Annotated in this window: 41 protein-coding genes and 1 tRNA gene; 19 read left to right on the top strand and 23 right to left on the bottom strand. The window is 27.5% G+C overall.

Features of this window, described 5'->3' with window-relative positions:
• Positions 1–193: 193 nt before the first annotated feature.
• Positions 194–796: an imidazoleglycerol-phosphate dehydratase HisB gene (gene hisB, locus Q1J76_RS02820; RefSeq protein WP_300366475.1), complete on the top strand. Its 603-nt coding sequence runs from the start codon at positions 194–196 to the stop codon at positions 794–796.
• A 107-nt stretch (positions 797–903) separates the two neighbouring features.
• On the top strand, positions 904–1,527 hold the full coding sequence (gene hisH / locus Q1J76_RS02815) for an imidazole glycerol phosphate synthase subunit HisH (protein WP_300366472.1): 624 nt from the start codon (positions 904–906) through the stop codon (positions 1,525–1,527).
• Here hisH and Q1J76_RS02810 read toward each other — a convergent pair.
• The 5 genes from Q1J76_RS02810 to Q1J76_RS02790 form a co-directional block, all read right to left on the bottom strand.
• Positions 1,519–3,069: an FAD-dependent oxidoreductase gene (locus tag Q1J76_RS02810; protein WP_300366469.1), complete on the bottom strand. Its 1,551-nt coding sequence runs from the start codon at positions 3,067–3,069 to the stop codon at positions 1,519–1,521. The genes hisH and Q1J76_RS02810 overlap by 9 nt on opposite strands.
• Positions 3,070–3,149: 80 nt before the next feature.
• On the bottom strand, positions 3,150–4,532 hold the full coding sequence (locus tag Q1J76_RS02805) for a 2Fe-2S iron-sulfur cluster-binding protein (protein ID WP_300366466.1): 1,383 nt from the start codon (positions 4,530–4,532) through the stop codon (positions 3,150–3,152).
• Positions 4,533–4,554: 22 nt separating this feature from the next.
• Complete coding sequence (locus tag Q1J76_RS02800; protein WP_300366463.1) at positions 4,555–5,718, bottom strand: NADH-ubiquinone oxidoreductase-F iron-sulfur binding region domain-containing protein; 1,164 nt, start codon at positions 5,716–5,718, stop codon at positions 4,555–4,557.
• Positions 5,715–5,984, bottom strand: a complete 270-nt coding sequence (locus Q1J76_RS02795; RefSeq protein ID WP_300366460.1) for an NAD(P)H-dependent oxidoreductase subunit E — start codon at positions 5,982–5,984, stop codon at positions 5,715–5,717. The genes Q1J76_RS02800 and Q1J76_RS02795 overlap by 4 nt, the downstream gene beginning before the upstream one ends.
• A 310-nt stretch (positions 5,985–6,294) precedes the next feature.
• Positions 6,295–7,770 carry a leucyl aminopeptidase family protein gene (locus Q1J76_RS02790; RefSeq protein WP_300366457.1) on the bottom strand — a complete coding sequence of 492 codons (1,476 nt, stop codon included), beginning with the start codon at positions 7,768–7,770 and terminating at the stop codon, positions 6,295–6,297.
• A 163-nt stretch (positions 7,771–7,933) separates the two neighbouring features.
• On the opposite strand from Q1J76_RS02790, the gene Q1J76_RS02785 reads away from it, so the two are divergent.
• The 10 genes from Q1J76_RS02785 (at position 7,934) to Q1J76_RS02740 (ending at position 19,192) form a co-directional block, all read left to right on the top strand.
• Positions 7,934–8,431 carry a hypothetical protein gene (locus Q1J76_RS02785; RefSeq protein ID WP_300366454.1) on the top strand — a complete coding sequence of 166 codons (498 nt, stop codon included), beginning with the start codon at positions 7,934–7,936 and terminating at the stop codon, positions 8,429–8,431.
• A gap of 195 nt (positions 8,432–8,626) precedes the next feature.
• Complete coding sequence (locus Q1J76_RS02780; RefSeq protein ID WP_300366450.1) at positions 8,627–9,127, top strand: hypothetical protein; 501 nt, start codon at positions 8,627–8,629, stop codon at positions 9,125–9,127.
• A 32-nt stretch (positions 9,128–9,159) separates the two neighbouring features.
• A complete protein-coding gene (locus Q1J76_RS02775; protein ID WP_300366447.1) occupies positions 9,160–9,933 on the top strand; it encodes an SDR family NAD(P)-dependent oxidoreductase in 774 nt (257 codons plus the stop codon).
• A 21-nt stretch (positions 9,934–9,954) separates the two neighbouring features.
• The gene (locus Q1J76_RS02770; RefSeq protein ID WP_300366444.1) at positions 9,955–11,922 is read left to right on the top strand and encodes a hypothetical protein; all 1,968 of its coding nucleotides are present in this window, start codon (positions 9,955–9,957) and stop codon (positions 11,920–11,922) included.
• Between the two features lie 18 nt (positions 11,923–11,940).
• Positions 11,941–12,873 carry a lysophospholipid acyltransferase family protein gene (locus Q1J76_RS02765; protein WP_300366442.1) on the top strand — a complete coding sequence of 311 codons (933 nt, stop codon included), beginning with the start codon at positions 11,941–11,943 and terminating at the stop codon, positions 12,871–12,873.
• 234 nt (positions 12,874–13,107) lie between these two features.
• Positions 13,108–14,619, top strand: a complete 1,512-nt coding sequence (locus Q1J76_RS02760; protein WP_300366439.1) for a DegQ family serine endoprotease — start codon at positions 13,108–13,110, stop codon at positions 14,617–14,619.
• A 213-nt stretch (positions 14,620–14,832) separates the two neighbouring features.
• Positions 14,833–17,436 (top strand): alanine--tRNA ligase, encoded by a 2,604-nt coding sequence (gene alaS, locus Q1J76_RS02755; protein WP_300366436.1) that lies wholly within the window; start codon positions 14,833–14,835, stop codon positions 17,434–17,436.
• A 7-nt stretch (positions 17,437–17,443) separates the two neighbouring features.
• Entirely contained in the window at positions 17,444–18,100 is a 657-nt protein-coding gene (locus tag Q1J76_RS02750) for a HEAT repeat domain-containing protein (RefSeq protein WP_300366433.1), read from the top strand.
• Positions 18,101–18,119: 19 nt separating this feature from the next.
• A complete protein-coding gene (locus Q1J76_RS02745) occupies positions 18,120–18,902 on the top strand; it encodes a hypothetical protein (RefSeq protein ID WP_300366430.1) in 783 nt (260 codons plus the stop codon).
• The gene (locus Q1J76_RS02740) at positions 18,902–19,192 is read left to right on the top strand and encodes a hypothetical protein (protein ID WP_300366427.1); all 291 of its coding nucleotides are present in this window, start codon (positions 18,902–18,904) and stop codon (positions 19,190–19,192) included. Before Q1J76_RS02745 ends, Q1J76_RS02740 begins: the two co-directional genes overlap by 1 nt.
• A 45-nt stretch (positions 19,193–19,237) precedes the next feature.
• Here the strand turns inward: Q1J76_RS02740 and Q1J76_RS02735 are convergent, their stop codons facing one another.
• From Q1J76_RS02735 to Q1J76_RS02725, 3 genes are all read right to left on the bottom strand, one after another.
• Positions 19,238–19,657: a C-GCAxxG-C-C family (seleno)protein gene (locus tag Q1J76_RS02735; protein WP_300366423.1), complete on the bottom strand. Its 420-nt coding sequence runs from the start codon at positions 19,655–19,657 to the stop codon at positions 19,238–19,240.
• Positions 19,658–19,682: 25 nt separating this feature from the next.
• Positions 19,683–20,660, bottom strand: a complete 978-nt coding sequence (locus Q1J76_RS02730) for a beta-ketoacyl-ACP synthase III (protein ID WP_300366420.1) — start codon at positions 20,658–20,660, stop codon at positions 19,683–19,685.
• A gap of 67 nt (positions 20,661–20,727) precedes the next feature.
• The gene (locus Q1J76_RS02725; protein WP_300366417.1) at positions 20,728–21,366 is read right to left on the bottom strand and encodes a queuosine precursor transporter; all 639 of its coding nucleotides are present in this window, start codon (positions 21,364–21,366) and stop codon (positions 20,728–20,730) included.
• Positions 21,367–21,524: 158 nt separating this feature from the next.
• Between Q1J76_RS02725 and Q1J76_RS02720 the strand changes: the two genes are divergently transcribed.
• Positions 21,525–23,165, top strand: a complete 1,641-nt coding sequence (locus Q1J76_RS02720; protein ID WP_300366414.1) for a tetratricopeptide repeat protein — start codon at positions 21,525–21,527, stop codon at positions 23,163–23,165.
• A gap of 149 nt (positions 23,166–23,314) precedes the next feature.
• Here Q1J76_RS02720 and Q1J76_RS02715 read toward each other — a convergent pair whose 3' ends face one another.
• The 5 genes from Q1J76_RS02715 to Q1J76_RS02695 all read right to left on the bottom strand — a co-directional run bounded on the left by Q1J76_RS02715 (position 23,315) and on the right by Q1J76_RS02695 (position 27,838).
• The gene (locus Q1J76_RS02715; protein WP_300366411.1) at positions 23,315–24,262 is read right to left on the bottom strand and encodes a tetratricopeptide repeat protein; all 948 of its coding nucleotides are present in this window, start codon (positions 24,260–24,262) and stop codon (positions 23,315–23,317) included.
• A 74-nt stretch (positions 24,263–24,336) separates the two neighbouring features.
• On the bottom strand, positions 24,337–25,290 hold the full coding sequence (locus Q1J76_RS02710) for an EFR1 family ferrodoxin (RefSeq protein ID WP_300366408.1): 954 nt from the start codon (positions 25,288–25,290) through the stop codon (positions 24,337–24,339).
• Between the two features lie 243 nt (positions 25,291–25,533).
• The gene (locus tag Q1J76_RS02705; RefSeq protein WP_300366406.1) at positions 25,534–25,695 is read right to left on the bottom strand and encodes an agmatine deiminase family protein; all 162 of its coding nucleotides are present in this window, start codon (positions 25,693–25,695) and stop codon (positions 25,534–25,536) included.
• A gap of 114 nt (positions 25,696–25,809) precedes the next feature.
• Complete coding sequence (locus Q1J76_RS02700; protein ID WP_300366404.1) at positions 25,810–26,274, bottom strand: DNA methyltransferase; 465 nt, start codon at positions 26,272–26,274, stop codon at positions 25,810–25,812.
• Positions 26,275–26,278: 4 nt separating this feature from the next.
• On the bottom strand, positions 26,279–27,838 hold the full coding sequence (locus Q1J76_RS02695) for an NAD-dependent epimerase/dehydratase family protein (protein ID WP_300366402.1): 1,560 nt from the start codon (positions 27,836–27,838) through the stop codon (positions 26,279–26,281).
• Between the two features lie 828 nt (positions 27,839–28,666).
• Here Q1J76_RS02695 and Q1J76_RS02690 point away from each other — a divergent pair.
• Positions 28,667–29,491 carry a CAP domain-containing protein gene (locus tag Q1J76_RS02690; protein WP_300366399.1) on the top strand — a complete coding sequence of 275 codons (825 nt, stop codon included), beginning with the start codon at positions 28,667–28,669 and terminating at the stop codon, positions 29,489–29,491.
• A gap of 563 nt (positions 29,492–30,054) precedes the next feature.
• Here Q1J76_RS02690 and argH read toward each other — a convergent pair.
• From argH to Q1J76_RS02665, 5 genes are all read right to left on the bottom strand, one after another.
• Positions 30,055–31,443, bottom strand: coding sequence for an argininosuccinate lyase (gene argH / locus Q1J76_RS02685; RefSeq protein ID WP_300366397.1), 1,389 nt, complete (start codon positions 31,441–31,443; stop codon positions 30,055–30,057).
• A 7-nt stretch (positions 31,444–31,450) separates the two neighbouring features.
• On the bottom strand, positions 31,451–32,671 hold the full coding sequence (locus tag Q1J76_RS02680) for an argininosuccinate synthase (RefSeq protein WP_300366395.1): 1,221 nt from the start codon (positions 32,669–32,671) through the stop codon (positions 31,451–31,453).
• A gap of 383 nt (positions 32,672–33,054) precedes the next feature.
• Positions 33,055–33,996 carry an ornithine carbamoyltransferase gene (argF, locus tag Q1J76_RS02675; RefSeq protein WP_300366392.1) on the bottom strand — a complete coding sequence of 314 codons (942 nt, stop codon included), beginning with the start codon at positions 33,994–33,996 and terminating at the stop codon, positions 33,055–33,057.
• Positions 33,997–34,169: 173 nt separating this feature from the next.
• Positions 34,170–34,679, bottom strand: a complete 510-nt coding sequence (gene flgN, locus Q1J76_RS02670) for a flagellar export chaperone FlgN (RefSeq protein WP_300366389.1) — start codon at positions 34,677–34,679, stop codon at positions 34,170–34,172.
• A gap of 223 nt (positions 34,680–34,902) precedes the next feature.
• Positions 34,903–36,195 (bottom strand): hypothetical protein, encoded by a 1,293-nt coding sequence (locus Q1J76_RS02665; protein ID WP_300366386.1) that lies wholly within the window; start codon positions 36,193–36,195, stop codon positions 34,903–34,905.
• Positions 36,196–36,363: 168 nt separating this feature from the next.
• Here Q1J76_RS02665 and Q1J76_RS02660 point away from each other — a divergent pair.
• The 4 genes from Q1J76_RS02660 to Q1J76_RS02645 all read left to right on the top strand — a co-directional run bounded on the left by Q1J76_RS02660 (position 36,364) and on the right by Q1J76_RS02645 (position 40,002).
• Positions 36,364–36,436: transfer RNA gene (locus Q1J76_RS02660), tRNA-Val, on the top strand.
• Between the two features lie 152 nt (positions 36,437–36,588).
• The gene (locus Q1J76_RS02655) at positions 36,589–37,677 is read left to right on the top strand and encodes a M15 family metallopeptidase (RefSeq protein WP_300366383.1); all 1,089 of its coding nucleotides are present in this window, start codon (positions 36,589–36,591) and stop codon (positions 37,675–37,677) included.
• Between the two features lie 8 nt (positions 37,678–37,685).
• Positions 37,686–39,368 carry a motility associated factor glycosyltransferase family protein gene (locus Q1J76_RS02650; RefSeq protein ID WP_300366380.1) on the top strand — a complete coding sequence of 561 codons (1,683 nt, stop codon included), beginning with the start codon at positions 37,686–37,688 and terminating at the stop codon, positions 39,366–39,368.
• 97 nt (positions 39,369–39,465) lie between these two features.
• On the top strand, positions 39,466–40,002 hold the full coding sequence (locus Q1J76_RS02645) for a hypothetical protein (RefSeq protein WP_300366377.1): 537 nt from the start codon (positions 39,466–39,468) through the stop codon (positions 40,000–40,002).
• A gap of 38 nt (positions 40,003–40,040) precedes the next feature.
• On the opposite strand, the gene Q1J76_RS02640 is transcribed toward Q1J76_RS02645, so the two are convergent.
• From Q1J76_RS02640 to Q1J76_RS02625, 5 genes are all read right to left on the bottom strand, one after another.
• Complete coding sequence (locus Q1J76_RS02640; protein ID WP_300366375.1) at positions 40,041–40,673, bottom strand: lactate utilization protein; 633 nt, start codon at positions 40,671–40,673, stop codon at positions 40,041–40,043.
• Positions 40,674–40,779: 106 nt separating this feature from the next.
• Complete coding sequence (locus tag Q1J76_RS12480; RefSeq protein WP_367182067.1) at positions 40,780–40,851, bottom strand: hypothetical protein; 72 nt, start codon at positions 40,849–40,851, stop codon at positions 40,780–40,782.
• Positions 40,848–41,156, bottom strand: a complete 309-nt coding sequence (locus tag Q1J76_RS02635; RefSeq protein WP_300366372.1) for an HAD family hydrolase — start codon at positions 41,154–41,156, stop codon at positions 40,848–40,850. The genes Q1J76_RS12480 and Q1J76_RS02635 overlap by 4 nt, the downstream gene beginning before the upstream one ends.
• 420 nt (positions 41,157–41,576) lie before the next feature.
• Positions 41,577–43,841 carry a thiamine pyrophosphate-dependent enzyme gene (locus Q1J76_RS02630; RefSeq protein ID WP_300366368.1) on the bottom strand — a complete coding sequence of 755 codons (2,265 nt, stop codon included), beginning with the start codon at positions 43,839–43,841 and terminating at the stop codon, positions 41,577–41,579.
• Positions 43,842–43,854: 13 nt separating this feature from the next.
• Positions 43,855–44,892: a 2-oxoacid:ferredoxin oxidoreductase subunit gamma family protein gene (locus Q1J76_RS02625; RefSeq protein WP_300366365.1), complete on the bottom strand. Its 1,038-nt coding sequence runs from the start codon at positions 44,890–44,892 to the stop codon at positions 43,855–43,857.
• Between the two features lie 325 nt (positions 44,893–45,217).
• Between Q1J76_RS02625 and Q1J76_RS02620 the strand changes: the two genes are divergently transcribed.
• A complete protein-coding gene (locus Q1J76_RS02620) occupies positions 45,218–47,062 on the top strand; it encodes a methyl-accepting chemotaxis protein (protein WP_300366362.1) in 1,845 nt (614 codons plus the stop codon).
• Positions 47,063–47,142 lie beyond the last annotated feature (80 nt).

Below are 47,142 nucleotides of genomic sequence, written 5' to 3'. Positions count from 1 at the left end.
TTTTCTGTTGTGTATTATACTGTTTCATAGATATTCCTTTTTGTTTTTTTTAGCAATTTAAATTATAAGGAATATCTCATTTTTTTTAAACTAAAAGTGTGCAATATCTATGGAACTTAAACAATATAAAAAATTATATAAATATTGCAAAAAATGAAAGTATAATTATAATTTATTTTTAGGAGATTTAATCATGAGAACTTCCGAGATAGAAAGAAATACTGCTGAAACTAAAATAAAAATTAAATTAAATATAGATGGTAGCGGAAAATATAGTAATAACACTAAAATAGGTTTCTTTAATCATATGCTTGATTTATTTGCAAGACATGGAAGATTCGATTTAGAAACTATATGCGACGGCGATATCGATGTTGATTATCATCATTCTGTTGAAGATACTGCTATAGTTTTAGGAAAATGTTTTTCTGAAGCTTTAGGAGATATGAAAGGTATAAAAAGATATGGGAATTTCTGCATGCCTATGTGTGAAGCTTTAACATTAGTAGCAGTTGATATATGCGGAAGAAGTCATTTAGTTTTTGAAAGCGATTTAAAACATGAAAAAGTAGGAGAATTCGATACAGAACTTGTTAAAGAGTTTTTTACAGCTCTAACAAATACTATGAATATAACCTTGCATATAAAAACTTTTTATGGAGAAAATACTCATCATATAATAGAATCAATATTTAAAGGTGTAGCTAGGTCTTTGGCACAGGCTTGTGAAATAGATGAAAAATATAAAAATGAAGTTCTATCTACGAAGGGTATGCTTGAAAATAATAAAAATTAAATCATTATAAAATTTATTATTTTAGCTAAAATTAAATTAAATATTTATATTTTGACTTTTATAATTTATTTTAGTATAATTATCTATCGAAAGAAATAGGATTAAAAATGACTGTTATAATAGATTATGGTGTTGGAAATTTATTTTCTCTTATATCATCATTAAAATATATAGGTATAGATGCTGTACTTACAGATGATGACAAAGTTATCAAAAATTCTGATTTTATTATACTTCCTGGTGTTGGAGCTTTTAGAGATGCTATAGAAAAACTTGAGAAAAAAAATGATGGGATATTAAAAAATACTATTATAGATGAAGCAAAAAAAGGCAAGTTAATTTTGGGAATATGTTTAGGTATGCAGATGCTTTTTGATAAAAGTTATGAATATGGAGAATATAATGGACTTAGTCTTATAAGCGGAAATATATGCCCTATAGAAAAAGATTTAAATAATAAAGAATTGAAAGTTCCTCATATGGGCTGGAATAATCTCAATATAAAAAAAGAAGATAAAATATTTAAATATATTAAAAATATGGAATATGTTTATTTTGTGCATTCATATTATGGAAAAAATTGTGATAATAGTATAATAGCCGATAGTGAATATGATATAAGAATACCAGCTATTGTAAAAAATGATAATATATACGCAATACAATTTCATCCTGAAAAAAGCGGAAATACAGGACTTAATATATTACGAGGATTCAAAGATTTAATATAAAGCAACCCTAGATCTTTTTATTTCTGTTCTGTATCTTTTTATTTCCCATTCGGTTCTCTGTTTATCCCATTTAAGAATATTAGCCATTTCCTCTGCTATATGTTCAGATATTAAAGTACCGCAGTCATTTTCGGTAAGTATAAATCTAAGTCTTCGCATCATAATATCATCTAAATGTATAGCATGCTCAACTTCAATAAAATATTTGATAAGACCTCTGTTAATTCTATAATCTAAACCTACCTCTACAAGTAAGGAAGAATCATTCTTACAAAGTTCATTCAATTTTAAAATTAAATTCACAGATCCAAAATAATCTATAAGGAATTTAAGCATTTTTTCATTCAAAACTAATTCTGTATTTTTATCAAATTTACCGTTTATTACTTTTTGATTGCTGAACCATTTATAAGGTTTTCCATACATCCTTATTAAAGTTTTTATAGAAATATGAGAAGAAGTAGTAAAGTTTCCTCCTTCCACTAAAAATAATCTATATTGAGGATGTGAATGTATTTTAAATTGTGAAGGATTAAGAGGCATCATACCAGACTGAGTTGTAATTATATGATTTTTATTAACTATAGAACTGAAATAGGTATTATATATATCAAGTAAATACTCAGCCTCATCGCTTGTAGTATATACACAGTCAAAATTATTAATATTTTTTTTAACAGTAGGACCTATAATAGTATTATTTTTCCAACGCATTAAAAATACATTTGCTCTTGATTTTATTTTTGGTAAAACCACAGATTTATTTATATGTATTAAATCATTATCTATAACTAAATGACTTCCTTTAACATAAGTAACACCATCTTCAAAATTTCCATTAGGAAGCAATGAACTTATACTATGTCCCCAAGCTCCTGCCGCTATAAGTATCGTTTTGGCACTTGCTGTATAAACTTTTCCTGTGATTTTATCGGTAAATACTACATTTTCTATTTCTTTTTGATTATATTCAAAAGCCTTCACTTCAGCATAATTCAATAAATCAGTGCCGTAGCTTTCAGCTTTCAATAATAATTCTATAACATATCTTGAATCATCCAATAATCCCTCATAATATTCTATAGAACCTATAACATCATTACTTATTAAATCAGGCAAATCATCTAATGTTTCATTTCTGCTATGAGATATATGCTTTTTTGTTTTTCCAAATAGAGAAAATATATCGTATAGTATAGCCTTAAGCTCTTCTCTAAAAAGACCCGAACCATTATATTCATATATGGGACTGACAACACCGAAATAAGGCGAAGAACTTTTATACATTAGATTATTTCTTTCTTTTACTCTATGGGCTATATTTATTAGATTTTTGCTATTCATATCATTAAAGCCACCCGAAAGCATCTTTGAAGTTCTTGATGAAGAACCATAAGAAAAATCATGCTTATCAAGCAAAAGTGTGGAAAGACCTACTCTCGAAGTTTTTAATGCTATTGTAGCCCCCATAACTCCACCTCCTATAATAATAATATCATATTTTTCATTATTATGGAGTATCTCAGCTCTCGTTTTTGCCATAAATACCTCTCCTATATTTTGATAAGAAAATAATAATTAGTATATATGCAAGCCTATATATATAGTATATAACAAAATTATTACAAATACAAATATTTTAATAAATCTCTTAAATTTAATCTATTTTTATTTTTATCCAAAAAAGCTACTATCTCTTTAACCTTTCCATGTCTGTCTATATAATGTCCATCAAACTCTCCTATATATGAGATAGGAAAACTTAAATAAGCATTATAAGCCAAAACAGAAAAATTCGGACTGAATACTATGTAATTCCCTTTATTCCTTTTAGAAAAATTTATTATATCATCATTATCATCTAAAGCATCTCCCAATATAATAAATTTTTTGAATTTTTCATCATTTATATTATCGTAAAATATAGAATACTTTAAATCCTTAATAGAATAATCATTAATATTAGTATAATTATTTCTTATAACTCCTGAATTTGTAGCCATTCTATTTTTTTTTACTGCCAAATTCGATAACCCTATACAATTAACAAAATCATCAAAAGCCTTAATATCTTCTATAGGATACATACTTGAACCTATAGCCAAAGTGCAATCCAAATCAATATTATTTATAAATTCATGATAAAGCCCTTTAGCCCTATCAAATTCGCATTGCATTCCATTAAAAAAAGGCGTCTCTAATACATTATTAGAGTAATAATCCATCTTCCTTCCATAATCGCATAAACCATACTTCTTGCCATTAGGTGATGATATATCCTTTATACTATGACTTATATAACTATAATCAACTTCGCATAAATGATTGCATCCTATACAAAAACTGCTTATAGTTTTTACAGTGCTTATATCATCTCTATTTTTATTATCTATACTTCTTTCAACATCAAAAACATGAGTAGGACATAAATCTGTTATCATAGAGTTATATCCATCAACAACTTTATAATCAATACATATACCGCAATTAATACATCTTTCAAAATTAAGCTTTATATAATTAGGCAGATTCATTTTTGATACATAATCTTTTATTTCTTTTATATTAAAATCATATTCATTAAATGCATTCTCTGAAGCCTCTATAGAAATATGATAAATATCCAAATACTTTTTCAATTTGCAAATATAATCAGCACCGCAGCTTTCACATATAGGTTTATGCATATAAAGTATAGCTTTAAGAAGAGAAGTTCTATACTTTATAATATCTTCATCTTTATCATTCAAAACACTCATTCCATTTTCAACTATTTCATTACAAGCATATCTATAAGAATATGAATTTTCATTTTTTTTCTTTACCTTAACCAAACATAATTTGCATCTTAAAATACTATTTTTTTTTTCAAATGTATTAGTATTATTTTTATTGTATGAACATAAATGAGGTATATCTATATTAATGTAAGATAAAGCCTGAAGTATAGTATATCCCTTCTGAGCCGATACCGTATTTCCATCAACATTAAATTTTACTATCATTTATAAAGCCTCTTAAGATTTTTTAATCTTTTATAAAACTATATAATGTTACCCTATTTTCTATCAAATACAAAAATTCATCACTAAACATCTCTATAGATGATGATATGCATTTAGCCAAACTTTTTATATATAAACATGAAGCACCAATATCTACCATTTCAACAGCTTCTTTTAAATTAGCATAATCATTAAAATCAGAATTCCCCAAAAGCATTCTATTTATATAATATTCACATAAATCAAATCCATAACTGCAAGGCATACATTTCTTACATGATATAGTTTTTGCAAATTGAATTATCTTTAATACCACCCTTATCATACATCTATTTTCCTGTATAAAGCATAATCCACCGTTTCCAAATTTCATATTAAAACTATCAAAGCATTCATAATCCAAAGTCATTTTTTGAAAAGTATTAAAATCTACAGGAGGATTTAAAAAACCATTTGTAAATACACATTTTATAGTATAATTCTTATCAGTACCGCCTATAGATTTTACCACATTTCTTAAAGGAGTATACATTTCAAATTCATATAAATTAGGCTTTAGAATATCCCCAGAAACAGAAAGTATATTAGTACCTTTATATTCTCCAGAGCCATAATTTTTAAATGAAAATCCTCCAATATGTGCTAAATATGTAATTTGAGAAATAGTTTCTAAATCGAATATGTATTTTTTATTTTCAAAAAATGAAGGTATTATTCTAATATTAAATTCATTATAGTATGAATCTTCATCATATATATTTATTTTTGTATCATTTGTGAAATTGGAATCTTCTGCCTCTACAATAGCTTTTATTATTATATCTTTTTCTTCTAAATAATAATTTTTTAATACTATATCTATTTTTTTTATATTAAGAATTTTGGCTATAAATAGAACTCCGTCTAATATTAAATGTGGATTATTTTTTATAATAAATTTATCTTTAAAAACTAAATAATCTAAAGAAGCAACATTTATCAGTATAAAATCTTCTTTAATATTAGCATCTGTTAATATTTTATAAATAGAATCTTGAGTTATATCCCTTTTAAATATAGGATAATTCTTCAAATCTTCAAAAAAAGATTCATTAATTTTCTGAACGGCTAAATAATCACCGAAATGATCAATATATGACTTAATACTTTCTATAACATTTTCATTATGCAGTACAAACTTTTTCATCTTTTTCTTACATGTATAGCTTCTATATACTTAATAATACTTTTAAAAGACGATTTTGTACACTCCATACCATTGATAAGGACAGGTACAGCATTATGGCAATTATGCATACACTCCATCTCTTTAAGGAGCATACCATCAGAAGACAGTATGCCTATTTGTAAGTCATAATGCGAACGAATGGTTTCTAAAAGTGCATAGGATTCATTCATAGAGCAATGAAGTCCTACACATACTTCTATGACAGTTTTAGCATTGCTTGTCATATTATTTTCCCATTAAAAACTATAATACTTCAAGAGACGAAAACATTAAAATGTATAATGTTAGTTTATATTATTTTTTCTTATGCCTATTTTTGCGTAAACGTTTTTTACGTTTATGCGTAGCCATCTTTTGACGAAGTCTTTTTCTTCCTGAAGGCATATACACTCCCATTTTATCTAATTTGAAAATTTATTATAACATTTTACACAAATAATTTCAAGTTTAAAAATTAATTATAATACTTTTTTATTCATAAAAAAAGGAAGCACATCAATTAATACACTTCCCTATTTTTATCTATAATAAATATTAAAACTTATCTATATCAACTAATTTTTCTACTGTTTTAGCAAGTAAATAAACTCCCACTCCTGTAGCACCTTTAGATATATATTTATTATTAACATCGCTTATAGAAGTGCAAGCTATATCCAAATGAGCCCATTTAGCTCCTTCGGTAAAATATGATAAGAATTGAGCAGCTGTTATAGTACCTGCATATCTTCCGCCTGTATTCTTAATATCAGCTATATCAGATTTTATCTGCTCTTTATACTCTTCAAACATAGGAAGTTCCCATACTCTTTCATAAGTATCATCACCTGCATCCTTCAAAGCTGAAGCCAATGCTTTATCATTAGACATTAATCCTGTAGCATTTTTACCCAAAGCTATAGAACATGCCCCTGTAAGTGTTGCAATATCTATTACAAAATCAGGATTATATTTCTTTATTCCATAAGAAAGTGCATCGGCAAGTATAAGCCTTCCCTCAGCATCTGTATTAACAACCTCAACTGTAACACCATTATGCATTTTTAATACATCTCCTGGATTAATAGCACCGCTTCCTGTTTTATTATCAGTTAAAGGACATACCACAATAACATTAGCATCTAAATTCATATCGGATATTAAGAATAAAGCACCGCAAACAGCAGCAGCTCCAGCCATATCATCTTTCATACCCAACATGCTATCAGCAGGTTTTAATGACATGCCACCTGTATCGAATGTTACACCCTTTCCAACTAATAAAATATTCTTTTTAGCTTTAGCTTTCTTGTATTGAGCTATAAACACTCTAGGAGGATTTTTACTTCCAGCATTAACACCTAATATTCCATTCATACCATAAGTTTTTAATTCTTTTTCAGTAAGAATTGTAACTGGTATCTTTCTGCTTTCAGCCTGTTTTTTTGCTCTATCTACAAATGTTAATGAATTTATAACATTACTAGGTTCATTAACCATATCTCTAGCCCAAAATATATTATCTGCTATTTGACTTGCCTTTAATATAGCATTTTCTGTATCTTTTTTATGTTCTGAAACTAAAAGTATATTTTTAATATTTGACTTTTCTTTTAATCTCTTATCTCCTAAATAATTATCAAAACTATAATAAGAAAGTATTATACCTAAACAAAATTGAATATATGATTCTTCAGAAGCTATTTCAGAAAATAATTCAGCCATATCCACTTCTATATCATCAATATGTAAATCTTTCATTATTTTTATTAATGAAGCACCCGCATTTTTCCAAGTTTCATACATATAATTTTTTACTTCTTTATAAGTTATAAAAATTACCCTTGTATTACTTGCAAATGCAAAAGCAAAAGGAGTTGATATTGTATAATATTTATCTTTTACCAAGCTGTTAAATAATTTTATATATTCTTCATTAAATGTACAAACTTTAGGCTCTTCTTTTTCTACTTTTACAAATACAGCCACAGTATGTTTTTTAATAAAATTAATTGTATGTTTAAGTTTCATTTTTGAATTCCTTTATATTTTAGAAATAACTTTCAATTAACAATTATATATAATGTTAGTTTTATGTCAATTAGAATAAAAAAAAATTATATAGTGTATGTTGCAATATAGTACTGAATATATATAATATTTACATAATCCAAAATGGAGGTTAAGTGAAATTATGAGAAAAAAAATATTTAATGCTATTATAATTACAATATCATTATTATTTATTGTTTCATGCGGAAGTGGAGTAAGCAAAAACAGACCTGAAGGCTGGATTAATAATGATACTTTTAGAGTTATGGGAATGGGTTCTCCTTCAAATGATGTAAATGACAAATTCAGAAGAGAAGTAATATCAAGACAGGCTGCTGAATTAGATGCTAAAAATAAAATAGCAGCTAAAATCGTAGGTTCATATATAGAATCCTTGAGTTCTACTGAAAAAGGTATGATAGATGAATATATTATACAGGAAAGAGTTGCTGGAAGAATAAGAGGAACTTCTATTATAGAAACTAAATGGGATTCCAAACAAAATTGTACCATTGTTATGGAGCTTTACTCAAAAAATCTCAAAAAACAGATGGATAGTTTGGTAAGTAAGTATCTTAATGAGGTAGGTATGCAGTATACGGCTCAAGATATTGCGGGAATGGTTAAAACTTATGAATAATATTTAAAATATATCATAAAAAAAGAGGCTTTTAAAGTCTCTTTTTTATTTTAAAGTAAAAAAATACAATAATCGATAATAAAATAAAGTAATAAATTTTGCATTTTGATTATTGCATAAAATTATTTTTTTTATATTATTATAGTATAAAACTAAAAAATAATGAAATGCATCTATAAAGAAAGGAGATGTAAAATGAAATTTGTAAAATTATTTATATTGACAATAACATTATCTTTATTGTTTATTTCATGTGGAAATGGTGTAAACAAGAGCAAACCTGAAGGCTGGATTAATAATGATACTTTTAGAGTTATGGGACTAGGTTCTCCTGCTAAAGATATAGATACTACAGATAAATTTAGAAGAGAACTTACTTCTAAACAAGCTGCAGAATTAGATGCCAAAAATAAAATAGTTGCTAAGATCGTAGGTTCATATATAGAATCTTTAAGTTCTACTGAAAAAGGTATGATAGATGAATATGTTATACAAGAAAGAGTTGCTGGAAGAATAAGAGGAGCTTCTGTTGTTGATACTAAATGGGATTCTCAGCAAAATTGTACTGTTGTTATGGAACTATATTCAAAAGGTTTAAAAAATCAAATGGATAGCTTGGTAAGTAAATATCTTAATGAGGTTGGTATGCAATATACAGCTCAAGATGTTGCTGGAAAAGTAAGAACTTATGAGTGATATAATAAAATATAGTTTTAGGAATCAATATTATGTATGCAGAAAATATTAAAGGGAGAACAGCTTTTGTATCTGGGGCTAGTGCTGGTATTGGAGAGGCAGTTGCTAAAATGCTGGCATCTAATGGCGTTAATCTTATACTTGCTGCTAGAAGAATAGAAAAATTAGATAAGTTAAAATCTGGATTGGAAGAGAAATATAGTGTAAAAGTAAAAACTATAAAATTAGACTTTTCAAAATCAGAAGATATTAAAAAAGCTATAGAAAATCTTGAAGATAAAAAAATAGATATACTTATAAATAATGCAGGTTTAGCTTTGGAAAAGGATTTGTATTATAAAAATAGTATAGAAGATTCAATACAAATGCTTAGAGTTAATTGCGAAGGATTAATAGTATTAACTAGAATTCTTCTTCCTTATATATTAGAAAGCAAACATGGACATATAGTAAATCTTTCCTCTACTGCGGCAGATGAAGTTTATAGCGGAGGAGCTGTATATTGTGCTACTAAATCCTTTGTAGAAATATTTGGAAACAGTCTTAGAGTAGAATTGATAGATAAGCCTATAAAAATAACAAATATAAAACCAGGTGCGGTAAATACTGAATTTTCAACCGTAAGATTTAAAGGAGATAAAGAGAAGGCTGATAATGTTTATAAAGGATTTAGCCCTTTATATGCTGAAGATATAGCCGATAATATAGAATATGCCTTGACTAGAAAAAGCCATGTACAAATATCAAGTATGACTATTATGGCAGAAAATCAAGGAAGTGCTACTATAATATATAAAAAACAGTAAAATAATGGGGAGTTATTATTTATGGGAGATATAGATAACACTAGAGATAGATTAAAATTAGATGAACTTAATAAAGATGCAAGAAAAGATTTATTTAATAAATTTGTAGATGCAGGCGGAGAAGTTGCAGCTGATAAGAAAAAAGTTAATACAGGTGTAATAGGCGGATCATCTAGAAGATCTTCAAATACATTGGTAGGTGGAAATGAAAACAAAAATTCTTCAAAAGGCTCAAATACAAAAAGTAATACTAAAGAAAATGTTAGTAAATCTTCTTCTGTAAGTACTCAAAACAAAAAGAATAACGGATTATTATTTAATATAAAATTATGGTTTAATGCCTTTAGTGCAGGCGTTATAACTTTTATTGGAGGAAATGTTAATCCTAAATTCTTAAACTTTATAGATAAAAATGTTATAGCAGCACTTTTAGAAATGGATACTCTCATCTTTAATGCTTTAAACCCAAGTGAAGGTTCAAATATAGATGCCAAAGCAAAACATCAAAAAATAATATCGCAATTTTCTAAAGAGTTAGATGATTTGGAACTTTTAGAGAGAATAAAAGATCAATATAATGAAAAAACATATAAAGATTTCTTAAGACCATATAAGAGATTAAACAGCAATGTTATGGCTGATAGTTATGTAAAAGAAATAAAAGCTATGTTCAGACCGCTTTATGTTTTGCATGCTTATTCTTCAAGAATGAAATTGGCAGGAGAAAAAGCTATGCTTGCATATGCTATGGTTGATAATATAAGTAAAGGTATAGCAAATTCAAGAATATCCGCTTTTAAAAGAGCTGTAGATTTAATATATTCAAAATATTATCCTAAATTATTCATACTATTACAATATGCATCAAAAGAGAAATTAGAAACTATTAGTGATTTTAACCGTTATTTAAATATTACTGATGAGGATATATTAGGATACTACACTAAATTAAGAAAAGATAAAGAAAAACTTCAGGAAACTAAAATAGAAGAAGCTAAAGAAAATATAGGAAAACAAAAAGACAATGAAGAAGAAAAATTAAGTAAAGTTGAATCTATAGGTGTAAAACTTATTAATAAATGTGTATCATTTAGCAAAGATGATAATGGTATAGAATATGAAGCAGATCCATTCTTCATTGTACCTGTTAAAGATAAAATTTACAGAATAAAAGTTTTAATAGATTTCTTAGATAGAGAATATTCTGCCGTGTTTGTTTCCAATAAAGTAAGATATAATTTGGTTTATGATAATCAAATAAGAACAGATTATAAAAATGATTTTAATAATATATTCTTATCATTATCAGATACCAATTCAAGATTAAATGAATACAGTGAGCTTTGCAAAACAATCACTAAAATAGAAGAAGATAAGACTATGCGTTTTGAACAGAGAGTTTCTATGCTTTCTGACAAAAATGGTCAACGTTCTTATTTAGCTAAAAATTTAAGAAATACTTTTATATCTATAATATCTCCTTTTAAGAAAAAACTTGATAAATTATTGTTAGATAAAGAAGAGAGAGAGAGAATAATAGAAAATCCTAATGATATACTAAGCTTTTCAGCAGAAATAGGAAAGGGCAAAAAGAGAATACAAGGATATAATGTAATGAAAGCTTTAACTGAAGCTTATTATTTCATTTCTGGATTTAATTATTTGATTACACAAGGAGAATTATCAGGTGCTGGAATATTAATAGAAACAGCAGACATTGAAGATGAAGTTATAGAAGATAAAGAAAAAACTACTACTGAAAATAAAAATGATAATTTAGAAAATAAAGATGTTAATGAAAATAATGTAAATGATATGAATGATGATTCTGCTGAAAATAAAAATGATGCGGAATTGTCAAATAGTGAATTTGATGAAGAGAAAGATGAAAAATTATCTGATGAAGATGAGAGTAAAGAAGAAAAAATAGAATCTCAAGAAGAAAAAAATGAAGTTGAAGAAGAATCTGATAAGGAAAATACAAAGTAGTAAAAGAGAGAGGGGCATTTGGCTTATAAATCACCGAAGGTTGTGATGCTTGAATATATTCCACTTCGTATATTGATGGAAATAATAGCATTTACTCCTTATATTATTGTAATATTGTTTGCTAAACTTATAGGTGCATTGATGTATTATCTTGTACCAAGTGTTAGGAAAGTAGCTTTAATTAATTTGAAACAGGCATTTCCAGAAAAAAGTTTTCATGAAAGAAAGAGAATAGCAAAGAGATCTATAAAATCTATGATTATGACATTTGCTGAATTTATTAAATCATCAAAAATGTCAGATGAGCAAATATTAAAAAGAATAAAAATAGAAGGTCTAGATAAGTTTGATGAGGCTATGAATAAAAATAAAAGAGGAATTATAGCTATTACTGGACATATAGGAAATTGGGAATATATAGCTTTTTATTTTGCTATAAAAGGATATAATCCTGGTGTCATATTCAGACCTCTTGACAATCCAAAATTAGATACCTATATGCGTTCTTGGCGTGAAAAAAGGGGAATGAGAAGCATATCCAGATGGGGAGATTTAAGAGAAATATTTTATGTTTTAAATGATAATTCTCCTGTAGCATTTTTATGCGATCAGAATTATTTAGATGGTGTTTTTGTTGATTTTTTTGGCTATTCATGTGCAACTGCAGTAGGTCCTGTTGCTATAGCCATGAAAACAGGTTCACCAATGGCAATAATTTATAGTTTACCAGATAGATACGGACATCATAAAGTTATAGTTCATGATATAATGTATATAGAAGAAAAAGAAACTAAAGAAGAAACCATAAAACATAATGTTCAAAGATATACAAAAAAATTAGAGGAAATAATAGCAAAACATCCTGAAAATTGGCTTTGGATTCATCCTAGATGGAATACCAGACCTAAAGGCGAACCCGAAATATTTTATAAGCATAATAATTATAAATAGTTTTTTACTTTGTATTTTTTTTCTAGGTTTATATATTATATAAAATCTACTAAAATTAATAATTGTATATATGTTTTATTTTAAAAACTATAGGACAGAATTTTCATATAATAGCATTTTCATTATAATTTTTATAAAAAAATATTATATTTGTTGTTACTTTAATATAATTAAGGCAATTATTAAATTTTAGTTTTGAAAATACATCTTAATAAATTAGGAGGTTATGAGTATATGGAGCAAAAAAAACGTTCATTTATGTTCTTTTTTAACCTTGGGCTTACATTTACTTTGGTTGGTATAATTATTTCTTTCTTAATATTTTCGTATGAAAAAAATTATAAAAAAGATAACTTTTTAGTTCATGCTCAAGCGGCACCTGAAAAAACTTCTTTCTCTGGATCTTTAGACGGAGCTTTAGCTGTTGAAGGTGCTATAAGAGAAGTAGTTGATAAAAATATGCCTGCTGTTGTTAATATATCTACAGAAATAGATGCAGGTCAGACAGAAGAAGACAGATATGCTGATGAGTTTTTCAGATTTTTCTTCGGAGATCAAATGCCTAGACAAAAAAGAAGTCAGAAATCTTTAGGAAGCGGTTTTATTATTAATGAAGAAGGTTATGTACTTTCTAATTATCATGTTGTAAAAGGTGCTACTAAAATAATGATTACTTTATATGGTGAAGATGTGGAACTTCCTGCTAAATTAATAGGATATGATGAGGCTTATGATTTGGCATTATTAAAAATAGAGGCTAATAACAGAACTTTCCCTTATGTTTCTTTGGGAGATAGTGATGCTATAGAACCAGGAGAATTTGCTATTGCAATAGGAAATCCATACGGACTTAATAATACTGTTACATTCGGTATTGTAAGTGCCAAAGGTAGAAGCGATGTTGGAGCAAATAAATATCAGAGATATATACAAACTGATGTTGCTATAAACCCTGGTAATTCTGGAGGTCCTTTATTCAATATTCATGGTCAGGTAATAGGAATTAATACTTTAATATACTCTACTTCAGGTGGAAGTATAGGAATAGGTTTTGCTACTCCTATCAATCTTGCTACTTCTGTTATGAATGATTTAAAAGAAAATGGAAAGGTTACAAGAGGATATTTAGGAATATACTTACAGGATATAGATGAAAATTTATCAAGAGGTCTTAATGTAAGACAAAACAGCGGTGTATATGTAAGTGAGGTTATACCTGATTCTCCAGCTCATAAAGGTGGTTTACAGGACGGAGATATCATAATAGAATATGATCATGAGAAAATGACAAAATCAAGAGATTTATTTAATAAAGTAGCAACTACAAAAGTAGGAAAAGAAGTTACCGTTAAATATTTGAGAAATGGAAGAGAAAGAACTACAAAAATCACTATAGAAGCTAGAGTTGAAGATGAAAATGTTGTACCTACTAGACAGTCGCAGAATAATTCACAAAGTGGTACTCGTTCTTGGATGGGTTTAGATGTTTCTAATATTACTCCTGAAATATCTCAAAGACTTCAGATAAGAAGCAATGAGAGAGGAGTTGTAGTTCTTAATATGACTCAAAACTCAAAGGCGTATCAATACGGACTTAGACCTGGAGATGTTATTAAAGCTATTAATGGAATCACTATTTCAAATATAGATGATTATAATAACTTTGTTAAATCTTATGGAAATGATAAGTCCTTTACCATAACAATAAAACGTGCAAGAATGACTTATGTTATAATTATAGAATAGTGCTTTAACTTTTATAAGTTTAATAGAAGAGAGGAGGAAAAAATAATCACTCCTCTTTTTTATTCACAATATGATTCTTTGTGTTATGTTACTATTTTTTAATTTTAACTTGCATTCATAATTAATTTAATATATTATTAGTAAGATATGATTTTTTTTATTAAGAAGTATTAATTTTTATGTATATAAATGTTCTTAAAAACAGGAGTGATTATGACACATTTAGAATTGAGAGAAAAATTTAAAGAATTTTTTAAAAGCAAACAGCATGCAATAGAGAAATCATCATCTCTTATACCTATAGATGACCCTAGTCTATTATTTACTACAGCGGGAATGCTTCAATTCAAACCATATTATGCGGGTATAAAAAAAGCTCCTTATTCAAGAGTTGCAACTATACAGAAATGTTTCAGACTTTCTGATTTAGAAAATATAGGAAAAACAGCAAGACATCATACTTTTTTTGAAATGTTTGGTAATTTCTGTTTTATGGGAGATTATTTCAAGAAAGAGGCTATAGAATTTGCTTGGGAATTTTCTACTCAAGTAATTAAACTTCCTATTGAAAAAATATATGTTTCCATTTATGAAAAAGATGATGATGCTTTTAAAATTTGGAATGAACATATAGGAATACCTAAAGAAAAGATAGTAAGACTTGGAAAGAAGGATAATTTCTGGGGACCTGCTGGAGATTCTGGAGCTTGCGGACCTTGTAGTGAGCTTTATATTGATATGGGAGAAGAGAAAGGATGTGATAATCCTAATTGTTTCGTTGGATGCGATTGTGAGAGATATTTAGAGTTTTGGAATTTGGTATTCAATGAATTCTTTCAGGATACTGATGGTAATTTATCTCCTTTACCTAATGTTGGTATAGATACAGGAATGGGACTTGAAAGATTATGCTATATTACACAAGGTGTTGAAAGCAATTATCAAACTGATGTGATGAAGCCTATAGTTGATGCTATAGCTAAAAAACTTAATGTAAAATATGAAGATAAAAATAAAACTAAAATAAATTTAATAGCCGACCATTTAAGGGCATTAGTATTTGTAATATCAGAAGGCTGTACTCCTTCAAATGATGGACGCGGTTATGTACTTAGAAGGCTTTTAAGAAGAGCTTTAAAAACTGCAAGCGATTTAGGACATAAGGTTGCTTTCTTAAATGAAATTACTTCTTCTGTAGTTAATGTTTATAAAGAGGTATATGATTATCTTCCTAAAGAAGAAGAGAATGTTAAAAAAATATTAAAAGAAGAAGAAAATAAATTTATAAATACAATATCTGCTGGTATGAATAAACTTTACAGTGTATTTGAAGAAAGCAAAGAGAGTAAAGTAATATCAGGAAAAGATGCATTTATGCTTTTTGATACTTACGGACTTCCTATAGATATAACAGAAGAAGAAGCTGCTGATCATGGATTGACAGTTGATAAGGCTGGATTTGAAGAGGCTATGGAAGAGCAGAAAAAAAGAAGCAGAGGAACTGGCGAATATAAAAAATCAAAATTTGGTTATGTTGAAAATTATGAAACTAAATATGTAGGCGAAGATACTGATAGTTTAATTAATGGAGTAAATGCAAAAATTGTAGCTATATATGAAGATAATAATCAAAAAGAAAAAACTTCATCTTCAAAGGCTGTAATAATAACTGATGTATCTCCTTTCTATGGTGAGATGGGTGGACAAATCGGAGATAATGGATATATAGAAAACTCAAAAAAAGAAATGATAAAAATAATAGATACTCAAAAGAAAGAAAACACTATTATACATATAGCAGACTGCAGTGAGCATTCTTTAAATGTAGGAGAAGAAGTTAAACTGCTTGTTAATTTTAATAGAAGAAGTGCTATAAGAAAAAATCATACAGCTACACATATACTTCAAAGAGTATTAGAGCTTACACTTGGAAATCATATTAATCAGGCTGGAAGTTTTGTATCAGATGAATATTTAAGATTTGACTTTACTCATCCTGATTCAATATCTGAAGAAACTTTAATGAATATAGAAAATCAAGTTAATGAAGCTGTATTCAAATCAATGCCTGCTGTAATAAAATATATGCCTAAAGAAGAGGCTATTTCCTGCGGTGCTAAGGCTTTATTTGGTGAAAAATATCCTGATACTGTAAGAATACTTGATATAGGAAACGGCTTCTCTGTGGAACTATGCGGAGGAAGTCATTTGACAAATACATCTGAAGTTGGTTATTTTCATATAGTAAGCGAAGGTTCTGTGGCAAGTGGTGTGAGAAGAATAGAGGCTATTACTGGATTAAAGGCTGCTAATGAGGCTAGTAAATTATTCAATAAAGTGAAAAATTTAGCACATATACTTAATGCTTCAAAAACTGATGAACTTACAGTTAGAGCTGAGAGTTTGCAAAATGAAGTAAAAAAGCTTCAAAAAGAGATTAAGCAGTTAAAAACTTCAGGTGCTGCTACTGTTTCTTTTATGGATAGCTATGAAGAGTTAAAAGGAATTAGATTCTATAATTTAGAGTTTTATGAAGATATTAAAGAAGTTAGGCTTTATGCTGACACTATAAAAGAGAGAGTAAAAGACAGTATTGCTGTGATGATAAGTAAAACTGATTCTTCAAATTCTATACTTGTTCAGATAACAGGAAATGCTTTGAAAGAAAAGAAATTATCCGCTAATAATATTATAAAAGATATTATAGCTGTAAGCGGAGGTAGAGGCGGTGGAAAAGATACTTTTGCTCAAGGCTCTATAGAAAATGTAGAAAAGGCTAAAGAAGAAATTAATAAATTAAAGAGTAAATGGTTATAAAAATAATATGAAAAAAATTATAATGGCTTTTGTAATATCTCTATTGTTTTTATCTTGCTCTGAAAAAGATGTTACATTAAGAAGATTAGATGATGTTAATAAAGCAGAAAAGAAACTTGCTAAAAATCCAGACAATGAGGAAGTTATATTAAGGGTTCTTAATGCAGCTCAAAATGGAGGAAGAGAGGTGCGTGCTGAGGCAATATGGGTTTTAGGTAAGATAGAGGCAGATATTGCATACAGCGATTTTCTTAGGGCAAGTGTTGAAGATCCTGATTTCAATGTAAGATGCTTAGCTATTTTAGGGCTTGGAAGATTGGATGCCAATAATCCTGAAGCTATTGATAGGGTAAAAAGATCTATATCTGATACAGATTTACAAGTTCAAATAGAAGGGCTTAAAGTAGCTGGAAAAATGAATGCAAAGGCACTTTTAAACTCTATACTTGATAGTTTATCAAGCAAAAACAAATGGGTTAGAATGGCCGCAGTTGAAGCATTGAAAGATTATGATGATATAAGAGTTGATAGATCTTTAAATTTACTTGCTTCTACAGATAAAGATTATGCTGTAAAATCTATTATTAATCAGGTAATAGAGTACAGAAAAAATGAAGTTAATAATGAAGTTAATGAAGAAGAAACTGTAAAAACAATAGAATAGTTTAAGGAAAATATATTAGATGAATAGGAAAATTAATTTTTTTATATTTATAATATTATCTTTATTTATTACTATATCATGTGCTTCTAAATATTCTTATGTGAAAGTAGATGATATTATAGGAAAAAATAGAACTATAGCTGTTGCTTCTTTTACATTTACTAAAAGTATGACTAATCATTATTTAGATAGATTAAAATATTTAAATACTGAAATATATACTGATTTTGTATTGAACAGTTTTATTAGTAATTTTAATTCCCAAAATGAAATGGTTAGGCTCATAACTTTAGAAGAAGCTATGGGAAATAAAGATTTTGCTGAATTGCCTAATCACTCCATATTGGGTGCTAATTATGTAGCTGCTACTGGTACTTTGGCAACGAATAGATTGAGTGAGAAAACTTTATCTGCTCTTGCCGATAAGGTAGACGGTATAATGTATGCTAATTCCACTATGTCTTTTTGGTCTCAAAAGGTTACTATAAATTTTGAGATATATGATTTAGAGGAAAATTATTTATGGATAGATACCTTAAATGGCGATTCTTATCATATAATAGGAGATACTGGTGCTCCTACCAGACAAACTGCCTATGAGATAGTTATTGCCGATGTTATGAAGTATCAAAAAAGACATGCTGAAGAATTATATATAGTTATAGATCAGGCTATATCAAATGCAGTAAGCAGATTAAAAGGAAAAGTTCCTTATGCCTTCAATACTAATAATATTATATTTACACAGAAAACTTTTAGTTTAACAAATGAAGATTATGCAAAAAAGGCGGGTATATATTAATGGCACAAAAACAAAAAATAGAATTAAATTTTAATGATGTAGATGATTTTCATTTTAAAAAACCATTAAAAGGTTATATGATGAAAATAGCCGATGATCATTATGTAATAGGCAATGAAGATTTAGCTATAAAATCTACAGGAAAAACACCTAAAGAAGCGGCTGAGATGCTTAAAGAACAATTTATAGTACTCGCTAATGATATAATATACAAATCTAAATATGCACCTTTAAGTGAAAGAGAAAGAAAAAAACTAAATATTATTAATTCTATATGCGATATTATTTAGGGTTTTAAAAATAAGTATTTCTGCTGTATTTTTAAAACTTGAAAATTAATTTTTTCTATAATCTTTATATTTTTCCATTAATTCATCAAATATTTTAGCAGCTTCAAATATTAAATAGCTGCATCCTTCTTCTGGATGTCTGTATTTTTCTACTAATGTATCGCAATTGATACTTTCCATTTTATCATTAAATTTATTTATATATTCAACTTCTATTTCTTTTAAAAGAGTACCTTCATGTCCCCTATCCTCTATAAAAGCTTTAGCAAGTGCCATTATTCCGCCTGTTAATATTCCGCATGTAATTCCAACACCCATACCACCACCAAAACCAGCAGCCAATTTTAAATCATTTTTATTTATACCAAGTTCATAAACTTTATTAGCTCCATAAAGAATCTTTTCAGCACAATTTAAATCCTCTTTCTTACCAAAACCAGAATATAAATATTCATACAATGTCATAATAAAAAACCTCTATATTATATTATTAGAATTTTATTAAAGTTGAACCCCAAGTAAGTCCTGCCCCAAAAGCGGTTAATAATACATAATCGCCCTCTTTTATAGAACCTGATTCAAAAGCCTCAGTAAAAGCTATTCCTACACTTGCGGCAGATGTATTACCGTATTTTTGTATATTAACATAGAATTTATCATCTTTTAAACCTAAATTCTTAGCAACAACATTCATTATTCTAGTATTAGCCTGATGTGTTATTATAAGAGATAAATTATTCAAATCCAAATTAACATTTTGTACAGTTTTATTTATAGTTTCATCGAAAGTCTTAACCGCCTTCTTAAAAACTTCAGTACCAGCCATTGATATAGTATTAGTATTATCCTCAACATTCTCTTTCGTAATAGGATAAACACTTCCTCCACCCTTTACTATAAGTATTTCATCATTAGGCTCAGAACCTATATCGGTGGATATAATACCCTTACTATCATCATCAGAAGCCTCTAATAAAGCACTACTTACACCATCTCCAAATAATATAGCAGTTGTTCTGTCTTCCCAATTAAGTATATCAGAACATTTTTCAGTGGCAATTATCAAAACCTTTTTACACTCTTTACTCTCTATAAGAGAAGCAGCCGTATTTAAAGCATATATATATCCAGAACATGCTGCTGATATATCAAAAGCAAGGCAGGAATTTTTTATATTGAATGCCTTTTGTATAAGTCCTGCAGTAGAAGGAAAAGTATATGATTTTGTAGAAGTAGCAACTATTATAGCATCAGCATCTTCTACTACAGCACCTTTTACTTTTAAATTTTCTACAGCTTTTATTGCCATATCTCCAGAACTTTCCTTTTTATCTGCTATTCTTCTCTCTTCTATTCCAGTTCTTGAAACTATCCAATCATTATCAGTATCCAACTTTTTTTCTAAATCATAATTAGTTATTATGTTTTCAGGTAAATATGATGATAAATATTTTATAATAGCTCTCATAAAATCAACTCTCTATTTTTGTATTCAAAATATAACAATTATATTATTTTATGTAAATAACTTTTAATTAATTATGATAATTTTTATCTTTTACTAAATATATCATAGGAACACTTATAATAGTAACAGCATATTTTACTATAAAATTAAATATAAATATACCAACTAAAGCATCAAAAGGCAATGCCCCCCAAAATGCTATAACTACAAAAATCAAATTATCAACAGGTATACTGAATGCATTACTAATAAGCACTCTAAACCATTGATATTTTTTTGTAATTTTAGTAACAAATAAATGATATATCTCAGTATCTACAAGCTCAGATAATGAAGAAGCTACTATAGAAGCTATTGCTATTCTAAGTACAGGGCTTAATGTTAATTTAAAAGCCTCATTAAATTCCCAAGTTGAATCTGCAGGTATTTGAGATATCATATAAAAGTATATAGGAGAAAATATATTTATAATGGCAGAAACCAATATAAGCTTTTGAGTATTTTTCTTACCTATAGTTTTATGTGCCATATCCCTAATTGTAAAAGCCAAAGGATATAAAAATGTTCCACCGTCTACTGCCAAATTTAAAACATTCGCTATTTTTACACTTGCTATATTCGATATCATTTGGCAGGCTATATAAGAACAAATAAGCAATATACTAATAAATGAAATACTGAATTCTTTCTCTTTGATATTTTCCATTTTCCAAAATCCATTAATTTAATATATAAATATAATATAATATATTAAATTAATGATTTAGTCTATAATTTTTTTTAGAATAAAGAAGTAATAAAGATTGAAAAATATAGAAAATGATATATTATTTATGTAGTTATCATAGGAAAAGGTTATCTAAAATGCTTTATATTATATCAGCATCCGCAGTATTAATAATTTTAATTATTCTCATTATAAGGAAAATTTTATGTAGAGACAAAAAAGGTATTTCAAACAAACATATCAGAAAACAAATAGAAGAATTGACAAATAAAATCAATGAAGATGAAAAAGATTATGTATCTATTTACCAATTGGCTAAAATCAAAGAACAAATAGGAGAAACTGAAATTGCTTTTGAAATGTATGAAAAATTACTTCCGCTTTCTTTTTATCAAGAAAAAGAGGAATTAGAAGTATGCTTAAAACTCGAAAAATATTATGAGAGTATAGAAAAAAAAGAAGAGGCTTTCAAATATACTCTAAAAATTGCTAAACTAAATTCTGGAAGCATGCTTCATAATATAAAAGCTGGTACTGTTCTTTGCAATGAAGGATATTATATAGTTGCATGCGATCATTTTAATAAAGCTATACTCAATAAAAATGAATTTGATATAGATTCTATTAAAGCGGCGGCATTCAGTTTTTTCAAATCAAAAGATTATAAAAAATGTATTGTATTTTTGGAAGAACTTCAAAAAAGAATTGTAAAAGAAAAAAATATAAATGATATTGATTCTGTAAATCGTACTTTGATATCAATGTATATGATTTCAGATGAATTAAATATTGCAAGAAGCTTTATAGAGAAAATCATTGTTGATAAAAATGTTAAAGATAAATTCTTCCTTGACAGAATATATCTTCACATACTATATAAAATTCTTGATAATGAAAAGTTTAAAGAACTATATGATGATTTATATAAAAAATATAATATAGCTAGTCCTGATAAAAAAATATCTGATTTGATTATGGATTATTCTTTCTATTCATATTTTTTGAGAGATTTATCATTATCAATAAAATTATTTCAAAATATAAAGAATCTCAATTTACCTGAATTCGCTTCATATAATATTGGAAATATAATTAAATATTTATCAGATATAAATAATGCTACAGAGCAGCTTAATAAGTTAAGAAATTTCATAAAATTAGATAATTCTAAAAATGATAATTATGAAAAGTATGTTGATAAAGAATATATAGAAAATTGGGAAAAAGCTGTAGATTTATGGGAAGGATCATTTATTGATATAAATTACTTAACTTCTTTAATAAAAATACAAAATAATATAAATATTAAAAAAGTATTAGATGAATTGAAAATATCAGAAAATACTAATTCAAATGAAATGAATCTTAAAATAGTTCAAAAAGTTGATAAGATTTATAATATGAATATAATAGATTTTAAAAAGCTATGTCAAAATCTAATACGCACAAAATTATCACATTCTATCATACAGGAATATACAGATGCTGCTTCTACAAGCGATTATGGTGATGAAGTTAACTATCTCACATATAATACTAAAGGAAATAAAAAAGATACTACTCTAATATCTTTTAAAAGATGGAAAAAAATAGAAATAGGAGAATTAATCATCAGAGATTTCTTAATGATGGTTAATGAATCAGGAGCTAAAAACGGTATTTTAATAGTGCCTGTAAAATTGAGCAGTAGTGCTAAAAGTTATGTTTCATATAATGATAAAGTAACTGTATACTCAAGAAATCAATTCAATAATCTCCTTAAAGAAGAAAAATTATAATACTTATAAAAATAAAAAAGCGGCAGCCTATAAAAAATAAGTTGTCGCTTTTTAAATAAAAAAACATTTAATCATTAAAGTCTAATTTAAATTATAAAACCATAATATAATAAAAAAGCAGCTACTAATTAAATAAAAATAAGTAAAAATTATTTAACCATTTCTTTATCTACTAAATCATTAGCAGGTACATAGTCATTTATAACTTGAGAGAATACCAAAGTATCAACAAAACCGCCTCTTTTTATAGATAGGAAAAGATCATTATATTCATTTTCAGGCATACCTAATTTTTTAATAGTTACAGCCTTATAGAATACAGCATCATTAGCAAATCTAGTTCTAGGATACTCTGTAATAACTCTGTCAAGTAAAGTAATAGCCTCTTTAAGCTTATTTTCATCTGTAGAATAAGTTTGATATAACATACCATTCCATAATAATGAAAGAGGCTTGAATTTTTCTATTTTAGTTAAGCCTTCAACTTTTTTAAAGCATTCATCTGCTAAAGCTATATTTGATTTATCATTTTTGGAAAGGAAATAATGAACTATACCTTTGAATTGATATAAATGTCCTATATCAACATCAGCTGGCAAATTATTGAAGTCTAATTTATTTATATAGTTTAAAGCCTGAGTATATTCTTTATTGGCTATCATAACTCTTATCTCTCTAATCATTAGCGGATCATTTTTAGAAGTCCAAGGACTGTAAAAAGTATCTATAGTAGCTTTTAAAGGTCTTTTTTTAGCAGGTTCTGCAGTATATACAGGTATATTATTTTCTTGAGAAACATTTTGATTAAATTGATTATCATTATTTACTTGAGTATTATTATTTTCTGTTTCTATATAAATATCATTAGTATTATCAATACCTGATGATAAGCTATTATTAGTGCCATTAGTATTATCAATGCCTGATGATAAGCCATTATTAGTTTCTACTACAACATCATTACTAGATGAATTTTGATATTCTTTCCCTATTTCATTAATATAATCATCTTCTATATTACCTTCTGAAGGTTTTCGACATGATATTGTAAAAGTTAATAATATAACTATTAATATTGCTAAAGACTTCTTTATCATTTTCCGCTCCAAACTATTTTTTATATTGTTTTTTTTCATTTTCGGAAATTTCAAAAAAAGCGTTAGAATAATATTTACTTATTAAGTAAGTAATTTTCTATATTTTTATAATATAGTTTTTGTTTATATTCCTCTTTAGCATTATCAGAATAATAATGTATTTTTTTATCAGCTTCAGAAAAATATCTCTCATAAGCCTTTTTACAGTAATTATCATACTTACTTTTCTCGGCTTTAGGAGGATTTTCAAATTTATAAATACCATTAACTCTCCAGCCGTTTAATATTCCTATAGTGATGGCATCAACAGGACATCTGAATGCACAACTCGTACACATAACACATTTATTTTTGAATTTAATATCGCCTTTTTCATCATTATAAATATTATTAACAGGACATTTTTTAACGCATAAATTACAATGAGTGCAAATCTTTTTTACTTTAAATAAATTACCATTAATCTTCATAGCAGGATGCTCTATTCTAAACAAAAACGCTATAAATCTTCCAAATGGAAATTTCTTCAAAAAACTTTCTCTGCCTTGTAAAACCTCATTTGCCTCTATAACACATAATGCTTTTGCAGTTTTCCACATATTAGCAGCAAACTCATCAGTATGCCTGAACATTATATTATAAGGCATTATATAATGATATTCATTAGTAAGAACATAACCTTTAGGCTTAAGTCTAGCCATTATTGGCTCGGAAGATATATTATTAATAGTAAGAGGCTCCCCAGAACTTTTTATGATAAAAATTTTCTTATTATCAAGTTTAGGAAATAATTTTACCAAATCAAAAATAGGATAAGGAGCATTAAATCCATGTATAGGATAAGCAAGACCTACATAATCATAATCTTCAGGATTAGGCATATTATCAAAATAATCGCCTACATTATATAATAAAGTTTCAACATTGTTTTCTTCAAATATTCTTTTATATTCTCTTGCTACCTTCTCAGTGTTTCCTGTACCTGAGAAAGAGTATATTACAGCTTTTTTATTTTTATATTCATTCATTTTTCATTAACCCAATTTAATTATAAATAAAATATATTTGCTAATTTGCTATTTTTGTAAAGTATACAATATCACTAATGAAAATAATATTGTATAAATAGTTTGTACATTATACTAAAGTGATAGTATTTTGTCAAAATTTTATTTCGAATTTATATTTGTTTTATTTAATTAATTTAGGCTAACACAATGGAGCATACCTATATACTTATATAAAGCTATTACATCAATTCCCACTATTTTTCATTTACCTATTATATACATAGCTATCTTATCATTAATATCATTATATATAGAAACAAGTACAGCATCATTACCAACATAGTAATTGATATAATTTTCTTTATAATCTAATCCTTTAATATTTTTAGAAGTTAATAAAGAAAGTTCAATAATCTTATACATTAAGAGCTTTATGCAAAGTATTATAATCTGACTCTTATATTTTTTCATAAAGCTCAAAAAATCATCTTTAGATACGGTTAATAATATATCTTCATTAAAAATCTGGCAATACCGTCAATCTATTCTATCATTATTAGGTACAATATTTTTTGCTTTTATTAAAGTATCTTTATCTACCATAATACTATAGTTTGTCAATTTTTCTTCTAGTATTAAATATTCCTTTTTTAATAATTCAATATTAAGCGGAGTACTTTTCACTTTAGATATTAGATATGCTATTTCATTTATATCAACCCCGTATGCATATCTTTTATTTACAAGACTCTCAACAATAGAAGTACCGCTTCCCATAAAAGGATCAACAATAATTTCTCTCTCATTAGTATATGTATTAATTAATCTTGAAACTAATTGAGGTATAAATTTGGCAGGATATGTATAATAGTTATGAGTAATGTATGCTGTATCTTTTATAGTTTTATCAGAAAAAGACCAAGAATAATCTAAAGGAATGGAACTAAAATTATTCATATTAAAAGATTTGATAACATCAGATAAAATAACATCATTATACATAAAATTAATCTACCTTTTTATAATGGGCTTTGAAATCCTCATCAAAATAATAAATTATATTCTCATCTTTTTCATGCGAATCATACCAAACCTGAGCAAAGAAAGGATTTTTCTTAGCAAGCATATCGAAATTCCAGGTATAATCAGGTATACATTCCTCGCACCAATGACCAGCTTTTATTATAGTAAATGGAGAAGCCTCAAATTCATGACCTTCAGCACAAGACCATTTTAATTTTGTATGCAAATCTCCTTTGGTCATGCTAGTGCTTAAAAGTTTTCCACCTCTGAACTCTGCAGCCTTTTTCAAATCTTCCAAATCTATTTCACTGTCTTTTTTATTTTCATCATAGCCATGATCAAGAAGTTTAGCATTTTTTATATCAAGTAAAGCCTTATAATCTATATAATTACCCTGAGAATCTTTATTTTCAAAAAGCAAATTAAAATTCTCCCATTTTTTAGGAAGATTATCAAAAGCCTCCTCACTTCCGAATGTAGCTATAATCTTTCCTTTCTCTCCGTTTTTTCTCCAATATGCAGGCGAATTAGGATGAGGTAAAAGTCTTTGTATAGCGAAGAATGATATTAAAGAAGGAGGTACTATTTTGCCGAATGTATAATACCAATGGGTTTTGCCTATTTCATTCCAATAATCAGTAACAGATTCTTTTTGATAGGAAAATAATTCTTCAAGTTTATATCCGTCATAATACCAAAGTCCATGGAAATTTCTTGTAGCATTCCAATGAGGCTTCATATATTTTTTTGTAGAACCGCCTATAAGTTTGAATCCATCATTAAAAGTATCATAACCTATAAGTCTATTTTCTGCCTTACTTCCCAAATTAAAACAGCCCTTCCAAAAATAATCGTCCAATTTTCCTTTTATATCTTCTTCAATAATCCTTTTCATTAAAAGTCCGCTATCTCTAGCAGTAGCCCATTCAAGAGGTGCATTATAACAAGTATGAAACATAAGCCCATCGCTCATATTATCAGTAAGCATTCGGCCATGAAGCATTGCTGTTTGTCTTATTATAGCCCTATTTTCTAATGATGAATCAAGAACATATCTCTCACCTTTCAATTTTGAATATGAATAAACATCATAAGAACTTATCAATAACGGATCCCCTACTCTACCCCAAGGATGTTTTTCATTACGATTGCCATAAAGTGCTACTGTTGATATATGAACAAGTTTCGGACGCTTATCTTTTTCCATTCCTTCCAATATATCTACTATATGCTTAACACCTACAAAATTTGTAAGATGTGTAAGTTTAGGATATTTATCAGAATTAGGAGGTATTACTGCTGCAAGATTAAGTACATAATGACAGTCTTTTATCAATTTTTCGCAGTCATCTCTCTCATACAAATAACCTATAACAACTTTTAACCTATTACCATACTTCTTTTTTAATTTTTCTGATGCCTTTATACTTTCTTTTCTAACCAATATTTTTACTGTTTCTATATCTTCTATTTCCATTAATTGTCTTAATGTTTCAAGCCCCATATTTCCTGTGGCACCTGTTAAACTTACTATATATTTCATATTCCTTCCTTTATTATTATGTTCGCCTACGCCTATAATAAGCAAATAAATAAATTTATTTGCTGCTTCGGCTCACTAAATTTTATTATTATGTTCGCCTACGCCTATAATAAGCAAATAAATAAATTTATTTGCTGCTTCGGATCACTAAATTTTATTATTATGTTCCATACGCCTATAATTAATCAATAATTAAAATTATTGACTGCTCGGCTTGCTAAATTTTATTATTATGTTCGCATACGCCTATAATTAATCAATAATTAAAATTATCAACTGCTCGGATCACTAAATTTTATTATTATGTTCGTATACGCCTATAATTAATCAATAATTAAAATTATCAACTGCTCGGATCACTAAATTTTATTATTATGTTCGCATACGCCTATAATTAATCAATAATTAAAATTATCAACTGCTCGGCTTGCTAAATTTTATTATTATGTTCGCATACGCATATAATTAATCAATAATTAAAATTATCAACTGCTCGGATCACTAAATTTTATTATTATGTTCGCATACGCATATAATTAATCAATAATTAAAATTAACGAATGCTCCACTAACTTAATTATTTTGTTATGTTCTCAATGCTCATAATAATCAAATAAATTCATTTTAATATATTACTAATATAAACTAGCTTTAAAAACTTTAACAACTTAATCACATCAACTATAAATAATTGTTTATCAATTAATTATAAAATATATATAATTTAAATTTTACTTACTTTATAATTAAACAGTTTTTATGTTTTGTAGTATTATAATTATATAAGAGAATATTATTTTTGTAAATAATACATTCAAGGAATTCAAAATGAAATTTTTTCAAATTATATTTTTAACATTATTTACTTTAGTACTTTTCAATCAAATATCATACACTCAAAACAATGAAGCCAATCAAATATTCAATTTAATAAATAATGAAAGAAAAAAATCAGGATTAAACGAGTATAAAACAGAAACTCAATTACAAAATGCCGCAGATCAAAGAGCTAAAGAAATAGCAAACAGAATAAAAAAATCCACTGCATTACAAGATAATAATATACAGTTTTCATCATATTCCGAAGGTTCTATCATTGCAAATATGAATGCTAAAGATATATTCAAACAAATATTAGAAAGTAAGAAAAATTTGGTATTAAATAAAAATTTTACTCATGCCGCTGTTTCTGTATATGAAAATAACGGTCAAAAATATTGGGTTATGATTTATATTGCATCAAGAAATAATAATATAGTAAAACAAGAATTGAATATACAAAAAGAAAGAGAAAGAGTTGTTCAGTTATGCAATGAAGCTAGAAAACAAAATAACATATCATCTTCTTTAATTATTGATAAAAAATTAACTGAAGCTGCACAAAAAAGAGCAGAGGAACTAATAAAACTATTCTCGCATACAAGACCAAACCGTACAGACTTCTCAACAGTTCTAAAAGAGTACAGCATATCATATAAAACTGCAGGAGAAAACATAGCTAACGGACAATTTGATGCCGATGATGTTATGAAATCTTGGCTTAACTCTACTGGACATAGAGCCAATATACTTCAAAAGAAATTTGGAAAAATAGGCATTGGTGTCTTTGAGTATAATGGCAGAATATATTGGGTACAGGTATTCACTGACTAAACATTACGCACGGTAAATAAAACCATATATTTAATTTAAATTATATTATCATCAAATTAATATTTCTAACTTTACTCTGCGTGCGGTGAATATGTATAAAATTGAAATAAAGCTAGGGGGGTGTTATTATTTCTATTAAAGCAAAAAATATAACTAAAATGAAACTTTTAAAATAAGTAAAAGAGAATGAGAGGGGGGAATGAGAATAAATTTTATAATATGGAATAAACATAGGAATTTTTATAACTACTTCAGATTATACTCCGCATGCTAAAAGAGTTGTTGATGAATCAAAAGATATAAAATATTTTAATAAACGGATACAGACTTACAAAATATATGCGTGAATATGAAGTAGGAGTTAAAGTACTTGAAACAAGAAATATTTATGATGTGATAATACAATTATAATAATTTGTCTTTTTGCAACTTTTTGGCAAAAAAAGTTGATATAATTTTTTCATTAGTTTTTAATATATGGTTTTTGTAATATTAATAATGCAATAAAAAACAAGAACACTATTTTTTAGCATCCTTGTTTTTTATATTTTATTAATGATATATTATTTTTTATTTGATTTTAGCCATTCTTCATTTATCTTTATCACTTCCAAAACAGCATTCTCGCTAGGACTTCCAATCATAGTCTTGTTAGAAACCTGAGCCTCTGGAGTAATGCATGAATAAATATCATCTTCAAAAAGGTTAGACTCTTTTTTATATTCTTCTATTGAGAGAGTAGAAAGATTCTTGTTATTATTAATTGAGTATACAACAAGACGCCCAGAAACACCATGAGCATCTCTAAAAGCCATGCCCTTCCTTACAAGATAATCAGCAACCTCAGTAGCATTCAAAAAACCTTCATTAACAGAATTAAGCATATTATCTTTATTAACTTTCATTGTTTTTAATACATTAGGAAGTATTGATAAACAATTTTTAACATTTTCCAAAGAATCAAATATACCTTCTTTGTCCTCTTGCATATCCTTATTGTACGCTAAAGGCAAAGATTTCATTACAGTAAGTATTGAAAATAAATTACCGTAAACTCTGCCAGTCTTTCCTCGAATAAGCTCAAGTATGTCTGGATTTTTCTTCTGAGGCATTAAACTAGAACCTGTAGTAAACTCATCATCAAATTCCAAAAACTTAAACTCGGAAGTAGAATACAAAATAAACTCTTCAGAAAAACGGCTTAAATGCATCATTATTATAGCTAATGCAGATTCAGTTTCAATAACAAAATCTCTGTCAGATACAGCATCTAATGAGTTTAGCATAACATTCTTGAAGTTTAGAGTTTCAGCAGTTTTCTTATTGTCAATGCTATAAGTAGAACAAGCCAAAGCACCAGCACCGAGAGGCATAACATCTATTCTCTTATAGGCATCATTAAGCCTGTCAAAATCCCTTTTAAACATCTCAACATAAGCACCTAAATAATGTGCAAATGTAATAACCTGTGCCCTTTGAAGATGAGTATAACCGCTCATATAAGTTTTTGTATGCTCTTTTTGAATGCTTATTAATATAGAAATTAAATCCAGTATTAAAGATTTTATATTTTCAATTTTGTTTTTTAAATGCATTCTCAGATCAAGAGCAACCTGATCATTACGGCTTCTTCCAGTATGTACTTTCTTACCGATTTCACCTATTCTGTCAATAAGCCATCTTTCAACCTGAGTATGAATATCCTCCAATTCAAAATCAAATTGAAGTTTATTATTTTCTATATCATCTAAAATCTGTTTTAAAGCATTTATTATAGTTACGCTTTCATCAAGAGCAATAATGGAACATTCCCCAAGCATTTTAGCATGTGCTATGCTACCTAAAATATCCTCTCTGTACATCTTACAATCAAAAGATAATGAGGAATTAAAATCATTAGCTTCTTTGTTAAGCTCTTTAGAAAAGCGTCCCCCCCATAATTTTTCTTTCATAAATTAATTATTTAACTCCGTTATTTTTAACACGTTCCTTCATTAAAGCATTCACTTTCAAAGGCAAACCGAATAATGTAATAAAGCCCTGAGCATCATGATGGTTATATAATTCACCTGTAGTAAAGCTAGCCAAACTCTGATTATAAACAGAATAAGGAGAGGTAACTCCAGCAGGTATGATATTTCCTTTATATAATTTTAATTTTACTTTTCCTGTTACAGTTTGCTGAGTGCTGTCAATGAAGGCACATAAAGCTTCTCTTAAAGGAGTAAACCATTTTCCGCTGTATACAAGATCTGTTAACTTATGAGAAACTATATGCTTAAAGTATAAAGTATCTCTGTCTAAACATAAATGTTCAATTTCTCTATGAGCAGCATAAAGAATAGTTCCTCCCGGAGTTTCATATACACCACGGCATTTTATTCCTACTACTCTGTTTTCTAATAGATCAACAATACCAACTGCATGCTTTCCACCTATTTCATTTAAATATTTAACTAAATCAGAAGGCGATAAAGTTTTTCCATCAACTTTAGTAGGTATTCCTTTTTCAAATTCTAATTCCACAAATTGTCCCTCATTAGGAGCATTTTCTAAAGTATTTGAGAGTTTTAGAAGTCTTTCATAATTAGGTATATTAACAGGATCTTCAAGCTCTAATCCCTCATGTGATAAATGCCAAAGGTTCTTATCTCTTGAATAAGAATCATCTTTCTTCATAGGTACTTCTAAATTTCTGTCTTCCAAATATTTAATCTCTTCCTCTCTTGAAGCTATATTCCATTCTCTCCAAGGAGCTATGATTTCAAAATTTGGTGCTAATGCCTTAACTGTCAATTCAAATCTTAATTGGTCATTACCTTTACCAGTAGCTCCATGTGCTATAGCAGTAGCACCTTCTTCTAAAGCCACATCAACTAACTTTTTAGCTATTAAAGGTCTTGCAGCAGAAGTACCAAGCAAATATTTATCCTCATAAGTAGCCTCAGCCTTTACTATAGGATAAAGATAATCAGTAACAAATTCATCTTCGCATTTAACTAATCTGTATTTAACAGCACCAGTTTTTAAAGCTCTTTCCTCTAAACCGTCAGTTTCAGTTCCCTGACCTACATCGACACAAACAGCAATTACATCATAATCATAATTCTCTTTAAGCCATGGTATAATAACTGTAGTGTCCAAACCGCCTGAATAGGCTAATACTAATTTTTTTTTCATGATAAATCCCTTATTTAAAACTTATAAAATGTTTTTATTTATATTCGATTACCTCGATTAAACTAAATTTACAAAATATATGCTAAAAATTTTTAAGTCTATTGTTATTTTAATTTTTTATTGTTCTTTTTCTCCGAATCAAAAAGTGTAAGTAAAATAATATTAAATATATCTTACAAGATAAATTATCCAATTTAGATACACTAAAATTGGATTTCTAAAATATAGCCTATCCTAACTTCTTTGTTCCATGCTATAACTAACTTCCTTAGGTCGCAAAAGAAGAGGTGTAAAGCTATGCAAATATTCTAATTTTAAAAAATTAATCTTTTAGTATAAATTACTCCACAAATAACAAAAATTAATTTAATATTTACTAAATATTATTCTTTTACTATACTGCTCATTATAGCCATTTGAGCATGCATTCTATTTTCTGCCTCTTCATAAATATACTGAGCATTCATATTGAATACTTCTTCGCTTATCTCCTCCCCCTTATGTGCAGGAAGACAATGCAATGCTATAGCCCCTTTATTTGCTAGAGAAAATAATTCTTTAGTAAGAGTAAAGCCTTTGAATATATTAAGTCTTTGTTCTTTTTCACTCTCCTGCCCCATAGAAGCCCATACATCAGTATAAACTACATCAGATCTACTTACTGCCTCTTTTACATCATTTGTAATTTCAACAGTGCATCCTTTCTCTTTTGCTATTTTCTTAGCTATTTCTATAGTTTTAGCATCAGGCTCATAACCTTTAGGTACTCCAACTTTAACATTAACTCCAAGAGATGTACAGCCTATTAAAAGACTATTGCATACATTGTTGCCATCTCCGATATATGTTAAAGTAAGCCCTTCTAATTTTCCGAAATATTCTTTCATAGTGAATAAATCAGCCATAATCTGACAAGGATGTGAAAGATCTGTAAGAGCATTTATTACAGGCACTTTTGAATATTTAGCAAAGTCTTCTACATCACTATGAGCAAATGTTCTTATCATAATCAAATCGCAGTATCTTGAAATAACATTAGCACTGTCTTCAATACTCTCTCTTTGTCCCAATATAATTTCATCCTGCTTGAGTACGAAAGCATCTCCACCTAATTTATTCATACCTATTTCAAAACTTAAACGAGTCCTTAAACTAGGCTTTGAAAAATACATCACCATAGTTCTATTCTTCATAATATCAATTTCTTCTCTATTTTTTACTTTTGATTTTAATTCAAAGGTATAATCTATTAAAGCTGATAATTCTTCGCTTGTAAAATCCTCCAAATTAATAAAATCTCTTCCTGATAAATTTACTTTTTTCATAATTTTGTCCTGTTTAAGTTTTTAAATTATTATTTTGAGTAATACTTTATATCGTTTTTATATTATTGCAATATTTTTTATTAAGTTATTTAAAAAAATTAAAACAAAATATAAAAAAAAACGTATAACATAAAACTATGCCATACGTTTAATTAAGATATAAATATTCTATATTAAACTTGCTTATTTACTAATACTGATAATTTCCTATTAACAACATGCTCTTTACCTTTGTTGTTATATCCAACTTTTTTACTTTCATTTAGCACTTCTTTCATATTTGCAAATAAATCTAAAGCCTCATCGAAAAGTTTAGGGGCTAATTTATTAAGATGCTTTAATCTAGCCATTAAAGTAACTAATTCAAGACGAAGTGCTGATATTTTAGCAGTTTTGTTTAGAGGTATTCTTCTTATAATATCTGATAATGTTGCTGTTTCCGATAGATGAGGGAATTTATTCAATACTATTAAATCAATAACATTTTCTCTCATTTTTCTAAGCTCATTAGCCTCTGTCATTTTTTCATTTTGATGATCACAGTATAAATGTATATCCTGCAATCTTGTATTGATTATAGAATTAACCTTTTTCTCTTCATCTTCCAATATTATTTTATATACTTCTATTTCTTTAGTAAGAAGTATCTCAATTTTTGTAAGCTCTTCATATAAGTTAAACATAAATACCACCTTTAAGTTAATAGCCAATCTGTTTAAAATTTAACTACATTTAAATTATCGGCTGGGATTATGATTACTTTACATAATTTTTTAAAAAATATTATGTTAATTCGTGTTTTGATGACTATAATTGATATTTTCAATTTTATATGCTTATTTATCAAACATTTTCAGCTAAAAAATAAACTGTATAGTATTTTTTATATAGGTAAAAATTAATAAATTAATTTTCTATATTTATAGATTTTATAGCTTCCAAACAAATATCTCTATATTTTTCTTCGGAATAAGTGAACCATGCAAGAAGTGATAATTTTTTGGCAGCACAGGCTACTGTTATAATATGATCATTATCCTCTAATTCTTTTTCGTAAATAATGCTTTCTATATCACTGCTTTTTACTTTAATATCCAATCTTTCGCCTTTATCTTCTCCTGCAATATCTATCTGCTTTAGTACATATTCCATTATTACATCCGTTTCTTCATTGGCAAAAGAATAAACCTGCATAGCTATATACATATTGATATCTTTAAACTCTATTAAAGATTTATCATTTTTAAATACATTCATACGCATAGGAAGAACAATAGTAAATCCTGCCGCTATAGAGTATCTAGCATTCTCTAATCTGAAACCTATTTCCATATTAGGCTGATGTATATTTTTCTTGCCTTCTATAAACTTGGCTAAATTTACATCATCTAAATAATGCGAAATATCAATAAGTATATCCCAAGGATAACGAAGATTAGCATCTTTTTTATATGCTTCCTGAAAAGAATACATAATTTTTTTATACATAGTCTTTTCTTTGGCACCTATAGCCTCTCTGAATGGGAAATAGAGCCAAATCATACTAATAAAACTTTTAAACCAAAATTTGGCATTCATCTCTTCAGTATCCCAAAGAAAGAAATCGCCAGCCATTGCAAATCTTGCTGTTTCATCTGCATCTATAAAATCAGTAAACCAATTTTTTCCCCAGTATCCCAATGAAGATAAGGCAAAATACTCTTTTTCTATTATAGGATAATCATAAGGCATTGATATCATAAAATTGCTGAAACCATTATCATGATGTGTAATAAGCATTTTTGAATAATCAGCCAATGAATTTATAAAAAATTTCTTTAATTCTTCAAAATTTCTATTTCTAAAATACCCGCTTGGATCTTTATGAACGGCATCTTCTTTTAACTCTATATCAAGCCTTCTCGCTATTCTATCCAAAACACCTACTATAAATTTATGGTAGCCCGCTCCAAAACTTCCTGTACTTATAGTTATAAATAAAGTATCTGTTTTGAATTCAAAATATATAGGATCTGCAGAAGGATGAAATGAATATATAAGAGTGCTTCCGTCTTCTATTATAGAAAATTCGGATATCATTACAAGAGGGTTAATATTTACTTCATTAAGAGATGATACTATCGCTTTAAATAATCTATCTTGGCTAGGAATAACCCTTCTATTATCAAATACTGCTGAAAGCAAAAACTCTACATTCATTTTTATAAAAATTCTACTTATATAATATTTTTTCTATAGTATAATAACATTTTTTATTATTTTAGCAATATATATTTGAGAAAGTTTTACAAAATATAGAATTTTACAATTAATTACTTGACTTTTTTTCTATGCTATGTTCATATAAATTTATCATTTCAAATGAAAGGGCGATTAGCTCAGCTGGGAGAGCGGGTGCCTTACAAGCACTAGGTCGGCGGTTCGAGCCCGTCATCGCCCAATTCATCTTTCATAAACATAAATACATTATATTTTCTTTTAATAAAACCTCCTATTAAATATAATTTTTTTAACGATAATGTATTTGTGTTTAATATTAATATGTGTTAATATTATGTAAACAAATATTGTTTTAAGAGTAATAAAAAATATATGACAGTTCTGCGATATGTTTTAGTAATAAGTAGTATATTAATTGTACTTGCAATCATAAGTTTTATTGTAAAAGCAGGTTCTAAATATAAGATATTCACTATAGCTTTAATAACAATAATAATTTCTTCAATATCAGCTGTGGGAATAATATATATAAATAATACTACAGATATAATGGCAAATATTGATAGAAAAAAAATGAAACTTGAAGAGGAAAAAAAAAGAATAAGAAAAGATTTTATTATAAGACCAGGAGCATTGGAAACTATATCTTTGCATTTAGCATACTCCAATAGAATATCTCAGCCTGTTATAAAAAATAGAGAATTAGGTTTTTATTTAGATGGAATATGGTTCAATTGGGCTAATGGAAAATTATTAACCGATGAAGATATGACAAATGAAGATAAATATATACCCTTTGGATTTTATTCATATCCTATAAGTGGGCTTCCAGAGATACAGGAAGAAACACCTGAAAGAACTCAGGAACTTCAAGAATATTATAAAAAAAGGGTTAATAACACAAAATATATAAATAATAAATTTTTAGACACTCTTTATGATGGAATGAGTGAAAGAAGTATGATTAAGCATATAAGTACAAAAAGTATATTAGGATATAAAGTGAGAGTTCATGATTATGTATATGAACCTCTTTCTAATGTAAGTGTAGAAGTAAGGCTTATAGCTCAAACTAATAAAGAAGTAGAAGATTTTTTAGACTCATTAAAAACAGTAAGCGGATATGTTTGGAAAATTATATCAAAAAGTTCAAGCAGAAGCTATCATAGTTATGGAGTGGCATTCGATACATTGCCTAAAAAAAATTATGGGAAGCAGATATATTGGGCTTGGACTAGGGTTAATAATAAGGCTTGGTATGCCACGCCCTATGATAAAAGATGGCATCCTCCTAAAGAAGTTGTGAAAGTATTTGAAAAATATGGTTTTATATGGGGAGGAAAATGGCATAATTATGATACAATACATTTTGAATATAGACCTGAACTCATAATTTATAATAAATTAAAAGATGATGAAGATGCTGCTTATGAACTTGTGGAAAAATACGGTATATTTTAGAGTACAAAATGGATAATAATATATTCAATAAGAATATTAATCTTTTAAATAAAAATAAATATAATTTTAGATCTGTAAAAAAATTGATAGAATATAATTCTAACAATAATAAATATAAATTAAAACAGACTAAAAATAATATGTTTGCTGTTTTATATAATGATAAGCCATTAACATCAATATATAATCCTATTGAAGAGGCTAAAAGATTAATATCGCAATTTATAAGAGATGAAAGTGAACATATAGGGATATTTTTATCAATAGCATCATTCTTTCATATAGAGTATTTTTTATCATTGAATGAAAATAATAAAGCTATAATAATAGAAAAAGATATAGAAATAGTTAAACTCATCTTTGAAAATTTCAATATAGAAAATGAAAATATAGTTAAAAACATCATCATAATTTTAAATGAAGATATAAAAACTATATTAGATTTCTTCAATTTTTATATGAATGATCATGATACTAAAAAAATCATTTATATAAGGCATGTAAGAGCTTCAAATATAAATGATGAAACAAGTAGATATTATGATGAAATTAATATATCACTTGCAAATAGTATAAAAGAAAAGTTAATGTCTTTAACTTCAAATTATTATTTTGCTCCTATATGGGCTAGAAATATATTATATAATATGCATTTTAATGAAGGATATTCAATAAAAACTTTTTATAATATATTAAAAAAAGAAATTCCTGTTTTACTTGTATCAGCAGGATCTTCAACAGATAAATATATAGAAAAAATAAAAGAATTATCAAAAACTCATTTTATAATAGTTTTATCTCATGCCTTTAACACTTTAATAAAAAATAATATAAAACCAAATGCCGTTATAACTACTGACGGAGGATTTTATTCTTCTATACACTTAAAAGAGATTACAAAAAAAGAAAATAATGATATAAATATATTCACTACACATACAGCATATCCTTATCCTCTAACTCATATAGAAAATAAAAGAATATTTTATTTCTCGCATGATGAAAGTTTTGAAAATATACTCTACCCTATAAATGATGATAATAACAATATATTTTTCTATATGGAAGGAAGCGTCATAATGCCTGCATTGAGAGTAGCTCATATGCTTAATCCTAAATATATACTTCTTGCTGGATGCGATTTTTGCCACCTTGATGATAAAACGCATTCCAAATATTCAAATGCTTCCTCTTATGACTTTATAAACAGCAATAAGTTAAAAACTTTTGAATCGGCTAAATATAAAAGACTCCATGATATAGAAAAAGTAAAATGCTATGATAATATATATAGAAATACATCAGCTACCCTTCTAAGCTATAGAAATCATTTTGAATCTGTAGTACAGGAAATTATAAGTATGACTGATATTTTTACATTAACAAATGAATCTGCTGAAATAAAAAATGTAAAAAAATATGATGATAACATTATATTAAAAAATTATGAAAATATAAAAATAAATAATCTTATAAAAGAGGATATAGAGAAAGAAAAATTAATAGAAAAAATAAATGATTTTATATATCATATTAATAATACCAAAAATATTAATGATTCTATAAAAAAATTGGCGTATATAATATCACCATGGCATGTTGAAAAGATAGAAAAATCTATGATAAGTTATGAAGAACTTAAAAATTATATAAATAATTGGTATAATGATATAAAATCGCTTATTTATTAAAAATATTAATTTCTAATAATTTGCAAACATTTAACGAAAATGATATAGAAAACATAATATATAGCTAAATAAAAAAATTAGAGGAATATAGAATATTATGAAAAAACTTTTATTTGTATTTATATCATTATTGATAATTGCTTATCAGGCATTACCAGCAGCTGTAACTAAACATTATAATAATTGGAAAGTAAGAACAATAACTTATAATAATACAGATACTAAAGCTGTAACAATAACTATAAAAAATAATAATGATGTAGAAATATATATAGCATCAAGAAATAATCAACTTAATGTTAGTATTAATTGGTACAAGACAAATATAGATGAAAATAGTCCTATGGAATATAGTTTTAATAATGCACCATATAGATCTGTAGAACCTTTTATGAGATCTTCTTCTGATAAATTTGATATACTATACACAATATCTCCTGCTTTTGGCATTATTCAAGAAAAAGAAATTATAGATTTCTTTCAAAAATTGATAGGCAGTAAAAGTTTATCAATAAAACCAAATAATCAAGGGAAGCAATATAATATTGATATAACAGGTTTAAGAGAAGCCATTAAGAAAACTGACTTCTCTGGCACTTTATTTGAAAAATATAAAAATCAAATTTTAAAATAAAAGTTAATTAATATATAAAAAATTATATATTAATTAACTTAAAAACCCAATTCCTCATTGATAAATATAATATGTATTCTATCTTTGATACTGCATTTATTGATTATGACTGTAGCTGAGCATATTCTCTTTTCTATATCGCATTTCTCTTCATCGCAAATCATATCTACTATGCAACAAGGATTATCAACTTTAAATCTTACTGAATTTTGAGCTGCAGCAACATCTCTCACTCTTTTTAATGCCTCTTTTTCTGTATTACAAACTTTATTTTTTCCAACAATCAAAAATACTTTTTTAGGTCCATAAGTCATAGCAGCAACTCTATTTCCAAAACCATCCGTAGAAACTATATCTCCATTTTTGCTTATAGCATTAGCAGAACATAAATAAATATCTGAAGTAAATGCTTTTATTTCAGCTTCAGTTTTTAAATCTTTATTATTTCTATCTATAAAATTTTTATAATTCTTTAAATCTTCCAATATACCCATTTGATTAACAGAAGTGCTTCCGCCGAAAGTGATAGTATCATCTGCTTTTATAAGAGATAATACAAACTTCTTAGCTTCTTCTTTATTATTAAAACTATCAAAAGCAAAGCCTTTTTTAGTAAATTTTTCTTTTAAAAGTAAAGATAATTTTTGAAAATATTCTTCCTGAACTGTCATAAAATCCCCCATTTATTTTATAAACTTAATTTTAAGTATACTATAAATAGTATTTTTTTCAAGTTTATAAAATATTACAATTCAAAAAAATCTTCTAAAAATTTACCTACCCATTTTCATCATTTGATAAAGTTGTATAATTGGCCATACTTTTTAGTTCCTTTTCAGAATTACTCATAGCAACTCTATAGTTCTATTATAATATATGATATTGGCTTTACTATCATATATAGAAACTCCATTAAATACTATAGAATAATTATTATTATTTAAAAGCTCATTATAATGTACAATACTTTCAAAAAGACATACTGTAGATATTACAAATTCAATATTCATATTATGTATAAGTTCTAATAAAATTTCTTTACTATAATCTGTAATTTCTTTTTTAGAATTGAGAAGAGTCCCATCTAAATCTGTAATTTTTATTTTTTGAATAATACATTTATAAATAATAAAATAAAAAACAATAGAAGACAACTATAAAAATATCCTTGATTTTTTATATACACTTTAAATCCCACCCTTTAAACCTACTATCTTAATTTAATTTTCTTAATTGATATTTATCTTTTTACTAAAATTATAAAAGCATACCCACCCAAACTTTATTTAGATTTTTAATCAATTTAACGCACGACAAACAAAATTTAAAATATTATTCTAATTGCAATTAAAATAAAGTTTATATTTTTAACTTCACTCTGCGTGCGTAGTAAAGATTTTAAAATTTGAATAAAGCTATGTCAGTTGTTAACATTTATGTTAACGCAAAAAATATAATTAAAATAAAACTTACAAAATATATAAATGATAATAAATAAAAAAATAACGGCCGCCTACCATATTAAGATAAACAGCCGTTTTTTATTTATATTCTATTTCTAAGCAATTAACTTATTATAGAACAGGACTTTCATGCATAGCTTTTAATCTAATCCATCTTCTATCAACTTCTTTTTGGAAAACCTCAAGTAAATCTTGATGTTTAAGAATATGTTTAGTTTTACCCATTAATTTTAACCATTCAGAAACAGGAATTTTTTTGTCATCAGCTACCATTTGAGTAATAGTAGTAACCCCATGTTCAACCTCATATAGAGGGAAGAAACAAGAGTCAACAGCAGCTTTAATAACATCTTTACCCATATCATCAGGAGATTTCCAGTTTAACGGACAAGCTATAAGAAGCTTAACAAAAGCAGTACCATGATGATTAGCATACCATTGAGCTTTAGCAGCTTTTTTCACTAAATCTAAAGGATAAGATTCACATCCAGTAGCAATATAAGGTATATGACATCCAGCAAAGATTTGAGCAACATCTTTGTGATTGAACTGCTTACCTAATTCAGCTTTACCAACATTAGAAGTAGAAGTTCTATGTCCTATAGGAGTAGAGAATGATAATTGGTTACCAGTATTCATGTATCCTTCATTATCATATTCTAATATAATCATCTTGTGATTTCTAATAGCAGCACCTATAGAAGGTCCCATACCTATATCATGACCACCGTCACCAGTAACCATTATGAAAGTAGGATCTTCAGGTCCCTGAATTTCTCCTCTTCTTTTTCTTTCATGATACATTTCTACAATACCAGAAAGAGTAGCAGCACCATTTTGGAATAAGTTGTGAACATAAGTAGTTCTATAAGAGCTGTAAGGATACCCAGTAGTAACAACCATAGAACAACCAGTATGTACTAAAAGAACAACCTCGCCCTCGATACCTTTCATAAAAGTATTAATACCAGAGAAGATACCGCAACCGTTACAAGCACCATGACCTTGAGCATAACGATAAGCTTTACCAGTTAACTCTCTAAGAGGTGGAACTTTAACTTCAAGTTTATGAGTTTGTTCATTCATAGTAACAGTAATACCAGATTTTTGACTCTCTAAAGTAAGAGGTTCATGAATAGGCTTCATTTCAACACCAGCATGACCCATATATTGCTCTAAGTAATCATGCTTAGAAACAGAACCAGCAGAAGCTAATTCTTTTAAACCCAAATCAAATAATTCTTTAGCTTTGTCAAGAGTAAACTCAGTACCACCAAGACCATAAACTCTGCTAACGATAGTAGATTTGTTATTAGCATCATTTTTAAGAGCGGCTCTTATTTCAGTAGACATATTACCACCCATACCAGAATAAGTATCCTGTCTATCACCAACAACAATAACTTTAACATTAGCAAGTAATTTTTGTAATTCTTTTTCAGGGAAAGGACGAATCTGAGTAATAGCAAAAGCACCTATTTTAAGATTAGGATTAACTTTTTTCATTTCGTCAACAGCCAAAGTACCAGTTTCATAAGCGGAACCACAAAGCATTAAAGCAACTTCAGCACCTTCCATATTATAAGTTTCTATAGGAGAATATTTTCTTCCAGAAAGAGAAGCGAACTCTTCAAATACTTCCTCAATAATAGGTCTAGAATCTTCTAAAGCTTGAGAAAGCTGTAATTTACTTCCTGTTAATTCATCTTCATTCATGTAAGGTCCGATTGTAACAGGATTTTTTCCTGGTTCAACAGAAGTAACTTCAGGTGTATATGTACCTAAGAAATCCTGAACATCTTTATCATTTTTAAAGAGGTGAATTTTTTTCTTTTGGTGAGAAGTAAAGAAACCATCAGAAGAAACTATGATAGGTAATTTAGCTCTCTCAGCAATTTTTAAAGCAAATATATTGAAGTCATAAACCATCTGAGTAGTATGAGCCATAATAATGATCCAACCAGTATTAAGAGCCATCATAATATCAGATTGGTCACATTTAATATCTAATGGACCAGAAACAGTTCTGTTTACAACATTTAATACCATAGGAAATCTAGTACCAGATTGAACAGGTAATTGTTCCATAGCATAAAGAAGACCGTTAGCAGAAGTAGCATTGAATACTCTACCGCCAGCAGTAGTAGCACCATAACATATACCAGCTGCACCATGTTCACCGTCACCAGGAATCATACAAACACTATGTCTTCCATTAGCTTTCATTTCATCTAAGTACTCAGCAATCTGAGTAGAAGGAGTTATTGGATAATAACCCATAACGTGATAATTGATTTGAGCGGCTGCAATGGCTGCTAATTCATTACCACTTTCAAGTATATTTTCTTGTTCAGCAAGATTATATTTGTTAGCCATTTATCGCTCCTTATTAATTTTTATAACGTTTGTATGTAAGTTCTTCAACATTACATTCTGCTTCTACTTCTATTCTTAAAGCTTGTTCTTCTTTAGGAAGTTGTTTAGGAGCATAAGGTCCTTTAGGACAAGCTCTAACACATTTCAAACAGCCTTTACAATACTGATAATCTATACCCATCATGTTCATAACATTTGTCTTAGAAGCATCTTTTCTATCAACACCTCTTTCCCAAACTATACAAAGGTCAGGACAAACACATTCACACTGAGCACAATCTATACAATTTTTAGGATTGAATACAGGGATATTACCAGTACGAGTAACTTGTAAATCTTTCAAAGTAGAGTTACCTGCAGCATTTATATAACCACCTGTTAATTGATTGTTTTTACCATATACAGGTTCTGGTTTTTTATAAGGAATATAAGGATATTTTCCATCAGCAGCGAATTCTTTAACAACAGAATCTTTACCGCCTCTTCTGAAAGCTTCGATATTAGGCTCTACTAATTCAGCTTTTCTTCCGCCAAATTGTTTTCTGATTTGATCTTCAAATTTAGCAGAATCTATGAAATCAAGCTGATTAACCATAGCACCCATTATGATAGTATTAGCAGCCTGTGAAGGAAGTTTCAAATCATTAGCAATTTTAATAGCATCAATACATACTACTTTACCGCCATGTAATTTAGCAAAGTCTCTTGCCTCATCAGGTGTTTTATTAGTGTTAAAAATAACAATAGCATCTTCCTTAACACCAGCTAAAGTTAACGGGTTTTTAAGAAGATTCATATGGAACACTGCCACAATATGTGGTTCTTCTACCGTAGAGTTTACTCTAACTTCTGACTCAGAAAATCTTACGAAAGATTTAACAGGGGAACCTTTCTTTTCTGAACCATAACTTGAGAATGCAGCACCATAGAAACCTTGAGTTAAAACACCTACTTCAGCAAGCATTTTACCAGCACTATTAGCACCCATTCCACCTATACTTTCGAGACGAATCTCGAAAAAGCCTAAATCATTGACTTTTGGGAGTTTCACAATTATTTCTCCTTTATTTAATTAAAATGAGATTTTGGGAATAAACATTGATGTATATCAATTCATAAAATTAATATACATCAATATATTTATATTGTACTATAAATAATATAAAAGTCAAACTAATTATAAATTATTTAACTATATTATTATATATATTTTTGCTAAAAGACAAATTAATTATAATCATAAATACATAATTATCAAAAATAAAAAATATTCAAAATTTGACATAGAATATTTAAATTATTATACTTATATATATAAGTATATAAATATTACATTATCAATTTTATATCATATCAGCATTTAGGAGAATATAATTATGAAGAAAAAATTTCACAGCCTCAATATTCAAATTCCTTTAGTTGTTAATACTTTTATATCGTTACTTCTATTCGTTTCAATATTTACATTAGTAAATATGTCAAAAAAAGCAATAGATGATGCTTCATATAGCGGATTTGCTACAACAGTAAAAGGCTATTGTACTTTTTTTGAATCTTTAGTTGAAAATCAATTGATTTTATCAGATACTTACTCTTCTCTTACATTTGTAATTAATTATATGCAAAATAGAAACATAGAAACAGAAAAGAACATGTTTCCTATTTTAAAATTAATGAGTGGAAAAAATCCTTATGTAAAAAGCTTATCTTTAATAGAAGCTAATGGAAAAATAATAAATAATTCAGAAAACAATAATAAAGATGTAGGTAAAAATGTATCGGATCTATATCCTGATTTATGGCAAAAATATGATGCTGTAAAAGAGCCTAGTTTATCAGATTCTATATATAAAACCGATGATGGAAAATGGATAACTGCTATAATATCACCTATTAGATCAAGAAATGATAATATATATTTGGGAGGTATGCTTGTTATATTGGATTGGCAGAAAATTATAGATGAAATATCTGCAACAGCTGGAGATGTATTAACTCATTGGATAAGATTATGGGTATTCAATAAAGATACTTTACTTGTGATGCATAATGTACCTAGCGAAGTTGGAAAACTAGCTCCTTCTGAAGTAAAAACTATAGTAAATAGTAAAGAAGGAAAATTGGAATTTCAAAATGATAATATGACTGAAGTATGTTTATACAATGCTATGAAAAATCAGCCTTGGTATCTAGCTTTTTCTATGCCTTTAAATTTCATTGATAAAAAAAGTTCTAAAATTTTGATGGTTGGAATTATAATAGGAATTATAGGGCTTATATTAAGTTCAATTATAGGATTTTTATATATAAATAAAATTATAAAACCTTTAAAAATAATTGTAGAAGAATCTGAAGAGATGGCAAAGGGAGCATTTATACTGAGGGAGTTTAAATTTCAAAAAAATGAAATAGGTGATATAGCTTATTCTTTCAAAAATATGAGAAATGCTTTATCTAAAATTATAAATGAAGTTAATGATACTTCAGAAAAAATTCATGAGGCAGCTGAATTGCTAACACAAGGAAGTGATGATTTATCTGCAAGAACTGAATCACAGGCAGCAAGCCTTGAAGAAACTTCATCAGCTATAGAGGAGATGGCTTCGACTATAAAATCTTCTGCTTCTCATTCCATAGAAGGAAATGATATGATGATATCATCTAAAAAAGCTGTAGAAAACGGTGCAAATGTAATATCTGAAACAACTAAGAATATAGAAGAAGTTTATGAATCCAGCGAAAAAATAAAAAGTATAACCAAAACCATAGAAGATATAGCTTTTCAAACTAATATACTTGCTTTGAATGCTTCAGTAGAGGCTGCAAGAGCTGGAGATCAGGGAAGAGGTTTTGCGGTTGTTGCTAGCGAGGTTAGAAATTTGGCTCAAAACTCTCAGTCATCAGCTAAAAATATAACATTACTTATAGAAAATATTTACGAGAAAATTAATAAATCAGCAGAAACAGCTAGAGAATCTCAATCTATATTTAATGATATACAATCTAAGATAGATAATACGGCAAAGATAATGCAAGAGATAAGCACCACTGCAGTAGAACAGCAAACAGGTGTTGATCAGGTAAATATTGCAGTATCAAAAATAGATGGTATAACGCAGCAAAATGCCACTTTAGTTGATGAAACTAGTAGTTCAGCCAAAGAGTTATTAGAACATGCTCAAAATTTAAAACATATTATGACTTTCTTTAAAATGAAATAAATATTATTTAAATCAAAATTGACATTAAATATTTTTATAATATAATGAAATGCATGATTTTTACAAATAATATTATTACA

It is taken from the genome of Brachyspira sp. (assembly GCF_029258575.1).
Lineage (GTDB): Bacteria > Spirochaetota > Brachyspiria > Brachyspirales > Brachyspiraceae > Brachyspira.
This window is presented reverse-complemented; position numbering and strand designations above follow the sequence as displayed.

What these genes read in the sequence shown, in the direction of transcription:
- Q1J76_RS02710 (WP_300366408.1), bottom strand. Translation starts at nt 25,290, where the DNA reads ATGAATGAATATAAAAATAAAAAAGCTGTAATATACTCTTTCTCAGGT.
- argF (WP_300366392.1), bottom strand. Translation starts at nt 33,996, where the DNA reads ATGAAAAAAGTAAATTTATCAGGAAGAGATTTTATTAATTTGGAGGAT.
- Q1J76_RS02695 (WP_300366402.1), bottom strand. Translation starts at nt 27,838, where the DNA reads ATGAAATATATAGTAAGTTTAACAGGTGCCACAGGAAATATGGGGCTT.
- Q1J76_RS02655 (WP_300366383.1), top strand. Translation starts at nt 36,589, where the DNA reads ATGACAGTTCTGCGATATGTTTTAGTAATAAGTAGTATATTAATTGTA.
- hisH (WP_300366472.1), top strand. Translation starts at nt 904, where the DNA reads ATGACTGTTATAATAGATTATGGTGTTGGAAATTTATTTTCTCTTATA.
- Q1J76_RS02790 (WP_300366457.1), bottom strand. Translation starts at nt 7,770, where the DNA reads ATGAAACTTAAACATACAATTAATTTTATTAAAAAACATACTGTGGCT.
- Q1J76_RS02715 (WP_300366411.1), bottom strand. Translation starts at nt 24,262, where the DNA reads ATGATAAAGAAGTCTTTAGCAATATTAATAGTTATATTATTAACTTTT.
- Q1J76_RS02735 (WP_300366423.1), bottom strand. Translation starts at nt 19,657, where the DNA reads ATGACATTGTATGAATATTTATATTCTGGTTTTGGTAAGAAAGAGGAT.
- Q1J76_RS02760 (WP_300366439.1), top strand. Translation starts at nt 13,108, where the DNA reads ATGGAGCAAAAAAAACGTTCATTTATGTTCTTTTTTAACCTTGGGCTT.
- Q1J76_RS02770 (WP_300366444.1), top strand. Translation starts at nt 9,955, where the DNA reads ATGGGAGATATAGATAACACTAGAGATAGATTAAAATTAGATGAACTT.
- Q1J76_RS02730 (WP_300366420.1), bottom strand. Translation starts at nt 20,660, where the DNA reads ATGAGAGCTATTATAAAATATTTATCATCATATTTACCTGAAAACATA.
- Q1J76_RS02620 (WP_300366362.1), top strand. Translation starts at nt 45,218, where the DNA reads ATGAAGAAAAAATTTCACAGCCTCAATATTCAAATTCCTTTAGTTGTT.
- Q1J76_RS02775 (WP_300366447.1), top strand. Translation starts at nt 9,160, where the DNA reads ATGTATGCAGAAAATATTAAAGGGAGAACAGCTTTTGTATCTGGGGCT.
- Q1J76_RS02780 (WP_300366450.1), top strand. Translation starts at nt 8,627, where the DNA reads ATGAAATTTGTAAAATTATTTATATTGACAATAACATTATCTTTATTG.
- Q1J76_RS02665 (WP_300366386.1), bottom strand. Translation starts at nt 36,195, where the DNA reads ATGAATGTAGAGTTTTTGCTTTCAGCAGTATTTGATAATAGAAGGGTT.
- alaS (WP_300366436.1), top strand. Translation starts at nt 14,833, where the DNA reads ATGACACATTTAGAATTGAGAGAAAAATTTAAAGAATTTTTTAAAAGC.
- Q1J76_RS02785 (WP_300366454.1), top strand. Translation starts at nt 7,934, where the DNA reads ATGAGAAAAAAAATATTTAATGCTATTATAATTACAATATCATTATTA.
- Q1J76_RS02740 (WP_300366427.1), top strand. Translation starts at nt 18,902, where the DNA reads ATGGCACAAAAACAAAAAATAGAATTAAATTTTAATGATGTAGATGAT.
- argH (WP_300366397.1), bottom strand. Translation starts at nt 31,443, where the DNA reads ATGAAAGAAAAATTATGGGGGGGACGCTTTTCTAAAGAGCTTAACAAA.
- Q1J76_RS02700 (WP_300366404.1), bottom strand. Translation starts at nt 26,274, where the DNA reads ATGTATAATGATGTTATTTTATCTGATGTTATCAAATCTTTTAATATG.
- Q1J76_RS02795 (WP_300366460.1), bottom strand. Translation starts at nt 5,984, where the DNA reads ATGACAAGCAATGCTAAAACTGTCATAGAAGTATGTGTAGGACTTCAT.
- Q1J76_RS02745 (WP_300366430.1), top strand. Translation starts at nt 18,120, where the DNA reads ATGAATAGGAAAATTAATTTTTTTATATTTATAATATTATCTTTATTT.
- Q1J76_RS02690 (WP_300366399.1), top strand. Translation starts at nt 28,667, where the DNA reads ATGAAATTTTTTCAAATTATATTTTTAACATTATTTACTTTAGTACTT.
- Q1J76_RS02640 (WP_300366375.1), bottom strand. Translation starts at nt 40,673, where the DNA reads ATGACAGTTCAGGAAGAATATTTTCAAAAATTATCTTTACTTTTAAAA.
- hisB (WP_300366475.1), top strand. Translation starts at nt 194, where the DNA reads ATGAGAACTTCCGAGATAGAAAGAAATACTGCTGAAACTAAAATAAAA.
- Q1J76_RS02800 (WP_300366463.1), bottom strand. Translation starts at nt 5,718, where the DNA reads ATGAAAAAGTTTGTACTGCATAATGAAAATGTTATAGAAAGTATTAAG.
- Q1J76_RS02680 (WP_300366395.1), bottom strand. Translation starts at nt 32,671, where the DNA reads ATGAAAAAAAAATTAGTATTAGCCTATTCAGGCGGTTTGGACACTACA.
- flgN (WP_300366389.1), bottom strand. Translation starts at nt 34,679, where the DNA reads ATGTTTAACTTATATGAAGAGCTTACAAAAATTGAGATACTTCTTACT.
- Q1J76_RS02705 (WP_300366406.1), bottom strand. Translation starts at nt 25,695, where the DNA reads ATGTATAAGATTATTGAACTTTCTTTATTAACTTCTAAAAATATTAAA.
- Q1J76_RS02645 (WP_300366377.1), top strand. Translation starts at nt 39,466, where the DNA reads ATGAAAAAACTTTTATTTGTATTTATATCATTATTGATAATTGCTTAT.
- Q1J76_RS02750 (WP_300366433.1), top strand. Translation starts at nt 17,444, where the DNA reads ATGAAAAAAATTATAATGGCTTTTGTAATATCTCTATTGTTTTTATCT.
- Q1J76_RS02805 (WP_300366466.1), bottom strand. Translation starts at nt 4,532, where the DNA reads ATGATAGTAAAATTTAATGTTGATGGAAATACGGTATCGGCTCAGAAG.
- Q1J76_RS02720 (WP_300366414.1), top strand. Translation starts at nt 21,525, where the DNA reads ATGCTTTATATTATATCAGCATCCGCAGTATTAATAATTTTAATTATT.
- Q1J76_RS02630 (WP_300366368.1), bottom strand. Translation starts at nt 43,841, where the DNA reads ATGGCTAACAAATATAATCTTGCTGAACAAGAAAATATACTTGAAAGT.
- Q1J76_RS02650 (WP_300366380.1), top strand. Translation starts at nt 37,686, where the DNA reads ATGGATAATAATATATTCAATAAGAATATTAATCTTTTAAATAAAAAT.
- Q1J76_RS02810 (WP_300366469.1), bottom strand. Translation starts at nt 3,069, where the DNA reads ATGGCAAAAACGAGAGCTGAGATACTCCATAATAATGAAAAATATGAT.
- Q1J76_RS02725 (WP_300366417.1), bottom strand. Translation starts at nt 21,366, where the DNA reads ATGGAAAATATCAAAGAGAAAGAATTCAGTATTTCATTTATTAGTATA.